Genomic DNA, 57,671 nt, shown 5'->3' on the forward strand with positions numbered 1-57,671 from the left:
TCGCCTCCCTCGTCGCCTCCCTCCGCGCCCAGGGCGACGGCAACCTCGACCACTCCGCCCTCCTCCGCGGCGTCGAACGCCTCTCCGGCCACACCATCGAGAACTGAGCCGCATCGCGGCATCCGCCGCGAACGGCCCGGGACCGACCGGCGCCGCGACAGCAGTCGCGGCGCCGGTTCGGCGTGTCCGGGCCGGGTTCAGGCGTCCGGCAACGTCACCCAGAGCTCCGCCAGGCCGCGCATCAGCCGTGTCCGCCGCCAGTCGAGCACGTCGGTGTCCTCCTCCGTACGCCGCAGCCGGGGAAAGCGCGCGAGCAGTGCCTCGAACGCGATCCGCGCCTCGACGCGCGCCAGCGGCGCGCCGAGGCAGTGGTGCGGCCCGTGGCCGAAGGCGAGGTGCCCGGTGGGACGGTCCGGCCGTACGGCGTCGGGGTCGGGGAACCGCGCCGGATCGCGGTTGGCGGCGCCGGGGGAGACGAGGACCACGTCACCCGGCCCGATGCGGGCACCGCCCAGCTCCATCGGCTCGGTGGCGTAGCGGAAGGTGGCCAGGGTGATCGGCGCGTCGTACCGCAGGAACTCCTCGATCGCGCCGGGCAGCAGCCCGGGATCGGCCAGCAGGCGGGCGCGGAGCGCGTCGTCGAGGAGCAGGGCCAGCGTGCCGTTGCCGATGAGGTTGGTCGTGGTCTCGTGCCCGGCGACGACCAACAGCACGGCCAGGGAGACCAGTTCGGGCTCCGACAGCCGGTCCTCGGCGTCCCGGGCGGCGATCAGGGCGCTGAGCACGTCCTCCCCGGGTGTCGTCCGCCGGGCCGCGATGAGCCCGGTCATGTAGTCGCTGAGGGCATGGGACGCCCGGTCGACGACGGCGTCCGGACCTCCCGCCGCGAACAGGGTGTTGGACCACCGGCGCACCGCCGCCCGGTCCCGCTCCGGCACCCCCAGGAGTTCGCTGATCACGGCGATGGGCAGCGGTGCGGCGAATTCCTCGATCAGATCCACGGAGCCCCGCGCGGCCAGGCCGGCGGCCAGCGAATCGGCCAGGCCCTCCGTGATCTCGCGGATCCTGGGTTCCAGGCGGGCGACGGCCGCCGGGGTGAACGCCTTCATCGCCAGCTTCCGCAGCCGTCCGTGGTCCGGCGGGTCGGTGGCGAGCATGGTGCGGCTGACGGCGGGGGCCAGATCCCGCTGGGAGGGCCGCCCGGCGAAGAAGCGGGCGGTGTCCTTCGACAGCCGGGCATCGGCCAGCGCCTCCCGCGCCGCGGCCCATCCGGTCACGACCCATGTGGTCCGGCCCTTACCGGTGGGTATCCGCTGTACGGGGCCGCGCTCGCGCAGCGCGGCGAGCATCGGATACGGATTGCGGGAGAACTCCTCCGACTCCAGCGGATCGTTCACGGCCGGCCCGCCCGCCCCAGGGCCTTGCGGAGCAGCCGCAAGGTGGCGTCCTGGTCCTTGGGGCTCAGCGCCGCCAATGGCGACTGCTCGACCATCGCCTCGATCAGCTCGCCGCGCACCAGCACCCCTTTGTCCGTCAGCTCGACGGTCCTGGAACGCCGGTCCGCGGGATCGGGCACCCGCTCGGTGAGCCCCTGCCGTTCGAGGCGGATGACCAGGAAGGTGGCGCTGGAGGGGTCGCAGTGCAGCATCCCCGCCAGCACCTTCATCGAGGGGGCGGGGAGCGCGGGATCGAGTGCCCACAGCGCGTCAGCGAGCGGCACGGTCAGCCCCAGCCGGTCGAGCGTCTCCCGGAGCCGGGTCCGGGACGCGCCGATGAGCTCGCGCACGGCGATGAGCAATTCCCGCGTGCGTTCCGTGCCGGACGGTGTCGGTGTCGGTGTCACCACAGGGCAAGCCTACGGCGGGCTGCTTGGAGTCTCCAAGCTTGGTGTGCGCCGAGTGCGGGCCTTCGACGTGCGCGGCTGCGGCGCCCGGCGCACCCTGTACTCATGACCGAGCACCCTCCCGTCATCGTGCACCCGCCGACGCCGTCCGGCGGCCGTCGGGTGACCGTGCGTGGCCAGATCGTCGGTCTGGCCCATGGGCGGGGCGACGTTGCCGAATTCCTCCGCCGTGCGGGCGTCGCCGGCCCGGCCGAGGAGATCGAGCTCGACGATCCCCGCCTCGTGGAGTGGCGCGGCGGCAACCTGGACGAATGGCCGATGCCGCCGGCCTGAACGACTCGGGGGGTGCGGCCGTCCGGAACCTGGACGCGTCACGCGCCGTGGCCGGGCCGCATGTCAGAGCATGGAGCCGCCGGTCACCTCGAAGCGCTGGCCGGTGATCCAGCGGGAGTCGTCGGAGGCGAGGAACGCCGCGACGTCCGCGATGTCGGTGGGATGGCCGAGGCGGTTGAACACCGATATCGCCGCCAGCGCGGCGTGTGCCTCCGGGGTCGCCCGCATCGCGGCGTTCATATCGGTCTCGATGAAGCCCGGGGCGATGGTGTTCACCGTGATCCCTCGCTCGCCGACGTCCTTGGCCAGGGTGAGGGTCAGGGTGTCCACGGCGCCCTTGGACAGCGCGTAGGCGATGGTGGGCGGGAAGGCCGTGGTGGTCACCGCCGAGGAGACGTTGATGATGCGTCCGCCGTCGCGCATCCGGCGCAGACCGTGTTGCACCGCGAAGAGGGGTGCCCTGGTGTTGATCGCGATCGTGCGGTCGAACTCCTCCGGAGTGACCTCGTCGACGTGGCCCGGGAGACTGATGGCCGCGTTGTTGACGAGGATGTCCAGCCCGGGTTGTGCACCGTGCGCGGCGAGTTCGGTGTCGAAGGCGGCGAAGAGGGCCTCGACATCACCGGGTACCCCCAGCTCCGCGCCGATGACGAACGCCTGTCCGCCGGCGGCTCTGATGCTCTCGAGTGTCTCCTTGGCCGCGTCGTCGTTGCTGCAGTAATGCACGGCGACCAGTGCACCGTCCTGGGCGAGGCGCTGGGCGATGCCCCGGCCGATGCCCCGGCTGGATCCAGTTACCAGCGCGGTCTTTCCCTTGAGGTCACCCATGGTGTTGTGGCCTTCCGTCTGCTGCGGGGTGCGTGTCGCCGCTCATGATGGTCGATGCGGTGTCCGGGCCGGGTGCCGGGTGGTGCGTACGAGCCCTCCGAAGCGGCTGCTCACCACTGGTGCGTGACCTGTTGGCGCCTGCCGGGGGCGAGTCGGGGAGACCTTTGTGCGGTGGGCAACTCAGGGACGTGCGTCCAGCGCGGTCAGTGTGGAGACGAACACCGGCTCGCCGCCCTGTGAACCGGTGACTCGGACGGTCGTGGTGCAGGGCAGGGCGGAGGGGATGCGCTGCGCCTCGAGGACGCACGGCGTGCCGTGCTCGGCGTAGCGGTGGAACTCGGTGCCGAAGGCGTAGGGCACGAAGGTCTCGGGTGCGGTCAGGGTGCGGGCGGCCTGCTGGGCGGCATCGAGCAGCAGCATTCCGGGGATGTGATCGTTCGCCGGATTCACCATGGCGGCATGCCCGGGCGCGATGCGCAGCTGCCAGCGGGCGGGCCGGCCGGCGGGGGAAATCAGGACGTCGCTGTCCTGGGCGCTGCCGGTCTGTTGGTGCGGAACGGCAGTCGGGAGCGGGCCGAGAGCGCGGCGGGCGGCCAGCCGCTCACCGCGGATCCGGCGGTAGACGGCCGGGGAGGCGACGGTGACGTCGGAGTGGCCGGTCGCGACGATCCGGCCCTCCTTGCGGAAGGTCATGGCGAAGTGCCCGCTGGCGAGCGCGCCGTTCCGCATCCGCATTCGGCTGCAGTTGACATCGATCGTCAGTCGGGTGGGTCCACCGCCAACCGCCAGATGCTCGGGGTGTGTTGTATATACGAGATCTCCGAGGATGAAGTGGTGGCCGACCGGCACGCCCAGTTCTGTGTGACACAGCAGCAGACCTGCCTGGCGGATGGTCTCGCCCGTGAGGATGAGGTGGTGACGGCCGTGAACCGGGGTGAAATACGCGTGGTCGTGGGGCCACTGGGCGGTCAGCGAGAAACGGTGGCGGCCCAGCCGGCGCCAGGATGTGACCAGGATGTCCTCGGTGAAGGAGCGGTGCACGAGCTCCCGGGGAATGCGGGGTCCTCGGTGATGCCCGTTGACGGCGCGGCGGCTTCGGTTCAGGCGTACCTGCTGTGGAGTCCTGGGCTGAACCGTGCCGCTGACGTGCATAGTGTCGCTCATGACTGCCCCCAGGCGTCTCAATGAGGTGGGTTCCGACGCTGTTAAGATACGTACCATCCGGTTTTCTTTTCAATGCCGGAGTGACGAGATGGAGCAAGTAGCTGGCACTGGGGCGACTTGGGCGATAGCTAACTCATGCGGAACGTGACAACAGTGAGAGAGCGGAGGGGTTCTGTGGCACAGCAGGACCGCGCGATCCGGACCCGGCGATTGATCTTGGAGGCGGCCGCTTCGGTCTTTGACGAGCTCGGCTACGACCGCGCGACGATTGCCGAAGTCCTCAAGCGCGCCGGCGTGACAAAGGGCGCCTTGTATTTCCACTTCGCTTCCAAGGAGCAACTCGCGCTGGCCGTGCTCCAGGAGCAGGTGATCGACATCTCGGTGGCGCCCCAGAAGATCAAGCTGCAGGAGTTCGTCGACGCGGGGCAGGTGCTGGCATTCCGGTTGCGGAGCGATCCGATCCAGCGCGGGGCGGCCCGACTGGCGGTCGAGCAGGGCTCGAACCACCTGGACCGCAAACAGTCGATGACGGCCTGGACGCGGTTCGTCGAGGGATTGCTGGACCAGGCGCGGGACCGCGGTGAGGTGTTGGAGAGCGTCGTCGTGCACGACACCGCGGAGCTCTTCGTCGGAGCGTTCGCCGGGCTGCAGTTGATGTCGAACGCGGTGAGCAATCAGGCGGATCTCAGTCAGCGCCTGACGGTCTTTTTCGAGCACACCCTTCCCAGCATCGCGGTCCCGGCCGTGCTCGCCAAACTCAAGCTGAATCCGGAGCGGGGTGCTGAGCTCGATGCCGCGCTCAAGGGGAATACGACGGCGGAAGCGGCTTCGGCGTGAGGCGGAGGCGGGTGATCCGAAGGGTGAGCGAGGAATGTGTGGGCTAAAAAAATACCGCGTGGACGGTATTTATTCGAGGATGTCGCGGAGGTCTGCGGCGCCTCCCGGCGTCTGCCGTGGTGGTGCGGGGGTGCGGTGCGGGGGTGCGGTGCGAGGGGCGGGTGACGGCCGCCGGGGAGGCTCCGCCGTGAGGGGTGAGGTAGATCACCACCGCTCGCATGCGATGTCTTGCGGAAAGGCGGAATAGGGCGCCGAGATGAAACGTTCCGCATGCACGTATCCACGGACCCGGACAGGCCGGGCCCGTGGACCACGCCACCTGTAGGCAGTGCCGCATCCCGACGGCCGCCGTCAGCCCTGCTCCGCCCCGACGACACTCGCTCCTGCCGCACCGGAGGCCGCACGCATGACCCAGACGACGACCGACCAGCTACCCGGACGGACGCCGCCCCCCGATGCCGCGCAGGCGGCGCCCGGCACCGGCAAGGGCGGGCACCGCAGAGCCAGCCGCGGCATCGTCCCGGTCCTCGCCTTCTCCGGCATCGTCGTCGCGGTGATGCAGACGCTGCTCGTGCCGGTCATCAAGGACCTGCCGACGCTGCTCAACACGGCGCCCAGCAACGCGACATGGGTCATGACGGCGACTCTCCTCGCCGGTGCCGTCTCGACGCCGATCATGGGACGCCTGGGCGACCTCTACGGCAAGCGGCGGATGCTGCTGACCAGCCTCGCGGTCATGGTCGTCGGCTCACTGATCTGCGGATTCACCGACGACCTGGTCACCATGATCGTGGGCCGGGCGCTCCAGGGCTTCGCCATGGGCGCCATTCCGCTCGGCATCGGCATCATGCGCGACGAGCTGCCGCGCGAGCGGCTCGGCTCGGCGATGGCCCTGATGAGCTCGTCCATAGGCGTGGGCGGCGGCCTCGCCCTGCCGGCCGCCGCCCTGGTGGCCCAGCACGCCGACTGGCACGCCCTGTTCTTCGGCGCCGCCGGACTCGGTGTGCTGTCGATGCTGCTCACCCTCCTCGTCGTACCGGAGACGTCCCTGCGCGCCCCCGGGCGCTTCGACGTCGCCGGTGCCATCGGGTTGACCGCCGGACTGGTCGCGTTGCTGCTGCCCATCACCAAGGGCAGCGACTGGGGCTGGGGTTCGCCCACCATCCTCGGGCTGTTCGCGATCGCGGCGGTCATCTTCGCCCTCTGGGGCCTGATGGAACTGCGGATCGCCGACCCGCTGGTCGATCTGCGCACCAGTGCCCGCCGCGAGGTGCTGCTCACCAACCTCGCCTCCATCACGGTCGGCGTGGCGTTCTACGCGATCTCCCTGGTCCTGCCGCAGTTGCTGCAACTGCCGACGTCGACCGGCTACGGCCTCGGCCAGTCCATGGTGGTGGCGGGCCTCTGCGTGGCGCCGCTCGGCCTGACCATGATGTTCGTCGCGCCGCTGTACGCACGGATCGCCGCTCGGCGCGGCCCCAAGATCACGCTGCTGCTCGGCATGCTGGTCATCGCCGTCGGCTACGGCGCGGGCATCGGCCTGATGAACGCCCCGTGGCAGACGGTCATCATCGCGGTGGTCGTCGGCGCGGGGATCGGCCTGGCCTACTCCTCGCTGCCCGCGTTGATCATCGGCGCCGTCGATCCTTCCGAGACCGGCGCGGCCAACGGCCTCAACACCCTGATGCGGTCGATCGGCACCTCCGTCTCCAGCGCCGTCATCGGGATGGTGCTGGCCCATATGTCCACGGACTTCGGCCCGGTGACGGTGCCCACCATGGCGGGCTTCCGGGTCTCCTTCCTGATCGCCACGGCCGCGGTCCTGGTCGGTGTCGTCGTGGCGGCCTTCCTGCCGTCGCAGCGCCAGGCGTCCCGCACGACGCCGACGCTCGTCGCGCAGAGCACGGACGTGACGGAGGCCCCGGCGCGGACGGAGCGGGCAGAGGCCCCGGCGGCCACCGGGACGCCCGCACGCCCGGCGGAGTCCGACCCGCTCGCGAAGCCCGCACCTTCCTGGGCACCGCCGACTGCCGACGGTCCGTCATCGCACACGGCGTTCCGGGGCCGGGTCCTGGACCCGGCCGGTGTGCCCATCGACCGGGCCACCGTCACCCTCATCGACCGCCACGGCCGCCAGGCCGGGGGCACCACGGCCGACGGCGAGGGCCGTTACGCCCTCACCGCCTCCGCCGCCGGCACGTACGTCCTCACCGGCGCGGCGCCCGGCCATACCCCGCATGCGGCCTCGGCCGCGTATCGGGGCGGGGGCGCGCCGACCGTGGTGGACCTGGTCCTGGCCGGCACCGGCCGGATGGCCGGCACCGTGCTGGGCGGCCCGGACGGCACTCCGCTGGCCGGTGCGAGCATCGTTGTCACGGACCTGCGGGGCGATGTGATGACTCGCACGGCCTCCGGCGCCGACGGCGGCTGGGAGGTCGCCCATCTGCCGTCCGGCACCTACACCCTGGTGCTCGGCGCCGCCGGACATCAGCCCGAGGCCCGCACCGTCGAACTGCCCGGTGCGGAGGCGGCACACCAGGATGCCCGGCTGCGCACCGGCGCGATCGTCCGCGGCACGGTACGCGGCCCCGGCGGCCGACCGCTCGCCGACGCGGCGGTGACCCTCCTGGAGAGCGGCACGGTCACCGGCCACACGATCACCGGCCCGGACGGCGCGTTCGCCTTCTCCGACCTGACGGGCGGCCAGTACACCCTCTCGGTGTCCGGCTACCCGCCGCAGGCCGCCCCGATAGCCCTGACCGGCGGCGCCGACGAGATCCTGGACCTGGACCTCGCACAGCCGTCGGAGGCCACCGGCTGACGGACCCGGCGGCCTCTCCCGTCCGCCCCGCGCACGCTACGTCGCGGGCCGGACGGGAAGCAGCCGGCCGCGTCGGCGACGGCCGCGCGGCGCAGGCGGGCGGGCCAGTCCTCGCTGGGCTCGGTGGCGATCACGAAGACGCCCGAGCCCTGCCGGGGCTGCAGCAACCCCGTGCCGGCCAGGGCCCGTACGGCCTCGCGGACCGTGGAGCGGCCGACACCCAGGGGGGTGGCCAGGGTGGTCTCGCCGGGGAGCTTGGTGCCCACCGGCCAGTGTCCGCCGGTGACGCCGGCCGGCGGCTCGACGTGGGACGCTCCGGCCGTGCCCGCCGGAGCGTCCCGTCATCGCCGCACCGACCTCCCAACCCGTCGGCGGACCAAGCGAGTTGTACTTTCGCGGAGCGGCACTTGGACTTTCCTCTGCCCCGGTAGGCGATGCCTTGTCAGCGGTGCACGGGCGTTTGACGATGTGGCCCAGCCCGTCGGCCGCAGCTCCTGCCGACGCACCGAACCAGGAGGGACGATGCTCCGACTGTCCTCAGCACGGCTGCCCTCAGCACGGCTGCCCTCAGCACGGCTGCGCTCAGCACGGCTGCGCCGGGCGGCCGTTGCGGTGCTCGCCACGGCCTCGTCCGTCGCCGCCCTGGCCGCCCCGCAGGCCCTGGCGGCGCCCGCGCCGTCCCAGGGGTCCGCCCACTACGTCGACTGCGCCGCCGGTTCCGACGCCGCCGCCGGAACCACCCCCGGCGCCGCCTGGCGCACGCTCGGGAAGGCGAGTGCGGCCGCCTACCGGCCCGGCGACCGCATCCTCTTCAAGCGCGGCACCACCTGCACCGGCACCTTCGCCCCCACCGCTTCGGGCGCCGCCGGGGCGCCGCTCGCCGCCGGTGCCTACGGCGGCGGCGCCAAGCCCCGGATCGCGGGGGCGGGTGCCCGGGCCGCGATCCTTCTGGACAACGTGCAGTACTGGGAGCTGCGCGACCTCGACGTCACCAACACCGGCCCCCTCGCCACCACCACCGACCGCCGCGCCGGCGTGCTCGTCCGGCTGCACGACTACGGCATCGGCCACCACTATCTGGTGGACGGCGTGGACGTCCACGCCGTCAACGGTGCCGACTTCAAGGATCCCGACCCGTCGGGCGGCATCCTCTTCGTCGTCCAGGGCTCGGCCCGGCCCACCCGCTTCGCCGAGGTGACGGTCCGTCATGCCACCGTCGCCCACACCGACCGCACCGGCATCGGCACCTCCTCCACCTGGGGCCGACGGCCCGAGCACCCGCAAGGACCCGGCACCTCCTTCGCCCCGATCACCGGCCTGTCCCTGCACGACAACTCCGTCCGCGATGTCGGCGGCGACGGAATCGTGGTGCAGAACGCCGTCGGCGCACGCGTCGACCACAACCGCGTCGACGGCTTCAACAGACGCTCGGCGGGCTACAACGCCGGTGTCTGGGCCTGGAACTCCGACCGGGTGAGGTATCAGTTCAACGAGGTCAGCGGCGGCCACGGCACCCGGGACTCGATGGCGTACGACATCGACGGCGGGAACAACGGCAACGTCTACCAGTACAACTACAGCCACGACAACGAAGGCGGCTTCCTGCTGATCTGCAACGGCGAGGGCATGACGTCCGACCGCAACACGGTCCGCTACAACCTCAGCCTCAACGACCGCAACACCGCAGCGCCCTACGGCGTCGTGTCCGTGGTCTGCGCGGCCGCGACCCGCACCCTCGTCCACAACAACACCATCGCCACCGGCGCCCCCCACACCGCGATGGTCAGCAGCAACGGCCCCGGCGGCGTCACCTTCCGCAACAACGTCCTCGCCGGCGCCGAGGCGGGCTCCCCGATCAGCGACCCGCACAACGTCTACGACCACAACCTCTACGCCCGTATCCCGCACCTTCCCGACGGTGACACCGCGGGCGTGGGCGCCGATCCGCGGTTCGTGGCACCCGGCGACCTCCGGCTCCGCGCCGACTCCCCGGCCCTCGGCGCGGGTGTACGCGTACCGGATTCGGGGGCCCGCGACTTCTACGGCAACCCGGTGCCCGATCCGCCGAACATCGGCGCGTACCAGGGGCGGGGGCAGTAGCGCGCCCGCCCCCAACAGCTCCCGTCGGTGCCCTCGGCGGAGGACCGCCGTCCGGGTGCTCCTCGCACACCCACCGGGTGCGACGCGGGCGGTCGGCCGGCGACGGCGCGCGGAATGGCGGCCCCAGCGCTCGCACGGCCACCGTGCGGCCCCAGGTCGTCGGCCGGGGCCGGGCGGCCTCCCGGTGCTGCTCGGCCTGGTGGGGCCGACGGGGTGGCAGAGGGGGAACGGCCGAACCGGGGAGCGACATGTCCGGTTCGGGGAAATTCTGCGAGCCTGAGTGGGGAACCCGGCGCATCCGGCGCCCGTGCCGGTCGCAAGGACGACCGGGACGCCGCCGGGCGCCCGGCCCGTTAGTGGCGCGTTAGCGCCTCGTTAGCGGACCGGCAGCGCCCGGGGTCAGGCTGGAAGCACAACGGACCCACCGTGCGCACCCCGGCTGAGAGGGCGCGCAACCACCCGACGAGGGGGAGACTGATGTCGCTCACCACCCGGACCTTCGGCAGCGGCCGACGAGTCGCTGCCGCCTCGCTGATCGCCGTCGCGGCACTCGCGCTCTCCGCCTGCCAGAACGGAACGGACTCCGCGTCCCACTCCTCGTCGGCCTCCGCACCCGCCACCTCCACCAGCACCGACGGGGCGCACAGCGCGCCGTCCTCGGGGAACGACACGCGACCCTCCGGCAGCCAGTCGCGTTCCTCCGAGGCCACCGCGCCGTCGGCCGGGGCGGGGAAGAAGTCCCCCAGCGGCAAGCCGGAGGCCAACGCCCCGAGCGCCACCGCGTCCCACACCTCGACGACGGCCGCCTCGGACCGCTGCACCGCGGACAACATGTCGCTGCGCCTGGGCCGGACCGACATCGGCGCGGGCAACATCCACATCCCGCTGGTGTTCACCAACAAGAGCAGGACGAGCTGTTCGCTGAGCGGCTTCCCCGGGGTCTCGCTGATCCTGCGCGACGGCTCGACCGTCGGCAAGCCCGCCACCCGCTCGGGCGCCGCGGGCGGCTCCGTCCGGCTTCAGCCGGGACAGAGTGCGCACGCCGTACTGCACACGGTCAACGACGGAGTGTCCGACACCCCGTGCTGGAAGAAGTCGCAGCTGGTCTACGTCTACCCGCCCGGCTCCAAGGCGTCGATGACCACGAACAGCGCCGGTCTGCAGGTCTGCGGCGGCCGCTTCGACGTGACCACGGTGGAGACCGGCTCCGAGGGCTGACGAGCAGGGCGGGTCACGGCCGGAGGAACGCCTCCCGATGGTCCCGCGCCCAGTTCCGGACGGTGCGGGCCGGGCGCCCGAGCGCCCGTGTCACGTCCTCGGTCAGCACGGCGTTGCCGCCCGCCCGGACGAGCCGGTCGCCCCGGAGCGCCACCTCGACGACGGACGGGTCCGGCCCCGCCGCGAGCCGCTGCCGCCGGGCCGTCTTCGGTGGCACCTCGACCGTCCCGACCGGCCGGCGGAGCATCTCGGCGAGCCCGGCCGCCTGATCGGGCACGCCAGCTCCGGCCCGGTCAGGGCGCGCACGGGCCGTCGTGCGCGTCGGTGAGCAGCGCCTCGACGGCCACGGCGGCCACATCGCGGGGGTCGACCGTGCCCTGTGCGCCGTGCCCGGTCGTGTTCGGCGCCGGCTGACCCGCCCGTATCGCGGGCGCCCAGCGAAGGGTGTTCGAGGCGAGTGAGCTCGGACGCAAGGAGGCCCGGATCAGCCCGCCGGCGGCCAGGGCCTGCTCGCCGGGCGCATGCCAGTCGGACGGTGCGGTGCCCACGTCGGCCGCCTGGGGACCGCCGCCGATCGCCGACAGCCTGACCACCTTGCGCACCCCCACGGCGCGGGCGGCCTCGATCATGGCCAGGTCATGGCCAGGTCATGGCCGGGGATCCCCGCTCCCGACGCGGTCGGCGGGAAGACGGTCCGCACGCCGCCCCCGAACGCGGTGCGCAGCGAGTGGGGAGCGGGAGGCGTTGAAATCGCCCTGGACGACGGTGACGCGCGGACCGGCAGGGATGCGGGCATGGGCACGGGCATGGCGCGGACAGCCGCACCGCGGTCCGCCAGAAGACGGAGAACGTCGCTTCCGATGATGCCGGTGGCACCGGTAGCCAAGATCATGGGGGCGAGCCTGGCAGGGCGGAGCGGCCCGCTCCAGGAAGGATCGGCGCCTCGGCCCCCGCCTCATCTGGTGCGGTGGAACCCCTACAGCAGCTGCTACCGGTCCCGGGTCCACTACGGCGCTGGGTGGACGCCATCGGCGCTGCGTACGAGCGGAACGGCGCGCTGACGCATGTGCCCGACCCGGCCACCCTCCTCGTCCGGCGGACCACCACCGACGGCACGAGCGCGGTGAGTGTGCTGGGTCCGCGTGCGCAGGCGTCGCACCACGACGGCAAGGACCTCCCGGCAGGTCATGCGGGTGACCCCGACCGCGTTCGCCGCCGGCCGGCCGCCCGTCGACCCCTGCTGACGCGGGCCGGGGCCTTGGTCGAGCGGGCCCGGGGACGCGCCACGCCCTCGTCACTGGAACGGACCGCGTGACCGCTCCAGGCACGGTGATCGGTGCTACCAAGGGGGCAGAAGCCGCCATACGTGCTTTTGTTGCATACCCCTGCGAGGAGGCATCCCCATGGATGCAGGACCTTCGACCGTCGCCGACCGCTCGCAAGTCAACGGGAGCCCGTCCGGGGAGGACGAGGCCCCGATTCATGTGCTCTGGATCAATGCGGGCCTGAGCTGCGACGGCGATTCGGTGTCGCTGACCGCCGCGACCCAGCCGAGCATCGAGGAGATCGCGCTCAGCGTGCTGCCCGGTCTGCCCAAGATCCAGGTGCACTGGCCGCTGATCGACTTCGAGTGCGGTCCGACGCAGGGCGCGGACAACTTCATCGAGTGGTTCTTCAAGGGGGAACGGGGCGAGATCGACCCGTTCGTACTGGTCGTCGAGGGCTCCATCCCCAACGAGGCGATCAAGCCGGAGGGGTACTGGTGCGGCTTCGGCGACAACCCCGAGACCGGCCAGCCGATCACCACCAGTGAGTGGATCGACCGGCTCGCGCCCAAGGCGCTGGCCGTCGTCGCGATCGGCACCTGCGCCACCTATGGCGGTATCCACGCCATGGCCGGCAACCCGACCGGCGCGATGGGCGTACCCGACTACCTCGGCTGGGACTGGACGTCCAAGGCCGGCATCCCGATCGTGTGCGTGCCCGGTTGCCCGATCCAGCCCGACAACTTCGCGGAGACCCTCACCTACCTGCTCTACCAGGCAGCGGGCTCGGCGCCGATGATCCCGCTGGACGACCAGCTCCGCCCGACGTGGCTGTTCGGCGCCACCGTGCACGAGGGCTGTGACCGGGCGGGCTACTACGAGCAGGGCCAGTTCGCCACCACCTACGACTCGCCCAAGTGTCTGGTGAAGCTCGGATGCTGGGGGCCCGTGGTCAAATGCAACGTGCCCAAGCGGGGCTGGATGGACGGCATCGGCGGCTGCCCGAACGTCGGTGGGATCTGCATCGCCTGCACCATGCCCGGCTTCCCCGACAAATTCATGCCGTTCATGGACGAGCCGCCCGGCGGCAAGGTCTCCAGCACCGCCAGCGCCGCCTACGGCAGCGTCGTCCGCCGGCTGCGCGGCATCACCGCCAGGACCGTGGACCACGAGCCCAAGTGGCGCCACCGCGGCGAGAAGCTGACCACCGGCTACCGGTCGCCCTGGTGACCGTTCCCGAAGCCGCCCACGTCTGACCCCCGTTCTCGCCCTCCGGTCCCCGCCCGGCCGTCCGAACGCCCGGCCGGGGGCCGGTTTCCGGCCTTCCGCCGGACCGCAGTTCCGTCAGATCCCCTCCCTCTCGCGCGTAAAGAAGGGCACGGCACACACGATGGCACCGAAGACGAAGGCGGCCGGTGACGGCAGCGGTCTGACGGAGATGTCCTGGGATCCGATCACCCGGATCGTGGGCAGCCTCGGCATCCACACGAAGATCGACTTCAAGCAGAAGCGGGTGGCCGAGTGCTACAGCACCTCGTCCGTCTTCCGCGGCTACAGCGTCTTCATGCGCGGCAAGGACCCGCGCGACGCCCACTTCATCACCAGCCGGATCTGCGGCATCTGCGGTGACAACCACGCCACCTGCTCCGTCTACGCGCAGAACATGGCCTACGGCGTGAAGCCGCCGCACCTGGGGGAGTGGATCATCAACCTCGGTGAGTCCGCCGAGTACATGTTCGACCACAACATCTTCCAGGAGAACCTGGTCGGGGTCGACTACTGCGAAAAGATGGTCCGCGAGACCAACCCCGGGGTCTGGGAACTCGCCAAGCGCACCGAAGCCCCGCACGCCGCCGACCACGGCTTCCGCACCATCGCCGACATCATGAGCTCCCTCAACCCCCTCGAGGGCGAGTTCTACCGCGAGGCGCTCCAGGTCAGCCGGTACACCCGGGAGATGTTCTGCCTGATGGAGGGCCGCCATGTGCACCCCTCCACGCTCTACCCGGGCGGTGTCGGCACCATCGCCAGCGTCCAGCTGTTCACCGACTACATGAGTCGGCTGATGCGCTACGTCGAATTCATGAAGCGCGTCGTGCCGCTCCACGACGACCTCTTCGACTTCTTCTACGAGGCCCTGCCCGGCTACGAGCAGGTCGGCCAGCGGCGGGTGCTGCTCGGCTGCTGGGGCGCGCTGAACGACCCGGAGTACTGCGACTTCACCTACCGCAACATGACGGACTGGGGACGGAAGATGTTCGTCACCCCGGGCATCGTCGTCGACGGCAAGCTGGTCACCAACGACCTCACCCAGATCAACCTCGGCATCAGGATCCTGCTCGGCAGCTCCTACTACCAGGACTGGGAAGGCCAGGAGCAGTTCGTCACCCACGACCCGCTGGGCAACCCCGTCGACCCGCGCCACCCGTGGAACCAGCACACCATCCCCGCCCCGCAGAAGCGGGACTTCAACGACAAGTACAGCTGGGTGATGTCCCCGCGCTGGTTCGACGGCAAGGAGCACCTGGCGCTGGACACCGGCGGCGGCCCGATCGCCCGGCTGTGGTCCACCGCGCTCTCCGGGCTCGTCGACACCCCGTACGTCAAGGCCACCGGCCAGAGCGTCGTCATCGACCTGCCGCGCAGCATGACCAAGCCCGAGACCCGCTTCGAGTGGAAGATCCCCAAGTGGAGCAACGCGCTGGAGCGTAACCGCGCCCGGACGTACTTCCAGGCGTACTCGGCGGCCATGGCACTGCACTTCGCCGAGCAGGGCCTGAACGAGGTCCGCGCCGGACGCACCCAGACCTGGGAGAAGTTCGAGGTCCCGGACGAGTCCATCGGCTGCGGCTTCACCGAGGCGGTACGGGGCGTCCTCTCCCACCACATGGTCATCCGGGACGGGAAGATCGCCAACTACCACCCCTATCCGCCGACCCCGTGGAACGCCAGCACCCGCGACAGCTACGGCACCCCGGGCCCGTACGAGGACGCCGTCCAGAACACCCCGATCTTCGAGGAGAACTCCCCGGAGAACTTCAAGGGCATCGACATCATGCGTGCGGTGCGCAGCTTCGACCCCTGTCTGCCGTGCGGCGTGCACATGTACGTCGGCAACGGCAAGTCCGTGCAGAAGATGCATGTGCCCACCGGCCTGAGCGGTCTGGGCGGATGAGCGCCACGGCCACCGCACCGGACGCCGAGGCGACCGGACGCCGCGTCGAAGAGATCCTGGACCGGCTCGCCGGCGCCGGCGACACCGAGGCCGGCGTCGCCGCCGAGGAACTCGTCCGCGCACTGATGGACTTCTACGGCGCGGGCCTGGCGCGGATGCTGCGACTCCTCGACGACGACCAGCAACGGGTCCTGCTGGGCGATGAGTTGGTGGTCGGGCTGCTCGTGCTGCACGATCTGCACCCCGAGAACGTCACGACCCGCATCGGCCGCGCCCTGGACAGCGTCCGGGCCCAGCACCCGGTCGAGATGGGCGGCTTCGACGCGGACAGCGGTGAGCTGCACCTGCGGTCCGGATCCGCCGCCGGCTGCGGCTGCCCGAGCACGGCGAACGCGGCGCAGCAGGCCATCGAGGACGCCCTGTCCTGCTTCGCGCCCGAGGTGACCTCCGTGCGGCTGGAGGCGGCCGGGTCCGGGCCGGAGCCGACGCTGCTGCAGATCTCCCGCCGCCCGCCGACCGCCGCCACGGCCCCGTGAGCGCCCGGCCCACGGCGCCCGCACGGCCCACGGCGCCCGCCCCGCAGGGCCTGCGCAGATTCCGCGCGCCGCGCCCACCCGCCCCCGAACGCTGCGAGCTGTGCGCCGTGCTGCTCGCCGAATCCGGCCACCGCCACCTGGTCGACACCAAGCGGCGCTCCCTGGCATGTGCCTGCACCCCCTGTGCGCTGCTCTTCGAACAGGCCGTCACCGGACAGTTCCGAACGGTCCCGGACCGCACTCTCGCCGACCCGGGCCACACCCTCGACGACACGGCCTGGGAACGCCTCCAGATCCCCGTCGGTGTCGCCTTCTTCCTCAAGAACACCGATCTGGACCGGCTGGTTGCCCTCTACCCCAGCCCGGCCGGAGCCACCGAGAGCGAACTCGACCCCGAGACCTGGGAGACCGTCCTCGGCGGCACCACCCTGGCCCACCTCCTCGAACCCGACGTCGAGGCCCTGCTGCTGCGCCGCTCGGAGGGCACGATCGACTGCTACCTGGTGCCCGTCGACCTCTGCTACGAACTCGTCGGCCGGATGCGGCAGTTGTGGCACGGGTTCGACGGCGGTGCCGAGGCGCGCGCCGCCCTCACCGAGTTCTTCACCCGTATCGCGGCCCGCGCCCGCGCGCCGAGGAAGGCCGACCGGACGTGACCGACCTCTCCTTCGTCTGCACCGGCGTCCGCGCCGACCCCTACGCCGCCGGGCCCACCCTGATCCTCCGGCTGCGCATCACCGCCAAGGACGCCGCCCGGGTGCACGCCGTCGCGCTGCGCTGCCAGATCCGTATCGAACCGGCCCGCCGCGGCTATGCCTCCGACGAGGCGGAGGCGCTCTCCGACCTCTTCGGCGAGCGCTCCCGGTGGGGCACCAGCCTCAACCCCCTGCAGTTCGCGCAGGTCTCCCTCGTCGTCCCCGGCTTCACCGGCACGACGGAGGTGGACCTGCCCGTCCCCTGCACCTACGACATGGACGTCGCAGCCGCCCGCTACTTCCATGCGCTGCGCGACGGCGAGGTCCCCCTTCTGCTGCTGTTCTCCGGGACGGTGTTCTCCGGCCCCGGCGGCTTCAGCGTCACACCGGTGCCCTGGGACAAGGAGGCGCCGTTCCGGATGCCGGTCGCGGTCTGGCAGGAGATGACCGAGCAGCACTTCCCGGGCTGCGGCTGGCTCCGGCTGCCCCGCGAGACCCTGGACGCGTTGCTCGCCTTCCGCTCCCGCCGCGCCCTGCCCTCGTGGGAGGCGACCGTCGAGGCGCTGCTGGAGGACGCCAGGACCGCCGACTCCGCTCCCGCCGCCCCAGGGGCGCGGGAGGCATCCCCCTCGCCGCGCCGCCCCTTCGCCGCCGCCCGGCCCGCCACCGAGAGGACCGCGCCGTGACGACCAGCGTCCTGCCCGACGAGATGGCGGCCCGCTTCGCCACCGCCCGCCAGGTGGCGGACGCGGTGCTGTTCGAGGGCTATGTGCTCTACCCCTATCGCGCCTCCGCCGCCAAGAACCGGCTGCGCTGGCAGTTCGGCGTGCTCGTACCGCCCGGCTGGGGCGCCGACAGCGCGGAACACTCCTTCCAGCGCACCGAGTGCCTGATGGAGCCGCGGTCCGGCGCCCGGCTCTCGGCCGAGTTGCGGTTCCTGCGCGCCCAGCGGCGCACGGTCCAGCGCGTGCGCGCGGACGGCGGCTTCGAGACCGTCGCGGAACTCGAACTGCCGGACCGGGTGCTGGTCCCGTGGGACGAGGGCGTCGAGGAACGCGTCACCGCCGTCGTCGACGTCGCCGCACTCCACGGCGAGGGCATCACCGTTCCCTTCTCCCGGCCCGCCCAGGACGAGACCGAGCCGGTGCACGACGCGGACGGACGGCTCGTCGGACGGCTGGTGCGCCGCCGCGAGGAGATCGCGGGCCTGCTGCGGCTGACCGCCACCGAACTGGCGGGCCCCTACGCGGCGTTCCGGCTGACCGCCACCGTCGAGAACACCAGCGCCTGGGCGCCCGACGGCCCCGCCGACCGGGACGCGGCGCTGCCCCGGGCGCTCGTCGCCTCGCATCTCCTGCTCGGGCTCGACAGCGGGTCGTTCCTCTCCCTGACCGACCCGCCCGAGTGGGCCCGGTCCGCCGTCGCGGCCTGCCGCAACCAGCACACCTGGCCGGTACTCGCCGGCGAGCCGGGCCGGACCGATGTGCTGCTGTCCTCCCCGATCATCCTGGAGGACCACCCGGCCATCGCCCCCGAGAGCCCCGGTGCGCTCTACGACGCCCTGGAGATCGACGAGATCCTGGCCCTGCGCACCGCGGCCCTGACCGATCAGGAGAAGCGCGAGGCCCGCGGCACCGATGCCCGCGCCGCCGAGGTCATCGACCTCGCCGACTCGATGCCCCCCGAGGTGCTGGAACGGCTCCACGGTGCCGTCCGGGCACTGCGCGAGGTCACCGGGCCCGGTCCGACCGCACCCGAGGAACTCACCCCGGACGTGCCCGGCCTGCGCCCCGAAACCCCCTGGTGGGACCCGGAGAGCGACCGCAGCGTCGACCCCGTACGCGATCGCGTCACGATCGACGGCCGGTCGGTCGGCGCCGGGAGCCGGGTGCGGCTGCGCCCCGGAGCGCGCCGTACCGACGCCCAGGACCTCTTTCTGCACGGTCGCGACGCACAGGTCGAAGCCGTCCTGCACGACGTGGACGGCGGTGTGCACCTCGCGGTGACCGTGGACGGCGACCCGGGCGCCGACATCCGGCGCGCGCAGGGCCGTTTCCTGTACTTCCAGCCCGACGAGGTCGCCCCCCTGGAGGACGCGTGAGCGCCCACGGCCGCACCGCCGCACCGAAGACGCTGATCGCCGGTGTCGGCAACATCTTCCTCGGCGACGACGGCTTCGGGGTCGAGGCGGTCCGCCGGCTCGGTGAACACCCGCTGCCCGGCTATGTCGAGGTCATCGACGTCGGGGTACGCGGCGTGCACCTCGCCTACCAGATGCTGGAGGGCTACCACACGGTGCTCCTGGTGGACGCCTCCGCACGCGGCGGTGAGCCCGGCACCGTCTACCTCCTCGACGCCACCGCCCCGGCCTCCGCCGCCCCGCGGAGCATCGCGCTCGACGGCCACCACATGACCCCGGACAGCGTGCTCGCCCTGCTCGACACCCTCAGCGCCGGCACCGGCGGCAGCCGCCCGCACCGCGTCCTGGTCGTCGGTTGCGAACCGGCCGACGTCGAGGAAGGCATCGGCCTGAGCGAGCCGGTCGCCGCCGCGGTCGACGAGGCCGTCCGGCTGATCCTGCGACTGGTCGACGGCACGGAGCCGGACACCGGCTCCGGCGTCCGGCCGGCCACCCGTGCCACCCACCCGTGAGAGGAACCGACACCATGCTCAAGCTCGTCCTCGGCGCGACGGTCGCCGCCGTCTTCGCCGCCGTCATCTCCCAGCTCCCCGACATCAAGCGCTACCTGCGCATGCGGTCCATGTGACCCACGGCCGCTGCACCGAACGGCGGACGCCGCCGCCCCGCCGCGGCGAGGCACCCCGGCCGGCCCGTGGCCGCGCCGTCTAATGGGCCGAGCGGCACCCGGTCGTCCCCGTACCAGAGAGAGACCGATGCACGAGATGTCCATCGCGCTCGCGGTCGTGGACCAGGTCGAGAGCGCGCCCCGGCCCCCAGGGGCCACCGCGGTCAGCGGCGTCCGGCTCCAGGTCGGCGAACTGGCCGGTGTGGTCCCCGACGCGCTCGCCTTCTCCTTCGAACTCGCCTGTACCGGAACGGTCCTCGAGGGCGCCGAACTCGTCACGGAGCAGGTGCCCGGCCGCGCCCGCTGCGGCCCCTGCGCGACCACCTGGCCGACGGGGATGCCGCCGCAGCTGAGCTGCCCGGGGTGCGGCGGGGGAAGCGCCGAGCTGCTCTCCGGCCGCGAACTGCAGATCGTCAGCGTCAGCTGGCACGACGCCCCGGTACCCGTACCGGGCCCCGTCCCGAATTCCTGAGGAGCGCCGAAACCATGTGCCGTGTCGTCGACCTGCAACAGGCCGTCCTCGCCAAGAACGACGCCTGCGCCCGTACCCTGCGCGAGGATCTGGCGGCCCGGGGAACCGCGGTCGTCAACCTGCTCTCCAGTCCCGGCAGCGGCAAGACCGCCCTGCTGGAGCGCGAACTGACCCTCGCCCGGCGGCGCGAGGTGGCGGTGGCGGCGCTCACCGCCGACCTGGCCACCGAGAACGACGCGGTGCGGCTGGCCAGATCCGGTGTCCCCGTCAAACAGGTGCTCACGGACGGGCTGTGCCATCTCGAGGCCGGCATGCTCGGCGGCCACCTCGACGACTGGCTTCCGCCCGGGACCGACCTGCTGTTCGTCGAGAACGTCGGGAACCTCGTCTGCCCGGCCTCCTACGATCTGGGGGAGACCCTGCGGGTCGTGCTGGCGTCGGTGACCGAGGGCGAGGACAAGCCGCTGAAGTACCCCACCGCCTTCGGGCTGGCGCACCTGGTCGTGGTGACCAAGACCGACATCGCCGAGGCCGTCGAGTTCGACGAGGCGGCGTTCCGCGCCAACGTCGAGCGGATCAACCCCGGTGTCGAGATCGTCCTCACCTCGGCCCGCCGGGGAGAGGGCGACGGCCTCCTGCTCGACCGGGCGCTGGCGGCGCGCAACGGCGCACCCGTCCATGTTCCGGTGATGGCCCGCCCGCACCACCCGCACGAGCACCCCTCCGTGGTCGACCCGCATTCCATGGCGCCGAGTCCTTCATGACGGTCCGGCAGGTATCCGCCGCCCCGGTGACGGCCGCCGTACGGCGCAGGATCACCGTGCGCGGAGTGGTCCAGGGGGTGGGGTTCCGGCCGTTCGTGCACTCTCTCGCCACCGAACTGGGGCTGACCGGGCATGTGACCAACACCGGTGACGGCGTCGTCGTCGAGGTCGAGGGCGCGCCCGCCGCGGTCGCGTGCTTCGGCGTACGGATCGGCGGCGACGCGCCGCCGCTGGCCGTGGTGGAGGGGGTCGACGGCGAAGAGATCGCCGTCAGCGGTGGCACCGGCTTCGCCATCCTCCCCTCCCGTGCCGACGGCCGCGCCCGCACCCTGGTCTCCCCGGACGTCGCCACCTGCGACGCCTGCCTGGCCGAGCTGCGCGATCCGGCCGACCGCCGCCACCGCCACCCCTTCCTCACCTGTACGCACTGCGGCCCCCGCTTCACCATCGTCACCGGACTTCCGTACGACCGGGCGAAGACGACGATGGCCGGCTTCCCGATGTGCCCCCGGTGCGCGCGGGAGTACGCCGATCCCACCGACCGGCGCTTCCACGCCCAGCCCATCGCCTGTCACGACTGCGGGCCGCGGCTGCGCCTGCTCGGCGCGGAGCCGGAGGCGCCCGGCGGCGACCCCGTGGCCGGCGCCCGCCGGCTCCTCGCCGGCGGCGCGATCGTGGCCGTCAAGGGGCTCGGCGGCTACCACCTCGTCTGCGACGCCGGGAACGAGACCGCCGTCGCCCTGCTGCGCCGCCGCAAGGCCCGCGGCGACAAACCTTTCGCCCTGATGGCCCGTCATCTCGACGACGTCACACCCCTGGTGCACGTGTCCGACGGCGAACGCGCCCTGCTCACCGGGCCCGACCGGCCCATCGTGCTGCTGCGCCGCCGCGCCGCCAAGGAGCCCTCCCTGCTTGCCCCCGCGGTGGCCCCGGGCAGCCCGGACCTCGGCGTCATGTTCGCGTACACGCCCCTCCACCACCTGCTGTTCGGTCTCCCCGGTGACCCGCCGGGGCCCCGGCTGCTCGTCATGACCAGCGGAAACGTCGCGGGCGAGCCGATCGTCACCGATGACGACGAGGCCCTGCGGCGCCTTGCGCACCTGGCGGACGCCTGGCTCGCCCACGACCGGCCGATCCAGGTGCCGTGCGATGACTCGGTGGTCCGCATCTGCGACGGGGAGCCGCTGTTCGTCCGCCGCTCGCGAGGGCATGCGCCGCTCCCCGTCGCCCTCCCGATGACCGTCCCGCCCGCACTCGCGGCGGGTGGGGACCTCAAGAACGTGCTCTGCCTGGGCGAAGGACGGCGGGCCTGGCTGTCGGCGCACATCGGCGACATGGACGATCTGGCAACCCAGCGCGCCTTCGAAAGGGCCGTGGAACACCTCGGGACGGTCACCGGGGTACGGCCCCGTCTCCTCGCCGCCGACCGCCATCCCGAATACCGGTCCACCCGGTGGGCCGAGCGCCACGCCGACGGCCGGCCGCTGGTCCACGTCCAGCACCACCACGCACACATCGCGGCCGCGATGGCCGAACACGGCCTCGACGGAAACCGGCCGGTGATCGGCGTCGCCTTCGACGGCACCGGATACGGCGACGACGGAGCGGTCTGGGGCGGCGAGATCCTGCTCGCCGACTACGACGGCTACCGCCGCTTCGCCCGGCTGCGCTACGCCCCGTTGCCCGGCGGCGACGCCGCCGTCCGCCGCCCCTACCGGATGGCGCTCGCGCAGCTGCGCGCCGCCGGGATCGAGTGGTCCGCGGACCTGCCCCCGGTGGCGGCCTGCCCGCCGGACGAACGGCGGCTGCTGGAGCGACAGCTCGACCGCGGCCTGCACTGCGTGCCCACCTCCAGCATGGGCCGTCTCTTCGACGCGGTCTCCTCGCTCTCCGGCGTGTGCCACCACGCCGGGTACGAGGCCCAGGCCGCCATCGAGCTGGAGGCCGCCGCGTTGGCCGCCGGAGCGGACCCCGGCGCCGGCTACGCCTTCGCCCTGGACTCCGCCGCGGCCACCGCGCCCGCCGTCGCCGACCCCGCCCCCGTGCTCGCCGCCGTCGTCGACGATCTGCGCGCGGGCACCACCCCGGCGCTGATCGCGGCCCGCTTCCACACCGCGGTCGCCGCGCTCGTCCGCCGCTGCTGCGACCTGGCCCGCGCCCGTACGGGCCTGGAGACCGTCGTCCTGACCGGCGGCGTCTTCGCCAACACCCTGCTCGCCGGCACGACGGCCCGCCTGCTGCGGCAGGACGGGCTGACCGTCCTGCGCCACCGCCGCGTCCCGCCCAACGACGGGGGGCTGGCGCTGGGACAGCTGGTGGTCGCGGCGAGGGCGGCGGCCCGTACGGCGTCCGCCCCGTGACCGGCGGACTGCGGAGAAGAACCCACGACGAGGAGAACACCCATGTGCCTGGCGGTACCCGGCAAGGTTGTGGAAATCGAGGAGCGGGACGGCACGCGGATGGCCACCGTCGACTTCGGCGGCGTCATCAAGGAGGTGTGCCTGGAGTACGTACCCGACCTCGCGGTGGGGGAGTACGCGATCGTCCATGTGGGCTTCGCGCTCCAGCGCCTGGACGAGGAATCGGCCCGGCAGACGCTCGCCCTCTTCGAGGAACTCGGTCTGCTTCAGGAGGAGTTCGGCGACCCCTGGGAGGCGGCTGCCGCTGAGGCGGGCATCCTGCCGGGGCCCGTCGCCGACGACGGAGCGCGGGAGGCGCAGCGGTGAAGTACATCGACGAGTTCCAGGACCCCGAGCTGGCCCGGCGGCTGCTCGACGACATCCACGCCACGGTGACCCGGCCATGGGCGCTGATGGAGGTCTGCGGCGGCCAGACCCACACCATCATCCGGCACGGGATCGACCAACTCCTGCCGGACAAGGTGGAGTTGATCCACGGCCCGGGCTGCCCGGTCTGTGTGACGCCGCTGGAGGTCATCGACAAGGCCCTGGAGATCGCGTCCCGCCCCGGGGTCATCTTCTGCTCCTTCGGGGACATGCTCCGCGTCCCGGGCAGCGACCGCGATCTGTTCAGGGTGCGCAGCGAGGGCGGTGACGTACGGGTCGTCTACTCGCCGCTCGACGCTCTGAAGATCGCCCGGCAGAACCCGGACCGCGAGGTGGTGTTCTTCGGCATCGGCTTCGAAACCACCGCGCCGCCCAACGCCATGACGGTGTATCAGGCGCGCAAGCACCACATCCCCAACTTCAGCCTGCTCGTCTCGCACGTCCGGGTCCCGCCCGCGATCGAGGCGATCATGACCTCGCCGAGCTGCCGGGTCCAGGCGTTCCTGGCCGCCGGTCACGTGTGCAGCGTGATGGGCATGGGGGAGTATCCGGGGCTCGCCGAGCGGTTCCGGGTGCCGATCGTGGTGACCGGCTTCGAGCCGCTGGACATCCTGGAGGGCATCCGCCGCACCGTGCACCAGTTGGAGCGCGGCGAGCACACCGTCGACAACGCCTACCCGCGCGCCGTCCGCAGCGAGGGCAACCCGGCGGCGCAGGCCATGCTCGCGGACGTCTTCGAGGTCACCGACCGCGCCTGGCGCGGTATCGGCACCATCCCCGCCAGCGGCTGGCGGCTCTCCCCCCGATACCGCGATTTCGACGCCGAGTACCGCTTCGCGGTCGACGGCATCACCACCCGCGAACCCGCCGCCTGCCGCAGCGGCGAGGTGCTGCAGGGCCTGATCAAGCCCCACGAGTGCGAGGCGTTCGGCACCACCTGCACCCCGCGCACCCCGCTCGGCGCCACCATGGTCTCCAGCGAGGGAGCCTGCGCCGCCTACTACCTCTACCGCCGACTCGGCGTCACACCCACCAAGTTGGAGGCGAGCCCCGTTGCCTGACACCAGCCTGCCCGCACTGGACATCTCCGGCTGGACGTGTCCCGCGCCCCTGCGGGACCAGCCCCGGGTCGTCATGGGACACGGCGGGGGCGGCGCCCTCTCCGCCGAACTCGTCCAGGAGATCTTCGCCCCCGCCTTCGGCGGCGACATCCTCGCCCAGCTCGGCGACTCCGCGGCCGTGACCCTCGGCGGCGTACGGATGGCCTTCTCCACCGACTCCTACGTCGTGCGCCCGCTGTTCTTCCCCGGCGGCAGCATCGGCGACCTCGCCGTCAACGGCACCGTCAACGACCTCGCCATGAGCGGCGCCCGGGCCGCCTACCTCTCCTGCGGGTTCATCCTGGAGGAGGGCATCGAGATGCCGGTGGTCGCCCGCGTCGCCGAGGCGATCGGCGCGGCCGCGCGCAGCGCCCGCGTCGAGGTCGCCACCGGCGACACGAAGGTCGTCGAGGCGGGCCACGGCGACGGCATCTACCTGAACACCGCGGGCATCGGACTGATCCCGCCGGGCGTCGACCTGCGCCCGCAGCGCGTGGTACCCGGCGATGTGGTCATCGTCAGCGGCGACCTCGGCGTACACGGCGTGGCGATCATGAGCGTGCGCGAGGGCCTGGAATTCGGCGTCGAGATCGAGAGCGACTGCGCGGCCCTGGGCGGCCTGGTCGAGACGATGCTCGCAGTCACGCCCGACCTGCACGTCCTGCGCGACCCCACCCGCGGCGGCCTGGCCGCCGCGCTCAACGAGATCGCCGCCGCCTCCGGCACCGGCGTCGCCCTCCAGGAACGGGCCGTGCCCGTCCCGCCCACCGTCGCCAACGCCTGCGCCATCCTCGGTCTGGACCCGATGTACGTCGCCAACGAGGGCAAGCTCGTGGCGTTCGTCCCGCGTGAGCACGCCGACGCCGTCCTCGATGCCATGCGTGCCCATCCGCTGGGCGCCGGCGCCGTGGTGATCGGGGAGGCGGTCGAGGCGCACCCCGGCATGGTGGTCGCCCACACCACGCTCGGCGGCACCCGGGTCGTCGACCTGCCGGTGGGCGAGCAGCTGCCGCGGATCTGCTGAGGCGCCTCTGCTGAGGAGCATCTGCTGAGCGTGAGACCTCTCGTTCGGTGGGGTCCGCGGGGCGTGGCACACTGCGGATGTGCTCCTCACCGATCGCGCGGGCGGCATCGACCTGCGGCCGCTCCGCTACCAGTTTCCTGTGGTCAGTGGTGACCGCTGGGACGACAACTGGCTCGTCATGGGGGCCGACGTCACGACCTCTGCGGGCAGTTGGTGTTTCACGGACCCGTGTCTGCTGGTCGACGAGGTGTATGAGGTGTCCGCATGGCTGCGTGCGGTCGCAGACGGGAGGCGGCCGGACGCAGCGCAGGACCCGGCGGGGCGACCGGTCCCGGACCTCTCCTTCCTGGAGCCGGACCTGGCCTTCAGCCAGGTCCGGTGGCACGACGGCACGGGAGTGCTGCGGGTCCATCTCTCACTTGAGGCCGTGCCTCCATGGCGGCAGGACGACGAGGGCGGGGGCCTCCACCAGTACGCGGTCGAGATCGAGACGGACCGGGCCGCGCTGATCCGGGCGGCGGAGGAATGGGACCGGCGCCTGGCGCTCTTCCCGCTGCGCTGAGGTTGCCGCTCGCGCTGAGGTTGGCCGTACCCCTGTGCCGCGCGGTGCGGTTCTCATCACCCCCGGGACGGGCTCCCCGGCCCCCTCGCGGAGAGGACGAGAACCGTCACGCCCCCTGACCTCTTCGCTCACGGCGGCTACGGTGTCGGGTCATGAGGGAGGGACCCATGGCGAGGTGCGCGCCGCGCGGAGGTGAGGTGTCCGCATGAGCCGCTCAACGATCGCGATGCACCATGTGCGGGCCGCACTGACCGGCGCCGAGCGGCGCGGCATCGACACCGTGCCGCTGCTCCAGGCCGCCCGGATCCCGCCCCTGCTGCTCGCGGACGACCGGGCCCGGGTCACCCCCGAACAGTTCACCCGTCTGGTCAAGGCCCTGCACCGGGCCACCGACGACGAGTTCCTGGGCCTGGGCCCGGTCCCCAGCCGCCGCGGCACCTTCGCGATGATGTGCCAGGCCTGTCTGGGCTGCCACGACCTCGGCTCGGCCCTCGAACGGGCGGCACGGTTCTACGGGCTCTTCCCCGGCGGGCCCGAACTGACGGTGGAGACCGCTGCCGGGGCGGACCGGACGGCCGAGGCGGTCTTCTCGGTGGGCAACGACCTGCGCCCCTACGACCACGGCAACTTCCTCGCCGAATGCGTGCTGATCATCTGGCACCGGCTCTCCAGCTGGCTGATCGGGCGGCGCATCCCGCTGCGCTGGGCGCAGTTCGCCTACCCGGCCCCGGCCCACGCCCCCGAGTACGACATGCTCTTCGGCTGCCCGGTGCGCTTCGGCGCCCGGCGCACCGCCGCGGGCTGGGACGCGCACTGGCTCGCCGCACCCGTCGTCCGGGACGAGGCCGCACTGGCGGCGATGCTGCGGCGGGCCCCGGCCGATCTGCTCAGCCGACGCGACTACGGCACGACCGTCGCCGAACAGGTCCGACGCAGCCTCGTGCAGGCGCTGCGTGCCGGGCCCCCGGCGCGGCTGCCGGAGGTCTGCGAGGTCGCGGCCCGGCTCGCGGTCAGCCCGGCGACACTGCGGCGCCGGCTGCAGGCCGAGGGCACGTCGTACCAGCGGCTGAAGGACGCGGTGCGCCGGGACGAGGCGATCGGTTCGCTGGCCGCCGGCCGGGAGCCGATCGCCGAACTGGCGGCCCGTATCGGCTTCTCGGAGGATTCCGCCTTCCTCCGGGCGTTTCGGCGCTGGACGGGCACCACGCCCGGCGCCTACCGGCTGAACGGGTTCCCGGACGGGCGTGTGTCACCCGGCCCGCCCGTCCGTCATGAGACAACAGGTCAACAAAGCTGAGCATCCCGGTCAGCACCTTCCTTACCCGCGAGTCACTACGGTCGCCCCCATCACCCTGGCACCCGAGTCAGTTGGGAGAGCCGCATGCACCTACGCTCCACAGCACTCACCGCCGTCGCCGCCCTGTCCCTGTACCTGTCCCTCGGCCTGACGGGCAGCAGCGCGGCGGCCGGACCCCCGGCCACCGCGCCCGGCGACATCGTGACGTCCTCGCCCACGTCGTTCCACCCACTGCCCGGCCAGCCGACCAACACCCGGGCCTGGCACCTCACCTACCGCTCCACCACCGCCAAGGGCACGCCCAACACCGTCTCCGGGACCGTCATCGTCCCCGACGACGGCCGGACCGGACGTCGCCCGCTGATCACCTACGCCGTCGGCACCGTCGGCCTCGGCGACTCCTGCGCGCCGTCGGCCGGCTTCCCTCGGGGCACCACGGTGGAAGCCCATCTCATCCAGCAACTGACCAACCGCGGCTGGGCGGTGGCCGTCACCGACTACGAAGGGCTCGGTACACCCGGAGACCACACCTACACCGTCGGCCGCGCCGAGGGGCAGGCCGTCCTGGACGCCGCGCGCGCCGCGCAGCGGCTGCCCGAAGCACGTGCGGCCGGTGTCACCGAGGAGTCCCCGGTCGGCATCATGGGCTACTCCCAGGGCGGCCAGGCCACCAGCTGGGCGGCCGAACTGCACCACGCCTATGCACCCGACCTCCGGGTCAGGGGCACCGCGACCGGCGGGGTGCCCGCCGACCTGCTGAAGGTCGCCGAGGCCAACGACGGGGGTTTCGGCGCCGGGCTCATCCTGATGGCGGCCGTCGGCCAGAACGCGGCCTTCCCCGAGTTGGACCTGGGGAAGTACCTCAACGACAAGGGCCGCCGCTACGTCGACTTCATGAAGAACCACTGCGTGGCAGCCGACGGGGTCGTCGGGACCTTCGAGAAGGTCTCCGACGTGACGGTCAAGAACCCGCTGCACGAGCCGGACTGGCAGCGGCGGCTGCACGAATCCGACCTCGGCACCCGCACGCCGGATGCGCCGGTGTACCTCTACCACGGGACCGCCGACGAGCTGATCCCGTACGCCGTCGGCAAGCAACTGCGGGCCGACTGGTGTGCCAGGGGCGCCACCGTGCGGTGGACGTCGATCCCGCTCGGCGAACACGTCGTCGGCGCGGTCGTGGGAGCCTTCCCGGCCGCCAACTGGCTCGCCGACCGCTTCGCGGACAGGCCGGCGGCCGGCAACTGCGGCTGACCGGGACGGCATGACGGGCGGCCGCAGGCGCGCACCCGCGCCACCGGCCGCCCGTACTGCGGGCGGTTGACCCGAATGGCCCACACCAACCGCCCGCCCGCACGACAGCGCACCCCGACGCTCCTAGCGTCGGGGTTGTGAGCTGCATAAACACTCCGGAAGAGCTCCCCGAGGTACCGCTGCGGATCGACCGGGGCCACGCCGACCCCGAGGAACTGGCGGCGATCACCGTCATCCTCGGTGCCCATCTCGCCGGCCTCCGCGACATCGCGGAGCACCACCGGCGCAGGGAGTCCGACCAGCAGCACATCGTCCGGGAGACGCGCTGTGCCTGCTGGTCGGGCTGCTGGTGCTGCGCCTGACGCCGACCGGTCAGGCGCCGTGCGGCGCCCCCCGTACGCCGGGCGGCACACAGCGCGCGGCGAGTACGGCCGCGGCGAGGAAGCCCGCGGCGCCGATGAGTATCGCGGTGTGCAGGCCCGTGACGAGTCCGCCGGCGATCAGCGTGCCGAACAGCGCGACGCCCAGCGCGCTGCCAATCTGGCGGGCGGCGTTGAAGACCGCGGCCGCCGCCCCGCCGCGCTCCGCTGGCACCGACTCCATCACGACAGCGGTGGAGGCGGGCATGGTCAGCGAGATGCCCAGCCCGGCGGCGACCATCGGGGCCACGAGCACGAGATAGGGCGTGTTCGGGCCCGCCAGCAACCAGCCGGACAGCCCGGCCGCGCCGATGAGCAGGCCGGTGACCATGGGCAGCCGCGGTCCGGTACGGGCCGTGATGCGCCCGGCGAGGGCGGAGCCGAGGGCGGTGACACCCACGGTCGGCACCAGCACGATCCCGGTGTGCAGGGCGCTGTAGTGGTGCACGCGCTGGAAGTAGAGCGGGGCGAGGAACAGCATTCCGTAGAAACCGGTGTTGAGCAGCACGCCGATGACGGCGGAGGCCGAGAAGCTCCGGGCGCGGAACAGCGCGAGCGGCAGCATCGGGGCCCGCGAGCGGCGTTCGAGGACGATGAACGCGGCCAGCGCCACGGCGAAGGTCAGGAATGCGGCGAGTACTCCGGGATGGGTCCAGCCCAGTGCCCCGGCCTCGATGCACCCGGTGGTCAGGCCGGCCAGGCTCAGCGTCACCGCGGCCTGGGCCGGCAGGTCCAGCCCGGGGCGGGTGGCGGCGGCGGGGGAGACCGGGAGGTGCCGGACGGTCAGCAGCACCGCGGCGATGCCGACCGGCAGGTTCATCAAGAACACCGAACGCCAGCCGCAGGAGGCGACCAGCACGCCGCCCAGCACCGGCCCGGCCCCGCCGCCCAGGCCCGCGACCATGCCCCAGACGCCGAACGCGCGGGCGCGCGCCGCCTGGTCCGGGTACGCCGCCCGCAGCAGCGCGAGCGAGGCGGGCACCATCAACGCCGCCCCGAGGCCCTGCACCAGCCGGGCGAGGACCAGTACGCCCGGCACGGGAGCGACCGCGCACCCGGCGGACGCCGCCGTGAACACCGTCAGCCCGGCCAGGAACACCCGCCTGCTGCCCAGCCGGTCGCCGAGCCCACCGCCGAAGAGCAGCAGCCCCGCGAACACCAGGGTGTAGCCGTCCACCACCCACTGGAGCCCGGTCACCCCGGCGTCCAGCGCGGTCCCGATGACCGGCAGGGCCACGGTGACCACAGTGACGTCCAGCATGACCATGAAGTAGCCGAGACAGACGGCAAGCAGCGGCAGGACCGGCATTCTGCCGCTGACCTGGGGTTTCCTGGTGAGTGCGGAGAGCGTTGACATGCCGCCAGTCTCCTGCCGGATCGTTACGGCAATCGCCGAAACGTCCCTGTCATCGGGCGGGCCTCAGGCCCAGGACACCGCCTCCAGTCCCGCCGCCAGACCCGCCGCCAGTGCCCCCGTGTGGATCACGCCCAGCCGCTGTGTCGCCCGGGTGAGCGCCACGTACAGGTCGCTCGCCCCGAGCTCCTCGGGCGCCACTACGATCACCGCGTCGAACTCCAGGCCCTTGGCCTGCCGGGGGTCTATCAGCACCACCGGGCTGGTCAGATCCGGGGCGGCACCGACATCGGCCGACGGGAGCGCGGCGGACAGCGCCGCGTGGCGGGAGCGCGGGGCGATCACCGCGAGGCGGGCCTGCGCACGCGTCTCCCGCGCGACGGCGTCGGCGGCCGCCCCGGCCAGGTCGTCGGTGCGGTGCGCCCACGGCCGTACGCCCGTGGAGCGGATCGAGCGCGGCGGCTCGAAGGACGGGTCGGCGGACCGGGGCACCTCGGCCGCGATCTCCATGATCTCGGTCGGCGTGCGGTAGTTGACGCCGAGCCTGACGTGCTGCCAGCGGTCGTCGACATACGGCGCGAGGATCGTCTCCCACGCACCGCAGCCACCCGGCTCCGCGGTCTGTGCCGGGTCGCCGACCAGGGTCATCGAGCGGGTCGGACAGCGGCGCATCAGCAGCCGCCAGGTCATCGCGGACAGCTCCTGCGCCTCGTCGACGATGATGTGGCCGAACGCCCAGGTCCGGTCGGCCGCGGCGCGTTCGGCGGCGCTGCGGTGGTCGGCCTCCTCGTGCCGGTCGGCGAGCCGTTCCGCGTCCAGCAGGTCGTGGACGGCCAGCACCTCCGAATCCTCGTCGTCGCGGTCCTCGAACTCCTGGGTGCGCGAGCCGTAGGACAGGTCGAGCACGCCCTGCGCGTACTCGATGAGCTCCTGGCGCTCCGCCTCCGCGGCGACCCGGGCCGCCGTGTCGTCCTCGCCGAGCAGCTCGGCGGCCTCGTCCAGCAGCGGCACATCCGCCGGGGTCCACTCTCCGCCCTCCCGGCGGATCGCCGCCGCATCGGCCGGTGGGAGGTGAACCGGATCGGCGAGGAAGTCGGCGACCAACCGCTGCGGGGTCAGGGACGGCCACAACTCCTCGATGGCGCCGTGCACTTCGGAGCTGGCCGCGATCGCCTTGCCGAGTTGGGCGACGTCATCGGGGCCGAGCAGATTCGGTCCGCCGTACGGGTCCGCGCCGAGCCGCTCGGTCAATTGCGCCGTGAGCGCGTCGATGACCTGGAACGCGAAGTGCGGACGGGCGAGGTTGTGCGGCAGCTGTGCCGCGCGCGCCCTGCGCCGGGCGCCGTCCACCAGCTCCGCGTCCAGCACCAGCTCGCCGTCGTCGTGCGCGAGCACGATCTCGGTGTCGGGGAGGACCTGCCGGCCCGCCACGAACCGCGCCAGCGCGTCCGCCATCGCCGCACCGCCCTTGACCTCCGCGGCCCGCGCGGTGTCGGTTCCGGTCGCGGTCACGCCCGGATAGAGCTCGCCGGGCGTGGCCAGCAGCACGCCCGTCTCGCCGAGCGCGGGCAGCACTTCCCCGATGTAACTGAGGAACGCCGGGTTGGGCCCGACGATCAGCACGGCCCGGCGGGCCAGCTGCTCGCGGTGCGCGTAGAGCAGATACGCGGCGCGGTGCAGCGCGACGACCGTCTTGCCGGTGCCGGGCCCGCCTTCCACGACGAGCACGCCGTGGTGCGGGGCGCGGATGATCCGGTCCTGGTCGGCCTGGATGGTCTGGACGATGTCGTGCATCCGTCCGGTGCGCGCCGCGTCCAGCGCGGCCAGCAGGACGGCGTCCGCGTCGGTGCCCTCGTGCCCGGTGCGTACCGCGTCGCCGAGATCCAGGATCTCGTCGTGCAGCGCCGTGACCCGCCGCCCCTCGGTCGTCAGGTGGCGTCTGCGGCGCAGTCCCATCGGGGTGTGCCCGGTGGCGAGGTAGAAGGGACGGGCGACCTCCGCGCGCCAGTCGACGACCAGCGGAGTCCGGTCCGCGTCGGCACGCCGGATGCCGACTCGGCCGATGTGGTGGTCGCGGCCGTCACGGAATGCCAGCCGGCCGAAGCAGAGGCCGTTCTCCCCGGCGTGGAAGGCGGCCAGCAGGCCGGTCTGCTCGGCCACCCGCACGTCGCGCTCCAGCCGCGCCTGGAAGTTGTTCCCCTCCAGGGGCAGCGCCGCCCGTACCGCGACCTCCGCCTCGGCCCGCATTTCGGCGAGACGCTCGTAGAGCACATCGAGGAATTCCTGCTCGGTCCGCAATTCCTCGTTCGACACGTTTGACAATTCAGCTCCGCTCGAGTACCTTGAAATTGAAGGATGGTTGTTCATGTTTTGTCTGCATCAAGACATGAAGCGCCCAATATACGCAGAGAATTACCCCGGCCGTCAATTCGGCGCGGGGTATTTTTGTACGCGGGGCGCCGGGCACGTTTCGCTGTCCGGCGAAGCGTCCGCGGCGTACGGTCGGTGGCATGGATCCCCGGACGACCGAGACCGACGTGGCGCACGTCGCGGCGGCCATCGGTGAGCCCTCCCGAGCCAAGGTGCTGCTGGCCCTCGCCGGCGGTGGGCGCTGCCCGCCAGTGCGCTCGCGGCCGAGGCCGGGGTCGGCAACTCCACCATCAGCGGCCACCTGGCCAAGCTGCTCGACGCCGAACTGCTGACCGTCGAACTCGACGGCCGCCACCGCTACTACCGGCTCGCCACCACCGACGTCGCCCGCGCCCTCGAACAGCTCGCCCGGATCGCGCGCCCGCTGCCGGTGGACTCTCTCAACGCCGACACCCGCGCGAAGGCCCTGCTGCGCGCCCGGCTGTGTTACGACCACCTGGCCGGGCGGCTCGGCGTGGCCCTCATGAGCGCGCTGCTCGCGGACGGCGTCCTCGCCGCCGAGCCGGACCCGGCCGGCCCGGACGCCGCATACGTCCTCACCGCACACGGCCACCGGGAACCGACCGCCTTCGGCGTCGATACGGAACGGCTGCCGCACCGCCGCGCCACCGTCCGCTACTGCGTCGACTGGGGCGAGCGGCGCCACCACCTCGCCGGCGCGCTCGGCGCCGCCGTCACCACGCGGATGTTCGCGTGCGCATGGCTCCGGCGCGGCCGCTACCGCCGCGTCGTGCACCTGACCGACGCCGGGCGGGAAGGGCTGAAGGCGACGTTCGGCGTCCCGGCCGACGACCTTGTCTGAACTCTGCCGCCAAAGTGCCGGGCTCCCCGCCGGCGCCCTGTGTGTCGACGTCCTTCACGGCCCTCGGGCGCAGGGGCCGGTCAGAAGACCAACTCGCCGATGCCCAGCATGTTCCCCTCGCTGTCACGGAACCAGGCGCCGCGTTCACCTCGTGCGCCCTTGCTGGGGTAGTTCCCGACGATCTCGGCGATGCCGTCCCTCGTCTGCCCGTTGCCCAACAGGCCGGGCAGGCCGACGTCCTCGAACACCACGCCACGTCGCTTGAGTTCCGCGACGACCCTCTCGATGTCGTCGACCTCCCAGCCCATCTGAGTGAAGGTCCCGGGCGAGGCTCCCGTCGATTGGAAGACGACGAAGTCCACACCGCCGCACCGGTACAGCAGCCCACCGGGCCGTTCGTCGACGGGCTCCAGCCCGAGTGCCTCGGAGTAGAAGCGCCGTGCCCGGTCCAGATCCTGGGCGGGGAGCCTGGTCGCCACGTGCGCTCGGGCCAAGATGTCCCTGTCATCCGCGTTTCCGTCCATGCCTCCACTGTGCCGTGATCGGTCGCCGCAGGCGTGGAGGTGGCGGGCGCGGGCCCCTGGCGGCGCGCGCACGTCTTCGGGCCGGGCCTGCCGATCGCGGTGGCCCGGGAGTGCCGGAATCCGCGTCCGCTCTCGTCACGTAGGCTCCCACCAGCCAGAACAGGGAGTCGAGGAGGCCGTTTTCGTGACGGAGCGTCAGATGTCAAGTGGCGGCGATGAGGCCGGCGCGCCGGAAGTGCAGGCGCAGGAGCGCCGGTTGCGCCGCGAACTGGGCTTCTGGGGGCTCACCGGGATCGGCTTCTCCAACATCGTCGGCTCCGGCTGGTTGTTCGCCGCCATGTACGCGGCGCAGACGGCGGGCCCGGCGTCGCTGCTGTCCTGGATCGGGGCGGGGCTGCTGTGCACGCTCGTCGCCCTCGTCATGATCGAACTCGGCGCGTCGCGGCCGGAGGGCGGCGGTACCGTCCGCTGGCCGCTGCAGGCCAGCGGACAGCTGGTCGGCACCGTCGTCGGCTGGTCGGTGCTGCTGTCGGTCGGCGGCACCGCGGCCGAGATCAGTGCGATCATGCAGTACGTCGCCCACTACCTGCCGGCCCTCTACAACGGCCACTCCCTCACCGCCTCCGGGCTGGCGTTCGCCGCCGGCCTCAGCGTGCTGCTGACGGCGCTGAACTGGTACGCGGTGCGGTTGTTCGCCCGGCTCAACAACCTGATCTCGGTGTTCAAGATCGTGGTCCCGGTCCTCACGGTCATCGCGCTGATCGCCTCCGGCTGGCACTCCGGGCGGCTCACGGACCACGGCGGATTCGCGCCCTACGGCTACGTGGCCTGCCTGACCGCCCTGGCCGGCGGCGGCATCGTCTACTCCGTCAACGGCTTCCAGGCCCCGCTGGACTTCTCCGGCGAGACCCGCAACCCCCGCCGGACCCTCCCGGCCGCCGTCCTGACCGGCATCGGCCTGGCCGTCGTGATGTACCTCGCCCTGCAGGTGGCGTTCCTCTTCTCCGTACCGGACGGCCTGCTCGGCAGCGGCTGGAAGGGCGTCTCCTTCGACTCGCCGTTCGGCCAGCTCGCCCTGATCCTCAACCTGCACTGGCTGTCCAGCCTGCTGTACGCGGACGCGGTGCTCTCCCCGGGTGGCTCGGCGTACGTGGGCGTCGCGATCGACGCCCGGCACACCTACGCGCTCGCCAAGAACGGCACCATCCCGCGCTACTTCATGAAGGTCAACGAGCGGTTCGGCATCCCGCGCCGAGCGCTGGCGGTCAACCTCGTGGTGATCCTGGTCTTCCTGCTGCCGTTCGGCGGCTGGCAGGACATCGTCAGCGTGATGGGCGACATGTATCTGCTGGTCTACGCGGCCTCGGCGGTCGCGGTCGCGGTGTTCCGCGCCGAACCGGGCGGCCGGATGGCCGGCTGGGTGCCGGGCCTTCGCTACATCGCACCGATCAGCTTCGTCGTGTCGACCGAGTTCGTGTACTGGTCGGGCTGGGGCGATCTGCGGCTGGCGCTGCCGCTGGTCCTCGGCGGACTGCTGATCTTCCTGGCCATGCGCCGTCGCGGCGCGCACGAGGGCCCCGCCCGCCCGCTCGCGGCGGAACTGCGCACCGGGGCCTGGCTGGTGGTGTACCTCGTAGTGCTGACCGTGCTGTCCTGGCAGGGCACCTTCGAGGGAGCCGGCCGGCTGCCCGCTCCGTACGACTCGCTCACCGTGGCGGCCGTCGCGCTGGCGGTGTTCTTCTGGGCGGTCCGGTCCGGCGTCGGGCAGCTGACGGCGCCCCGCACCGCCCCGACCGACCTGCCCTGACGGCACCCCGACCCGCGCGCCCGCCGGCACTGCCGCGCGCAAGCCGACCCGCAGAAATATGATGAACCCGGGAGTTGCGGATCCCGCCAGGTCAGGAGGCCGGAACGGAGAAGCCGCGCGGATCGCACCCCGCAGTGGCCCATGCACCGACACCTGGGAGCGGTCCATGCTTCGGCGTCGTCCCCCGCGGTCGGCGAGCGCCGACGACCTGCTGACCACGCTCGGGCAGCTGACCGCCCAGGCGCGGGAAGGTGCCGAGCTCCAGCAGGCGCGAGTGGAGCTGGCCGAGGCGCTCCAGCGCGAGATGCTCCCGGCCACCCTCCCGGAGGTGAAGGGGCTGCGGGCCGCCGCGACCTACGCGCCCGCCCGGCACGGCCTGGACATCGGCGGCGACTGGTACGACGGCTTCACCCTGCCCGACGGGTCCCTGGCGTTCTGCATCGGCGACGTGCAGGGCCACGACGTCGAGGCCGCCGCCTTCATGGGACAGATCCGGATAGGACTGCGCGCCGTCGCCCCGCACGCCGCCGACCCGGGCGAGGTCCTCAGCCGCGCCAATGACCTGCTGCTCTCGGTCGGGGCCGGTCTCTTCGCCACCTGCACCTTCCTCCGCTTCGACCCCGCTACGTGGGAACTCTCCAGCGCTCGCGCGGGACATGTGCCCGGCGTCTGGGCCAGCACCGACGGCGACTACGGCGTGGCCGAGGACCCCGGGGGCCTGCCCCTGGGCATCGAGCCCGGCGAGAGCTACCCGGTCACCCGCCGGCTCCTCACTACGGCGGGGACGTTCGTGCTGCTCACCGACGGCGTCATCGAGGGACCGTCGTTCGAGATCGAGACGGGGCTGGCCCAGGTGACGCGGCTGGTCGGCGCACGGGCCGGGGCCGACCCGGCCACGGTGGCCGCCGAGGTGATGAACATGGCCGACTGCACCGGGCACACCGACGACGCCGCGGTGATGGTGCTCAGCTTCGACGGGCCGGCGAACAGGGCCGGGTGAAGAGCGCCGCGGGCGCGCGTGTCGCGTCGGGCCCCGGGACACCGGCACTGTCTGATGGCAGCTGTGGTGCGTACCGAGCAACTACGGCGGCTCGCTCCCCGTGCCCTGACGATCGTGGCGCTCGCCGCCGTCTACTACGCGGTCGCCCGGATCGGGCTGCTGGAGCAGGTCGTGATCACGCACACCGTGGTCACGCCCCTGTGGCCGCCCACCGGCGTCGCCCTGAGCGCCCTGCTCCTGCTGGGCCTGTGGACCTGGCCGGCGATCGCCCTGGGCACCCTCGCCGTCGTCGCGACGATCAGCCCGCTCGACGTCACCGTGGTCGGCGTCATCGCGGGCAACACCCTGGCGCCGGTGTGCGCCTGCCTGCTGCTGCGGCGGGTGGGCTTCCGCCCCGCGCTGGACCGGCTGCGCGACGGCGTGGCCCTGGTGCTCCTCGGCGCCTTCGCCAGCATGCTGATCAGCGCGACGCTGGGCAGCGGTACGCAGGTGCTCACCGGGGACCTGCCGGCCGGCGACTTCTGGCGGACCTGGGTGGCCTGGTGGGTGGGGGACGCCATGGGCATCCTCGTGATCACCCCGCTGGTGCTGGCCTGCCGCACCATCCGGCGGCCGCGGGACATCCCCTTCTTCCGGTGGGCCGAGGCGGCGGCCCTGCTGGCCTGCTCGGTCCTCGTCTCCCTCGTCGCCGTCAAGAGCCCGCTGTCCCTGCTGTTCCTGGTCTTTCCGCTGATCGTGTGGGCGGCGCTGCGCTTCCAGCTGGCGGGCGCCGCGCCGTGCGTCCTGCTGGTGTCCGTGGTGGCGATCGCGGCGGCGACCCGCCGCATCGGACCCTTCGAGGGCCAGAGCCTGCTGGAGGCGATGGTCAATCTCCAGGCCCTCAATGCGTCGGCGGCCCTCACCGCGCTGCTGCTGTCGGCGATCATCACCGAGCAGAACGCCGTCCGTCGCAAGATCGAGCAGGCCTGTTCGGAACTGGCCGTGGTCGTCGACCGTCTGGCGCCCGGTGAGAGCCGGCGCCGCTGGCCGCCGGGCGGCACGAGCCGCTGAGCCGCCCTCAGCCGTTCAGCAGTTCCCCCAGGTCGTAGCCGACCGGCTCCTGCAACTGCGCATAGGTGCAGCTCTCCGGCGTACGGTCCGGACGCCAGGTGCGGAACTGCGCCGTGTGCCGGAACCGGCTGCCCTCCATGTGGTCGTAGGCGACCTCGCACACCCACTCCGGGCGCAGCGGCACCCACGACAGATCCTTGCCCCCGCTCCACCGGCTGGGCCCGCCGGGCATGCGCCGGGACGCGTGCGCCGCCTCGTCGGCCCACTCGCCCCAGGGGTGTGCCGCGACATCGTCCAGCCGCAGCGGTGCGAGCTCCTCGATGAGCTTGCGCCGCTTCGCCATCGGGAACGACGCACACACCCCGACGTGCTGCAGCCGCCCGGCATCGTCGTGCAGGCCCAGCAGCAGCGACCCGACCACCGGACCGCTCTTGTGCAGCCGGTAGCCCGCGACGACGCAGTCGGCGGTGCGAGCGTGCTTGATCTTGAACATCGCGCGGTCGCCCGGCCGGTACGGCAGGTGCAGCGGCTTGGCGACCACACCGTCCAGGCCCGCCCCCTCGAACTGGGTGAACCAGGTGCGCGCCAGCTCCCGGTCGGTCGTCGCGGGCGCCGTGTACACCGGTGGCCGGGCCGACCGCAGCGCCTCCACCAGCGCTTCCCGCCGCGCCTCCTGCGGTTCGTCCAGCAGGGAAGCGGAGCCCAGGGCCAGCAGGTCGAAGGCGACCAGGGAGGCGGGCGTCCGTTCGGCGAGCGTGCGGACCCGGGAGTCGGCCGGGTGGATGCGCTCCAGCAGCTCCTCGAAGTGCAGCCGCCCGTCGTGGGCGATGACGATCTCGCCGTCGACGACGCAGCGGTCGGGCAGTTCCGCCCGTACCGCGGCGACCACCTCGGGGAAGTAGCGGGTGAGCGGCTTCTTCGTGCGGCTGGTGATCTCGACGTCGGCGCCGTCCCGGAAGACGATGACGCGGAATCCGTCCCACTTGGCCTCGTACTGCATGTCCGCGGGAATGTCGGCCACGAGCTTGGCGAGCATGGGGGAGACCGGGGGCATCACAGGCAGGTCCATGGTCTTGATCCTGACGGCCGGGCCGCCCTCGCGCGCGCCGGGGACCGCTCTCCGGCGCGCGGCGGCGCCCCGGGCAACCTAGCGTTGAGGCATGGCCGCAGGAGCTGTGGAACTGGACGTCGCCGGGCGCACGGTGCGTGTGTCCCATCCCGACAAGACGTACTACCCCGAGCGTGGTTTCACCAAGCTGGACGTCGCGCAGTACTACCTCGCGGTCGCCGACGGGGTGCTGCGCGGTCTGCGCGACCGGCCGACGACCATGCAGCGCTTCCCGGACGGCGTCGAGGGCGAGTTCTTCTACCAGAAGCGGGCTCCCAAGGGGCTGCCGGAGTGGCTGCCCACCGCCCGGATCGCCTTCCCCAGCGGCCGGTTCGCCGACGAGATGTGCCCGACCGAGCCCGCAGCCGTCGTATGGGCGGCCAATCTGGGGTGCCTGACCTTCCACCCCTGGCCGGTACGCCGCCGCGACACCGAGCACCCCGACGAGCTCCGCATCGACCTCGACCCGCAACCCGGCACGGACTTCGCCGACGCCGTCCGCGTCGCCCTCGACCTGCGGGAGCTGCTGGCCGAGCACGGGCTGCGCGGCTGGCCGAAGACGTCCGGCGGCCGGGGCGTGCACGTCTATGTCCCCATCCGCCCCGAGTGGACGTTCACCCAGGTCAGAAGGGCTGCCATCGCCGTGGCACGGGCTCTGGAGCGTCGCCGCGGCGACCAGGTGACCGCTGCCTGGTGGAAGGAGGAACGCGGCGCGAAGGTCTTCGTGGACTACAACCAGATGGCCCGCGACCGGACCATCGCCTCGGCCTACTCGCTGCGGGCCCGGCCGCGGGCGACGGTCTCCACCCCGCTGCGCTGGGAGGAGCTCTCCGATGCCACGCCCGAGGACTTCGATCTGCGGACCGTCCCGCCCCGCTTCGCCGAACTCGGCGATGTCCACGCGGACATGGCCGATCACGCCTTCGGGCTGGAGTCCGTCCTGGAGCTGGCGGACCGTCAGGAAAGGGACGAGGGTGTGGGCGACCTGCCGTACCCGCCCGACCACCCGAAGATGCCGGGGGAGCCGCCCAGGGTGCAGCCGAGCCGGGCCCGCAAGCACTGAGGACCGGCCCGCCCGCCGGATGGCCGCCCCGGCCGGCTCCGCGCTCCGCCCGGCCGACCCGAACGGCGGCACCCGCCGGACGCGCGCCGGGAGGCTTCCCTGCGGCCGTACGCCTCCCGAATGCCGTCGGGCGCCCGGCCCCGGAATGCGCGGGCCCCGTACGGCGGGAATCATTCCGCCCGTGGGGTACGACACGAAGGGGCCGGCCGGCCGCGCAGGCCGGATGCTGCAGGAGGACGACGTCATGGCCCACGGCGACGTCGCGGACGGCCGTCGTGCGGGCCGCTGCGGGACGGCTGCCGTGCCGCCGGTGGTGGCCGGCGGCGCGCTGCCGCGTCCGGGCCCTCGGGCGCCCCGGGCGCCGTCCACGGGGGCGTGAGCCGATGTCTCCCCGGATCGACTACGAGGCCGTCTTCCAGGCCCTGCCCGGCGGGGTGCTGCTGCTCACTCCCGACCTGGTGATCGTCGGTGTCAACGAGGCCCATCTGCGGCTCTCCGGCCGGTCGCGCAGCAGCCAGATCGGCCGCCCGCTCTTCGACGTCTTCCCCGACAATCCCAAGGACCCCGACGCATCCGGCGCGAGCGGCCTGGCGGGCTCGCTGCGGCGGGTGCTGGCCACCAAGGCCCCCGACGCCCTGCCGATGCACCGCTACGACGTGGAAGCGCCCGGTCGGCCCGGCGTGTACGAGGAGCGGTACTGGGCGACCGTCAACGCCCCCGTCCTGGGGCCCGACGGGGAGGTGGAGCTGCTGGTGCACCGGGTCGAGGAGGTCACCGAGCTGATGCTGGCCCGCCGCAAGGAGGGAGGGGAGGCGCGGGAGCGGATGGAGGCCCAGCTCTACAGCCGCGCCCGGGAGCTCCAGGAGCTCAACGAACGGCTGCGCCAGGCCCACGCCAGGGAACGCGAGGTGGTGTTGGCCCTCCAGGAGGCGATGCTGCCCGCCCCGCGCCCGGTGGGGCACCATCGCGCGGCGGTGCGCTACCAGCCCGCCGTCGGGTCGCTCAACGTGTGCGGCGACTGGTACGACCTGGCCGATCTGCCGGGGGACCGGATGGCGGTGGCCGTCGGCGACGTCGTCGGCAACGGGCTCGAGGCGGCGGGTGTCATGGGCCAGCTGCGCAGTGCCCTGAGCGCGGCCGTCCTGGTCGCCGACGGCCCGGCGAAGGCGCTGGAGGTGCTCGGCATGTACGCCCGCTCGGTGGAGGGCGCCGAGTCCACCACGGCGGTGCAGGTCGTCATCGACTGGACCACCCACACCGTCGTCTACAGCAGCGCCGGTCACCTGCCGCCCGCGCTGCTGCACCCGGACGGCAGCGTCGAATTCCTCGACCGGGCGACCGATCCGCCCCTGGGCGCGCGCCCGGAGCATGTCGCCCGGCCCGAGGCGCGGACCCCCTTCACCGAGGGCACCGTCCTCGTCCTGTACACCGACGGCCTGATCGAGCGCCGCCGCGAGGACATCGACGTGGGCCTGGGCCGGCTGGCCGACTCGCTCGCCCGCCACCAGGGAACCCCCGTAGAGCGCCTCGCCGACACGATCCTGGCGGAGCTGCTGCCACCGGGCGGGACCACCGACGACACGGCCCTGGTCATCGTCCGCCTCTGAGCGCCCCGACGCCCTGAACGCCGCACGACGGGTGCGCCCCGCCGCGTCCGCCCGCACCCTGGTGTCATGGAGCCGAACCCACCGCAGGTGACCGTGCACCCGCCGGATCCGGACGGGGCGCGGCGGGTGACGTCCGGCGACCGCAGGCTGGGGGTCGCCCACCGGATCGAGGACCTGGTGAAGTTCCTGCGGCATGTCGGCCTCGACGACGTCGAGGTCGAGGAGACCGACCTGATCGAGTGGCGGGGCGGCGGCCCGGAGTCCTGGGACGGCGGCTGACGGCGGTCTCAGCCGGCGAGCGGGAGCTCCTGCTCGGCCAGGCGGCGCAGTTCCTTCTTGTCCGGCTTGCCCGCGTCGGTGAGCGGCAGCGCGTCGACGAACTCGATGTGCGCCGGCTCGTACATCGCGCCGCGCTCCGCCCGCACCATCGCGCGCAGCTGCTGCGCGTCGACGTCGCTGCCCGGTGCGGCGACCACCACCGCGTACACCCGCTCCATGCGGTCCGCGTCGCGGACGCCGAAGACGGCGCTCTGCAGGACCTGCGGGTGCGAGTTCAGCAGGTCCTCGAGCTCGGTGGTGTACACATGACCGCCGACCACGACGATCATGTCCTTGATGCGGTCGACGATGGTCAAGTACCCCTCGTCGTCGAGGAATCCGATGTCCCCGGTGTGCAGCCAGCCGTCCCGCAGCACCTCGGCGGTCAGCTCGGGCTGCTTCCAGTAGCCCTTCATGATCACGGCGGAGCGGACGCAGACCTCGCCGTGTTCACCGGGGGGCAGGTCCCGGCCGGACTCGTCCCGGATCGCCACCTCGACATCGGGCAGCACCTTCCCGGCGGAGCGCAGCCGGTCCGGGCGCTCCGGGTCGTGGTCCTCCGCGGTGAGCACGCTGATGCCGCCCGCTTCGTTCTGCCCGTACCCCTGTATGAGGACCGGGCCGAACCTGCGTACCGCGTCGGCTATCCGGGTCGGGGACGCCTGGCAGCCGCCGTAGGTCAGCGTGCGCAGGCTGGAGGTGTCGGTGTGCTCGGCGTCCGGATGGTCCATCAACTGGTAGAGCAGCGGCGGCAGTACGAACATGTCGGTGATCCGCTCGCGCTCGATCGCGGCGAGCACGGCTGCCGGGTCGAAGTCGTCGAGCAGCACCACGGTGCCGCCGAAGTGCAGAATGGTGTCGGCGACCATCCCGGCGGCGTGCGCGAGGGTGGTGCAGACCAGCTGGCGGCGGGCGGGGTCCCGGACGCCGCGGAACCGGCGGGCCTGTTCGAAGGTGGTGCAGATGCCCTTGGGGTGGCCGGTGGTGCCACCGGTGTGCCGGATGGTGCACACGTCCTCGGGCAGGGCGCGGCCGGCCAGCGGCTCGGCGCTCTGCTGTGCCGCCAGCTCCAGCAGATCGGTGCCGACCTTCGCGGGGCCGAGTGCGAGGACGGTCGGCACGGGTGCCGACTCCGTCACCTCCGCGGCCCGTTCGGCATGGCGCGGGTCGACGATGAGCGCCTGGGTCTCGACGTCGCGCACGATGTCGGCCTGGGTGTCGGCGGAGAGCTTGTTGTAGAGGTGGTTGACGCGGGCGCCGATCAGGTTGGCCGCGTAACGGGCGGCGATGGTCTCCGGCAGGTTGCCGCTCAGCAGGGTGACGGTCTGTCCGCGGTCGACTCCCTGGGCGAGCAGCGCCCGCGCGATGCGGTGGACCAGGTCACGGAATTCCCCCGCCGTGACGCGCCGGCCCTGGTGAATCAGGGCCTCGCGGCCCGGGTCGGCGTCAAGGGCATCGAGGTTCTCCTCCACGTAGGTACGGAACTTCTGGGCATCCATCGACATGTGGGGATTCTCCTGGGACCGGAGTGGCGGGCCTGACTCCGAGGGTGCGGGTACACGGGGTAAATTAGTTGCTAGAGGCAACTAAAAACCAGGGTAGTCCCAATGGATCAACATCGCCAAGTCGGAGAGCGGCGCACGGCTGTTATGCGCCACCCCAAGGAAATCCTGCGGCAAGGTCGCCCCGTCGTCCTCCTACGGCGCATAATGCTGGCTCCCCACAGGACACCGTTCACTTGAAGATCTCGCTCTCCCTGCGGTGCCGTCCCGTCTGGAGAGATGATGGAGGGCAGCGGACGCACGGCGTATAGCGGCCGGGCGCGGGGAGCGCACGGCTGTCGGTCCCCGGAGACCGGCGGAAGGAGTGCCTTGATGGGTGCGACCGGCGCGTTCCCCGAGGGTGTGGCCCCGGAGGCAGGGACGTCCCGGCCCGGCGGCCTGCTCGACGTGCTGGGCGTGGCCGCCGTGATGCTGGATGCGAACGGCCGGATCACGCTGTGGAGCCCGCAGGCCGAGGACCTCTTCGGCTGGACCGCCGACGAAGCGCTCGGAGAGCTCGCGGCACAGCTGCTTGTCGGGTCGGAGCACTTCGACCTGGCGCTCTCCCTCTTCTCCCAGGTGATGGAGGGCGGCGAGAGCTGGGCCGGGGTGTTTCCGGTCCGCCACCGGGACGGCGGCACCCGACTGGTCGAATTCCGCAACATGCGTCTGCTGGACGAGCGCGGTGACTCGTACGCCCTGGGGATCGCCACCGACCAGGCCGTGCTGCGGCGGGTCGAACGCGACCTGGCGCTGTCCGTGCGGCTGGTGGCGCAGTCGCCGATCGGGCTGGCGGTGCTCGACACCGACCTGCGCTTCGTGATGGTCAACCCGGCGCTGGAACGCATCAACGACCTGCCCGCCGAGGAGCACATCGGCCGGGACGTGCACGAGGCGCTGACGTTCCTGGACACCGCGGTGATCGCCTCCCGGATGCGTGAGGTCCTCGCCACCGGCATCCCGCTGCTCGACCAGTTCACCGTCGGCTGCACCGCCGCCGACCCGGACGCCAACCAGGCGTGGTCGGTGTCGTACTACCGACTGGAGGACCCCAACGGCAGGGTGCTGGGCCTGGCGACCTCCGTCGTGGACGTCACCGAGCAGCACCGGGCCGCCGCCGAGGCCGCCCGCGCCCGCCGCCGCCTCGCCGTCATCGCCGACGCCTCCGCCACCGTCGGCACCACCCTCGACGTCGACCAGACCGCTCATGAACTCGCCGAAGTGATCGTGCCCGAGCTGGCCGACCTGGCCGCGGTGGACGTCCTGGACGCCGTCCTGAACAGCCGTCGCCCGACCTCGCTCTCCCCTGGGGAACCGGCCCGCTTCCGGGCGCTCGCGGTGGCCGCGGCCTACCCCACCGAGGCCACCCGCGCCGCCGACCCCACCGGCCAGATCGCCTCGTACGACGCGGATCGGCTGATCACCCGCTGTGTCACCGACGCCCGCCCGGTGCTCGTTCCCCGGGTCGGGCAGGAGGACCTGCCGCGGATCGCCCCCGACGCCCAGGGCGCCGAACTCCTGGGGAAGGCCGGACTCCACTCCTATCTCGCGGTGCCGCTGATCGCCCGCGGTGAGGTCCTGGGCGCCCTGTCGCTCTACCGCGTGCGCAATCAGCTGCCGTTCGACGAGGACGACGCCGTGCTCGCCGTCGAGCTGGCCGCCCGCGCCGCGGTCTGCATCGACAACGCCCGCTCCTACCAGAGCGAACGCCGCACCGCGCTCACCCTCCAGCGCCACCTGATGAACCACCGGCCGCCGCAGCCCATCGGCATGGAGATCGCCTACCGCTACCAGCCCGCGCAGGCGGCCAGCGAGGTCGGCGGCGACTGGTTCGACGCCATCCCGGTGGCCGGCGACAAGACCGCCCTGGTGGTCGGGGACGTCATGGGCAGCGGCATCAACGCCGCCGCCACCATGGGCCAGTTGCGGACCACCACCCGTGCCCTGGCCGATCTGGACCTCGACCCCGCCGAGGTGCTGCGGCATCTCGACCACATCGCCGCGGGGCTCGACCCGGCCTTCGCCACCTGCCTGTACGCCGTCTACGACCCGCACCGCCAGGAGTGCCGGCTCGCCGTCGCGGGCCATCTGCCCCCGGTCCTCGTCCGCCCCGGAAAGCCGCCGGAGCTGCTGGACCTGCCCACCGGCGCCCCGCTCGGCGTCGGAGGGGTGCCCTTCGAGCAGACCACCGTGCCGATGGCCGAGGGCGACCAGCTCGTCCTCTACACCGACGGGCTCATCGAGACCCGGGAGGACCCCATCGACGCCCGTCTGGACGTCCTCCTCGAGCTGCTCGCGGAGCCCGAGCGCCCACTGGAGGGGCTCTGCGACCGGCTGCTGGGCGAGTTGCGCCACGGACACGACCACGACGATGTCGCGCTGCTCATCGCGCGGGCCCGCGCGTGCGACACGAGCTGACGGCGGGGGCCGAATTCCCGCCGCGGGCAAGCGGTTCGGTGCCCGTCCACGGCTGAATCCGTACGGCCGTCGACGCCACGAAATCCGTGTGAGGATCGCCGCTGAGGGCTCGATCAACGGGCAGAAGGTCCGCCAGGCAACGGATTTCGTTGTTCGGAGGGCATTAACGAGACCTTGACGGGAATCGTCGCCGGGGGTTGTATTCGGTCACCGAAGCGACGCCCGCAGTGTGCCGGGATTCCCGCGCTTCACCGGCCCTCTCCGTCGAAGAGTGCCCCCTTCCTGCAGACAGCACCGATGGGACACGGATGACCGATATGCACTACTCGCCCGTTGCCTCCGCAGTTTCCGACCGGGAAGACCACAGCACGGCGGAAGAACTCCGTGGTGATACGGCGGGCGCGCCCAAGCTCAACCGCTCGATCGGTGTCGTGGGCGGCACGCTGCTCACCCTGTCCTGTCTGACCCCCGCGTCCTCGCTCTTCGTGATCGTGCCGGACTCGTTCGCCACCCTGGGCACGGGCACCGCACTCACCATCGCCGTCGCGGCCCTGCTGTGTATCGGTGTCGCCTTCACCTACTCCGAGCTGGGCACGCTCATCCCGAGCTCCGGCGGGGAGTACGCGATGGTCGGCACCCTGATGGGGCGGCTCGCGGGATGGCTGGTTTTCGTACTCTCACTGATCGTCGTCATGATCGTCCCGCCCATCATCGCGCTGGGCACCGCCGACTATCTGGCCCCGATCATGCATCTGGACCCGCAGTACACCGCGGCCGGCGTGATGCTGCTGGCCACCGTCATGGGCCTGCTGGACCTGCGCGCCAACGCCTGGATCACCGGTATCTTCCTGGTGCTCGAGGTCGTGGCCTGCGCCGTCGTCGCCTTCCTCGGCTTCACCCACAGCCGGCGCTCCGCCTCGGTGCTCGTCCACCCGGTCATGGACGCCGGGCACGGCCACAGCACGGCGGTCACCGCGGGGCTGATCGTCGCCGGGCTCGCCACCGCGCTCTTCATCCTGCAGGGCTTCTCCACCGCCGTGTACCTCGCGGAGGAGATGGAGAACCCGCGCCGCAACGTCTCGCGCACCGTGCTGTGGACCCTCGGCATCGGCGCCGCCGTCGTCCTGATCCCGGTCGTCGCCATCACCCTCGGCGCCCCGGACCTCAAGACCCTGGGCGCCGGCGACGTGGCCGGCATGGTGCAGTCCTGGAGCAACTCCGGCGTCGGCACCTTCGTCAGCCTCTGCATCGCCCTCGCGATCATCAACGCCGCCATCGTGATGGTGATCCAGAACTCCCGGGTGGTGTTCTCCTCGGCCCGCGACGCCGCCTGGCCCACCCCGGTCAACCGCGTCTTCTCGCACGTCGGCAAGCGCTTCGGCTCGCCCTGGGCGGCGACCCTCGCCGTCGGCGTCCCCGGCGCGGCGCTGTGCTTCGTCAACCTCGACACCCTCAGCGAGGTCACCGGCGTGGCCGTCGCCGCCATGTACGTCTTCGTCGCGCTGGGTGCCCTGGTCTCCCGCCGCGGGGACCACAAGCACCGCCTGGCCTGGCGGATGCCGTTCTGGCCGGTGATCCCGGGGCTGCTGGTGCTGGTGCTGGTCTGGGTGCTGTGCCAGCAGAGCGTCGAGAGCCTGGTGGTGACGGGCGGCATCGTCGTCGCGGCGGCCGCGTACTGGGCCTGCTACCTGCGCCCGCGGCAGGAGACGCACTGGGTGATCTCCGTCCCCGAGGACGAGCAGGCGCCCGCCGAGGAGGGTGTGGTCTCCCCGACGGGCGCCTAGAAAGCCCGCGGTACGCCCCCGGCCCGCCCGCTACTGCCCGGCGGGCCGGGCGAGGGCGAGAGCATCCAGCAGCAGGCACACGTGGTCGACGGCGTCCCGCCCGGCGGGGCCGTCGGCCGCTGCCGTTTCGTCGAGCAGGCCGGCGGTCGCCCGCAGCAGCGCGAGCAGCCGCTCGCTGCCGCCGGCCGGCGGCTCCGCGTGCGCGAGGGCGGAGCGGATCTGCTCGCCGTTGAGCGGCAGGCCCGTCTCGAGGAAGCGGAACAACGCGACGGCGGCCCGCCGGTCTGCGTCATCGGGCTTCCACAGACCGAGCGCGTGGTGGTCGATGAGCGCAACCGCCTCGGCACGGATCTCCTGAGCAACATGCATGCTCACGAACGTCTCATACCGCATTGTCGGCCCGCCGGGCCGCCGCCCGGCCGTCCGCGCCGCCCGGCGGCCCCCGCCGATCTTCCGGCGATCCCCGCTGACCAGGCACATTGGGCAAGGAGCCGCACTCACCCGACCGGCCGAAAACCCGAATTCCGGCGTCCAAACCTGTGGCAAGAGTTACATGCCGCGTAAAGGGCCGTCGCAAGGGAGTTCCCGGTACGTGGCGGAGTGTGATGGGAGCGAATGCCGTACGCGATTCCATTCCGGTACGCGGCAGAGCGAAATGCCCAATAAGGGTAAGAGTGGGACTTCGGGTGCAGGTTGCCGCCTCGCCCCGAAGAAGTGGTTCGTTCGCGACAATGCGCATCTGCGGATAAAGAACTCCGCAACCGCATAGCCGGGAAACATACCCGCTGGTTTACTGGCCCTCTGGTGCCCGGGCCAGGAGCGCGGGATCATCGGACCAGCTCCGGGATGTCCGCGCACCCGGCCGTCGCGGGGCCGCCCCGAGCGGCTGCGCTCCGCATCGCGCGGCTCGCCCACCGTATGCGGGAGGTGTAGAAAGAGGACATGGCCGGACGCTACGGCCGCCCGCGTTCGGTTCTGAGGATGCGAACTGTCGCCGGCCAGGTCTTTCTTCTGCAGGTGGCGATCGTGGTGCTGCTCGTCGCCGCAGCCATAGCGGCACTCGTGCTGCAGTCCAGAACGGACTCGGAACGCGAGGCCCGCAACCGGTCGGTCGCCGTGGCCGAGACCGTCGCCCATGCCCCCGGCATCGAGCAGGCGCTGCGCAGCGCCGACCCCACCGCGGTGCTCCAGCCCCGAGCCGAGGCGGCCCGCAAGGGCTCCGGCGTCGACTTCATCGTCATCATGAACACCCGCGGCATCCGCTACACCCACCCCCTGCCCGACCGCATCGGCAAGAAGTTCGTCGGGAACCTGGCGCCCGCGCTGGCCGGCGGCATCTCCACCGAGAAGATCACCGGAACCATAGGGCCCCTCATCCAGGCCGTCGTCCCGATCACCGACCGCAGCGGCAAGGTCATCGGCCTGGTGTCCGCCGGCATCACCATCAGCCGGGTCAGCGGCGTCGTCGACGATCAGTTCCCGCTGCTGTTCGGCGTGGCCGCGGGCGTCCTGCTCCTGACCACCGGTGGCACGGCGCTGGTCAGCAGGCGGGTGCGCCGGCAGACCCATGGCCTGGGCCCGGCCGAGATGACCCGGATGTACGAGCATCACGACGCGGTGCTGCACGCCGTACGCGAGGGCGTGATCATCGTCAGCGGCAGCGGCCGGGTGCTGCTCGCCAACGACGAGGCGCGCCGGCTGCTCGGCCTCCCCGCCGACGTCGAGGGGCGACAGGTGCGCGAGCTGGGGCTGGATCCGCGGACGGAGGCGCTGCTGGCCTCCGGCCGCACCGCCACCGACGAGGTGCATCCGGTCGGGGACCGGCTGCTCGCCGTCAACCAGCGCTCCACCGGCCAGGCCGGCGGGCCGCCCGGCAGCGTGACGACGCTGCGCGACACCACCGAGCTCCAGGCGCTGACCGGCCGCGCCGATATGGCGCGCGGCCGCCTGAAGCTGCTCTACGAGGGTGGTACCGAGATCGGCACCACCCTCGACGTGGTCCGCACCTGCGAGGAACTGGCGGAATTCGCCGCCGCCCGGTTCGCCGACATCGTCACCGTGGACCTCGCCGGGGCCGTGCTGCGGGGCGAGGAGCCGACCCCGTCCGGCGCGGGTCCCGAGATGCGGCGTACGGCGGTCAGCGGCGAGGACGCCGAGAGCACCGCGCTCTATCCGGTGGGCAAGGTGATCCGCTTCAACCCGGACACCTCCATGGGACAGGGCCTGGGCAACGGCGAGCCCGTCCTCGAAGCGGACCTGCGTGCGAGGGACGGCTGGCAGCGGCAGGATCCCGAGCGGGCCGAACGGCTCATCGAGTACGGCGTCCACTCGATGATCGCCGTCCCGCTGCGCGCCCGCGGCGCCATCCTGGGCGTCGCCATGTTCTGGCGCGCGCAGGAACCCGAGCCGTTCGACGAGGAGGACCTCTCCGTCGCCGAGGAGCTGGTCGCCCGCGCCGCGGTCAGTGTCGACAACGCTCGCCGCTACACCCGCGAACACGCGATGGCGGTCACCCTCCAGCGCAGCCTGCTGCCGCGCGGCCTGCCCGAACAGAACGCCGTCGAGGCCGCCTACCGCTACCTTCCCGCGCAGGCCGGGCTCGGGGGCGTCGGCGGGGTCGGCGGGGACTGGTTCGACATCATCCCGCTGCCCGGGGCCCGGGTGGCCCTGATCGTCGGCGATGTCGTCGGCCACGGTCTGCACGCCGCCGCCACCATGGGCCGGCTGCGCACCGCCGTCCACAACTTCGCCAACCTCGACCTGCCCCCCGACGAGCTCCTGTGGCACCTGGACGAGCTGGTCACCCGTATCGACCAGGACGAGGCCGCCGACGGCTCCGCCGGGGTCACCGGCGCCACCTGCCTCTACGCCCTCTACGACCCGGCGTGCGGCCGCTGCACCATCGCCCGCGCGGGGCACTGCCAGCCGCTGCTGCTGCGTCCGGACGGCAGTACGGAGTTCATCGACGTGCCCGGCGGTCCGCCGCTCGGCCTGGGCGGAATGCCGTTCGAGAACTGGGAAGTGCAGCTGCCCGAGGACAGCCGCCTGGTGCTCTACACCGACGGCCTCGTCGAGGACCGCGACCGCGACATCGACGCCGGGATGGCCCAGCTGGCACGGATCCTGGCGGACCGGCCCGACCGGAGCCCGGAGGAGACCTGCGAGGCCGCCCTCCACGAGCTGCTGCCCGACCGCCCCGCCGACGACATCGCACTGCTCGTCGCCCGTACCCGCGTCCTGGACACCGCGCACGTGGCCGACTGGGAGGTCCCGGCCGAACCGTCGGCCGTCGCCCAGGTCCGCTCCGCCGCGGTCCGCAAGCTGATCGAATGGGACCTGGCCGACGAGGCCTTCACCGCCGAACTGATCCTCAGCGAACTGGTCACCAACGCCATCCGCTACGCCTCCGGCCCCATCCGCGTACGCCTCATCCGCGACCGCTCCCTGATCTGCGAGGTCTCCGACCACAGCAGCACTTCCCCGCACCTCAAGCAGGCCGCCATCACCGACGAGGGCGGCCGGGGCCTCTTCCTCATCGCGCAGCTGGCCGACCGCTGGGGCACCCGCTACACCGGCGACGGGAAGGTCATCTGGACGGAGCAGCCCCTGGTGGCGGAGGTGCGGGGGGAGGAGGGTGCGCCGTCGCTCGGCCCGCCGGCTTCCTGAGCCGGCGCCGGCCGTGGTGGAAGAGCAGGTTCAGGGCGAACGCCACGATCAGCGCGGCCGTCGACGGGCTGCCGAAGATCAGCTGCCACCACTCGGGGAAGCGGTGGTACAGGCGCGGCGCGACCACGGGGAGCATGCCGGTGCCGACCGCGGTCGCGACGATCAGGAGGTTGTCGCCGCGGTCCAGGCCCGCCCGGCGCAGGATGCCGATCCCGACGGCGGCGACGGTGGCGAAGCACATCAGGGAGGCGCCGCCGACCACGGGCCCGGGGAGCGCGGCGATCAGCGCGCCCAGCCGGGGGATCGTGCCCAGGAACATCATCATGCACCCGGCGGCCGCGGTGATGGCGCGGCTGTGCATACCGGTCATGAGGGTCAGTCCGACGTTCCCGGAGAAGACCGTGTCGGGGAAGGCGTTCAGGGCGCCGCCGAGGATGCCCGACAGCCCGTCGGCGGCGAGCCCACGTCCCAACGCCCGGTCGGTCAGCGGCTGTTCGACGACCTCGGCGACGGCGATCATCTGTGCCGTCGACTCCGCGAAGACGACCAGCACGACCACGCACATCGAGACGATGCCGGCCGCGGGGAACTCCGGTGCGCCGAACCGCAGCGGCGTCACCATGCCCAGCCAGCCGGAGTCGCCGACGCCGGAGAAATCGCTCAACCTCATCGGGATCGCCACGAGCGTTCCCGCGGCCAGTGCGACCAGCACGCTCACCTGCGCCAGCAGGCCGTGGGTGAACCGCCTGAGCAGGACGAGGAAGAGGACCACGCTGCCCGCCAGGGCCAGGTGGCCGACCGGCGCGTAGCTCTTCGCCGAGGGGTCCGGGCCGGCGATCATCCCCGGCGCGGTGCCGATCAGCGCCAGGCCGACGACGGTGATCACCACCCCGCTGACCAGCGGCGGGAAGAGTCGCAGCGCTCGCGCGAACGGGACGGCGACGAGCATGCCGAACAGTCCCGCGGCCATCATCGACCCGTACACCGCGGGCATCCCGTACTGCCGCGCGATCATGATCATGGGTGTCACGCACACGAACGAGCCGCCGGTGACCAGCGGTAGCCGGACGCCGAGCAGGCGGCCCAGGCCCAGGCTCTGGACGACGGTGACGATTCCCGCCACGAACATGTCCGCGTTGATCAGTACGGCGACCGTCTCCCGATCGAGTCCCGCTCCGGCGCCGAAGAGGAGCGGAACGGCGACCGCGCCCGCGTACATCACCAGCGCATGCTGGAACCCGAGACCGAGCAACCGGCCGACTGCGGGTGTCCGACGGCCTGTTGGGGGACGGGATCCGGCGTGCGGTGACGGGGGCGGAGGGCGGCGCGTTCTCAACGGCATGAGGGCCTCTCGGGCACGGGCACGGGCGCGATGCGGCGCGGGCGGGCCGGGTGGCGGGGCCCGGCCGTTCGCGGTGCGGTGGTGCGACGTCAGTCCTCTCTGGCGGCCAGCAGCCGGGCGGACTCGCGGGGAGAGTTCTCGTTGAGCCTGCCGGCCCGCGATCCCGCCAGCTTGTCGGCGAGGTGCCGGCCCACCGTCGTCGGCGGGTGGAGCGGCTCGCTGTCCGCCGGGACGCAGCCGGGCAGAGCGCTGATCTCCGCGTCCCAGTTCCCGTCGTGGAAGTACGCGGCGGAGCGCCGCCGCACCACCCGCCCGCGCTCGTCGGTCGGTGGCAGTACCCGGTGCATCGTCGACAGCCAACGGTCATTGGTCCAACGCGCCAGCAGGTCACCGAGGTTGACCAGCAGGCAGCCCGGCTCGGGCAGGACGTCGTGCCAGCTGCCGTCGCTGTCGAGGATCTGCAGCCCGGGGACGCGGTCCGCCCACAGCACCGTCACGATTCCGTAGTCGGTGTGCGCGCCCATGCCCATCTGGTCGCGGTCGATCACCGTCTCCTCGTCCGGGAGCATGTAGTGGATCATCCGCAGGACGTCGAGGGAGTGGTCGGTGAACGGGCCGAAGTAGCCCTCCGCCAGCCCCAGCGCGTGGGCGAAGACGTCCGTCAGCCGCTCGGCGAGCGCGCCGGCCTGGGCGCACCAGTCCTCCACCGCCGCGCGGAATCCGGGCACGGTGGGCCAGAGGTTGGCGGGGTAGTGCTCCTCGGGCAGCTCCAGCTCGGGGAAGGAGCCGGCCTCCGAACCGACGTTGAACGCCTCGAAGAGGTCCTCGACGGCTGCCGGTACGCCCAGGCTCAGGCTGAGTTTCTCGGTACGCGGCGGGGTGTAGCCGCGGTTGATGTCCGGGGACGGCGCACGCAGCGCCTTCTTCTCCGCCAGGGGGAGCGCGAAGAAGGCATCCAGTCCGTCCGCGAAGGCGCGCTCCGTGGACTCGGGGATGCCGTGTCCGCGGATCTGCATGAATCCGACCGTGCGTGCGGCCTCGTCCACCGCCGCCGCGATGGCCGCGCGGTCGGCCTCGGTGCCGGTCCGCCAGGCGGAGATGTCGATGACGGGTACCTCCAGCACGCCGTCCACTGCCGTGGCCCTGCCCATGGGGCGACTCCCTTCCGGTGGGTGATCCTGCGCACCGGTGCGCTTGCCCGGCGCGCAGCCGGTACGTGCATCTGATGCTCCCTCAGGAATGTGCTTCAACATTTTGATGAACGAAATGTTGACTGTCATGATCAAATCAAGCCGGTCGCGCGGGATCCGGACGCCACCGGGGCTTGATCCCGTTGTCGCCCGGCACCCTAATCGCATGGCTGTCCGACCGCGCCCAATGGCATGCTGGCGGCGTGAACGGACCCGAAATCCCTCTGCACTTCCCGCCTGAGCTGCATCTCTTCATCTCGGGCGGCCGTACCCCGGCCCGCACCCGGGTGGTGACCGACGGGGCGTCGACCCTCGGCCATGTCGTCGAGTCCCTGGGCGTCCCGCTCACCGAGGTCGGCCGGCTCCTCGTGGACGGCCACGAGGTCCCCGTCTCCCATGTCCCGCAGGCGGGCGAGAACGTCGAGGTGCGCGCCGTCGAACGCCCCCAGCGGGTCCCCGGGGCGCCCCTGCGCTTCTTGCTCGACGTCCACCTCGGCACCCTGGCCCGTCGGCTGCGGCTGCTCGGCGTGGACGCGGCCTACACCAACGAGGACCCGGGTGACGCCGCGCTGGCTTCGCTGTCCGCCGAGGAACGGCGGGTCATGCTCACCCGCGACCGCGGACTGCTCCGGCGCCGTGAGATCTGGGCGGGCGCCTATGTCTACAGCGACCGCCCCGAGGAGCAGGTCACGGACGTACTGCGGCGCTTCGCCCCCACCCTCGCCCCTTGGACCCGCTGCACCGCCTGCAACGGCCAACTCGCCGAGGCCGACAAGGACTCGGTCCAGGAGCAGTTGCAGCACGGCACCCAGCGCACCTACGACGTCTTCGCGCGGTGCACGTCCTGCGGCCGCGTCTACTGGCGAGGGGCACACCACTCCCGCCTGGAGGCGATCGTCGAGAAGGCCCTGCGGGAGGCCGCGGGCTGAGGCCGCCGCCCGGGGAGCGCGCCGACCGCGCGTCCGGTGCGGTCCCCGTTCGTCCTTGTCCCCGGCGCCCCGACGACCGCCTCCGAACGCCCCGGGCCGGCGGGCCGTTGCCCGCAACCGGATACGGCCGGGCCCCGGTGACGCGGCAGTTGCGTCGTCTCGACCCTGGACCCTCGTCCCGCCGCACCGCCCCGCATGTGATGGGGTGACCCTCACGCGCTGCCCGACGCCGTGGCCACAACTGCCCCCCGGCGCACGCCCACTCGGGCCCCGCACGCACAAACGGACACAAGGGAAGCCATCGGTGACACCAGCCTCGACCACCCGCTACGACCGTACCGGCGCCCAGCTGCTCGCCCTGCTGCTCAGCGGGGCCGTGCCCGGCGATGCGGGCCGGATGCGCCACCGGCTGGGGGAGGAGGAGCCTCGCTTCCTCACCTGGGTGCCCCTGAGCGATGAGGCCCGCGCGCACGCCGCCCGCGACCCCGACGTGCGCGTACGGCGGGCACTGGTCCGGGCCAACGGACTCACCGAGGACGACCTGGCCGCGCTGCTGGAGCGCCCCGACCCCGTCGTCGACCAAGCCGTCTACGGCCACGCGGCGGCGCTGCCCTGGATGCGCCGCCGCGTACTCGCCCCCGGCAGGCACCCCGCCACCGCCCTGGCCCCCCTGCTGGCCCGGATCCGCGCGACCACCCAGGACCCGCCCGGACAGCCCCGCTACCTCGGCGCCGCCGTGGTCAGCGAGGTGCCGGAGGTGACCGAACACGCCCTGCGCACCTGCGGCCCGGCGCTGACCACGGCCGAGCAACTGCGCGGTGTGCTGCAGCTCTTCGCGCACCCGGCCCGCCTGCGGACCCTGCTGGACGACGCGGCCGGCGCCCCCGCACCGCTGCTGCGCACCGCTGTCGCCGATGCCGCGCGCGCCGCACTCGACGACGGCACGGATGCCGGCGCCGGCCGACTGCGCGCGGCCGTCGCCGCCGCCGAGGGCGCCGAGGGGTTGACAGCCGGTCTGCGGGCGGGCGAGGCAGAACCGCTCTGGCGGCAGCACCTCGACTGGGACACCGTGTTGACGGGGCATCAGGAGAACCCGCTGCCGGAACCGGTCGTGCGCGCCCTCGCCGCCCGCCCCGACTGCCCCGAACCGGTGCTCGTGGACCTCTACCGCACGCACCCCACGGCCGTGGCCGACGCCGCCCGCCCCTGCCCCGCCGTGCTGCGCGCCGCCGCCCGCACGCCGGCCCACCCCGAACTCGCCCGGCTCGCGGCCGACGTGCGGAACGCCGACGAGGAGACCGGCGCATCCGTCCTCGACGCCGTCGCTCCCGCCCGCACCGCGGCCCTCACCCTCGCCGCACTCGGCCCCGGCGCCGCCGGACCCCTGCGCGCCCGGCTGCGCCGTCACCTCGGCGCCGACCCGGGCCGCTGGGCCACCCTGCGGGCCGCCCTGTCCCGCTACCGGGGCACCCTCGCCGCTCTGCTGGCGGACATCGCCGACGGTACGGTCCCCGAGCCCGCGCCCACCGCCACGATGCCCGCGCTGGCCAAGCCGTACCGCTTCCTGCTGTTCGCCGCCGACCCCGACGACCTGCGCGATCTGCTCCCGCACATACCCGGCGAGCTGCTGCACGCCCTGCTCGCCAAGGGCTCGCTGCCACCGCACGCCCTGCCCACCGCCCTCGCGGCGGCCGACCCCCGCGTGCGGGCCGCCGTCGGACACAACGTCGCGCTCGACGTCCGCGAGCTGCGCCGCCTCACCGAAGGCGACGAGCCGACGGTCAACGCCGCCGTCTACCGCAACCAGAAGGCCACCCTGTCGCTGCGCCGGGCCATCGCCTCCGGCGCCCCGCGTACCCCCGGCCGCACCGAACCGGTCCCGCTCGACCCCGCGCTGCGCGCCGAACTGTGCACCGACTCCCACGAACACCTCTGCGCGCCGCTCGTCACCAGCGGCGACCCTCCCCTCGTCCGCCGGGCCTGGCGGTTCCTGAGCGGCGACGCGCAGCGGTACGCGGTCATCCGGGTCTGGGAGCGCGGCGGCCCGGGCGCGGTACGCGAACTGCTGACGCTGCTCCCGGAGTACGACGTACCGCCGCAGATCGTCCCGGACACCCTCGTCGCGCTCGACCACCCCGACGGCGTGGCCCACCTCCGGGCCACCGCGGAGCCGTACGAGGACCCCGAGACGCTGCCCGGGATCTTCGCTGCGCCGCGCGGACGCAACGCCACCCGCCGGCTGATGCGGACCATCGTGCGCGAGCCCTATGTCCACGACTTCGAGTGCCTGATCGCCGCCCACCACGAACACGGCTTCCAGCCCGAACCCGTCGAGGAGCTGCTGCGCCACGAGGACGCCGACGAGCCGGTGCGCTTCGCCCTCACCGCGCCGCGGCTGCCCGCCCGTCGTGCCGACGCCGAGCCGATCGCGTATCTGC

The 57,671-nt window shown here is 72.5% G+C and carries 51 protein-coding genes and 2 pseudogenes (1 of these 53 running past the window's edge); 38 read left to right on the top strand and 15 right to left on the bottom strand.

The genetic code is table 11. The features are described from left to right. Positions 1–107: pseudogene (locus ACGFML_RS24530) on the top strand (2-hydroxy-3-oxopropionate reductase); the annotation flags it as partial. Between the two features lie 90 nt (positions 108–197). Here ACGFML_RS24530 and ACGFML_RS24535 read toward each other — a convergent pair. Further along, positions 198–1,397 carry a cytochrome P450 gene (locus ACGFML_RS24535; RefSeq protein WP_393547030.1) on the bottom strand — a complete coding sequence of 400 codons (1,200 nt, stop codon included), beginning with the start codon at positions 1,395–1,397 and terminating at the stop codon, positions 198–200. After that, positions 1,394–1,846 carry a MarR family winged helix-turn-helix transcriptional regulator gene (locus ACGFML_RS24540; protein ID WP_393547032.1) on the bottom strand — a complete coding sequence of 151 codons (453 nt, stop codon included), beginning with the start codon at positions 1,844–1,846 and terminating at the stop codon, positions 1,394–1,396. The genes ACGFML_RS24535 and ACGFML_RS24540 overlap by 4 nt, the downstream gene beginning before the upstream one ends. Before the next feature lie 102 nt (positions 1,847–1,948). Between ACGFML_RS24540 and ACGFML_RS24545 the strand changes: the two genes are divergently transcribed. Next, positions 1,949–2,176, top strand: coding sequence for a hypothetical protein (locus tag ACGFML_RS24545; protein WP_393547034.1), 228 nt, complete (start codon positions 1,949–1,951; stop codon positions 2,174–2,176). 63 nt (positions 2,177–2,239) lie between these two features. Here ACGFML_RS24545 and ACGFML_RS24550 read toward each other — a convergent pair whose 3' ends face one another. Both ACGFML_RS24550 and ACGFML_RS24555 read right to left on the bottom strand, forming a co-directional pair. Continuing rightward, a complete protein-coding gene (locus ACGFML_RS24550; protein WP_393547036.1) occupies positions 2,240–3,004 on the bottom strand; it encodes an SDR family oxidoreductase in 765 nt (254 codons plus the stop codon). A 180-nt stretch (positions 3,005–3,184) separates the two neighbouring features. Further along, positions 3,185–4,168, bottom strand: a complete 984-nt coding sequence (locus tag ACGFML_RS24555) for a ScbA/BarX family gamma-butyrolactone biosynthesis protein (protein WP_393547038.1) — start codon at positions 4,166–4,168, stop codon at positions 3,185–3,187. 174 nt (positions 4,169–4,342) lie between these two features. Here ACGFML_RS24555 and ACGFML_RS24560 point away from each other — a divergent pair, with 174 nt between their 5' ends. Together ACGFML_RS24560 and ACGFML_RS24565 are read left to right on the top strand one after the other, a co-directional pair. Further along, entirely contained in the window at positions 4,343–5,005 is a 663-nt protein-coding gene (locus ACGFML_RS24560) for a ScbR family autoregulator-binding transcription factor (RefSeq protein WP_393547040.1), read from the top strand. A gap of 406 nt (positions 5,006–5,411) precedes the next feature. Continuing rightward, a complete protein-coding gene (locus ACGFML_RS24565) occupies positions 5,412–7,826 on the top strand; it encodes an MFS transporter (protein WP_393547042.1) in 2,415 nt (804 codons plus the stop codon). 71 nt (positions 7,827–7,897) lie between these two features. On the opposite strand, the pseudogene ACGFML_RS24570 reads toward ACGFML_RS24565, so the two are convergent. After that, positions 7,898–8,113, bottom strand: a pseudogene (locus ACGFML_RS24570) (FadR/GntR family transcriptional regulator); the annotation flags it as partial. A 235-nt stretch (positions 8,114–8,348) separates the two neighbouring features. Between ACGFML_RS24570 and ACGFML_RS24575 the strand changes: the two are divergent. Further along, positions 8,349–9,926: a hypothetical protein gene (locus tag ACGFML_RS24575; protein WP_393547044.1), complete on the top strand. Its 1,578-nt coding sequence runs from the start codon at positions 8,349–8,351 to the stop codon at positions 9,924–9,926. 477 nt (positions 9,927–10,403) lie between these two features. Next, positions 10,404–11,144, top strand: coding sequence for a DUF4232 domain-containing protein (locus tag ACGFML_RS24580; protein ID WP_393547046.1), 741 nt, complete (start codon positions 10,404–10,406; stop codon positions 11,142–11,144). A 13-nt stretch (positions 11,145–11,157) separates the two neighbouring features. Here ACGFML_RS24580 and ACGFML_RS24585 read toward each other — a convergent pair whose 3' ends face one another. Continuing rightward, on the bottom strand, positions 11,158–11,421 hold the full coding sequence (locus ACGFML_RS24585) for a hypothetical protein (RefSeq protein ID WP_393547047.1): 264 nt from the start codon (positions 11,419–11,421) through the stop codon (positions 11,158–11,160). A 16-nt stretch (positions 11,422–11,437) separates the two neighbouring features. Further along, complete coding sequence (locus ACGFML_RS24590) at positions 11,438–11,773, bottom strand: hypothetical protein (RefSeq protein ID WP_393547049.1); 336 nt, start codon at positions 11,771–11,773, stop codon at positions 11,438–11,440. Between the two features lie 389 nt (positions 11,774–12,162). Between ACGFML_RS24590 and ACGFML_RS24595 the strand changes: the two genes are divergently transcribed. The 19 genes from ACGFML_RS24595 to ACGFML_RS24685 all read left to right on the top strand — a co-directional run bounded on the left by ACGFML_RS24595 (position 12,163) and on the right by ACGFML_RS24685 (position 29,243). After that, complete coding sequence (locus tag ACGFML_RS24595; protein ID WP_393547051.1) at positions 12,163–12,459, top strand: hypothetical protein; 297 nt, start codon at positions 12,163–12,165, stop codon at positions 12,457–12,459. A gap of 88 nt (positions 12,460–12,547) precedes the next feature. Next, on the top strand, positions 12,548–13,639 hold the full coding sequence (locus tag ACGFML_RS24600) for a hydrogenase expression protein HypE (protein WP_393547053.1): 1,092 nt from the start codon (positions 12,548–12,550) through the stop codon (positions 13,637–13,639). 160 nt (positions 13,640–13,799) lie between these two features. Beyond that, positions 13,800–15,584: a nickel-dependent hydrogenase large subunit gene (locus tag ACGFML_RS24605; protein WP_393547055.1), complete on the top strand. Its 1,785-nt coding sequence runs from the start codon at positions 13,800–13,802 to the stop codon at positions 15,582–15,584. Beyond that, on the top strand, positions 15,581–16,120 hold the full coding sequence (locus tag ACGFML_RS24610) for a hypothetical protein (protein ID WP_393547057.1): 540 nt from the start codon (positions 15,581–15,583) through the stop codon (positions 16,118–16,120). Before ACGFML_RS24605 ends, ACGFML_RS24610 begins: the two co-directional genes overlap by 4 nt. Beyond that, entirely contained in the window at positions 16,117–16,776 is a 660-nt protein-coding gene (locus ACGFML_RS24615; protein WP_393547059.1) for a DUF5947 family protein, read from the top strand. Before ACGFML_RS24610 ends, ACGFML_RS24615 begins: the two co-directional genes overlap by 4 nt. After that, positions 16,773–17,501: a DUF6084 family protein gene (locus tag ACGFML_RS24620; RefSeq protein WP_393547061.1), complete on the top strand. Its 729-nt coding sequence runs from the start codon at positions 16,773–16,775 to the stop codon at positions 17,499–17,501. Before ACGFML_RS24615 ends, ACGFML_RS24620 begins: the two co-directional genes overlap by 4 nt. Continuing rightward, positions 17,498–18,916, top strand: coding sequence for a hypothetical protein (locus ACGFML_RS24625; RefSeq protein WP_393547063.1), 1,419 nt, complete (start codon positions 17,498–17,500; stop codon positions 18,914–18,916). The genes ACGFML_RS24620 and ACGFML_RS24625 overlap by 4 nt, the downstream gene beginning before the upstream one ends. After that, on the top strand, positions 18,913–19,467 hold the full coding sequence (locus ACGFML_RS24630) for a hydrogenase maturation protease (RefSeq protein WP_393547065.1): 555 nt from the start codon (positions 18,913–18,915) through the stop codon (positions 19,465–19,467). Before ACGFML_RS24625 ends, ACGFML_RS24630 begins: the two co-directional genes overlap by 4 nt. Before the next feature lie 14 nt (positions 19,468–19,481). Beyond that, positions 19,482–19,583: a DUF6893 family small protein gene (locus ACGFML_RS24635; protein WP_393547067.1), complete on the top strand. Its 102-nt coding sequence runs from the start codon at positions 19,482–19,484 to the stop codon at positions 19,581–19,583. A 127-nt stretch (positions 19,584–19,710) separates the two neighbouring features. After that, complete coding sequence (locus ACGFML_RS24640; RefSeq protein ID WP_393547069.1) at positions 19,711–20,094, top strand: hydrogenase maturation nickel metallochaperone HypA; 384 nt, start codon at positions 19,711–19,713, stop codon at positions 20,092–20,094. Between the two features lie 14 nt (positions 20,095–20,108). Further along, positions 20,109–20,858 carry a hydrogenase nickel incorporation protein HypB gene (gene hypB / locus ACGFML_RS24645; RefSeq protein ID WP_393547070.1) on the top strand — a complete coding sequence of 250 codons (750 nt, stop codon included), beginning with the start codon at positions 20,109–20,111 and terminating at the stop codon, positions 20,856–20,858. After that, positions 20,855–23,218 (top strand): carbamoyltransferase HypF, encoded by a 2,364-nt coding sequence (gene hypF, locus ACGFML_RS24650; RefSeq protein WP_393547072.1) that lies wholly within the window; start codon positions 20,855–20,857, stop codon positions 23,216–23,218. The genes hypB and hypF overlap by 4 nt, the downstream gene beginning before the upstream one ends. A gap of 42 nt (positions 23,219–23,260) precedes the next feature. Then, positions 23,261–23,584, top strand: a complete 324-nt coding sequence (locus ACGFML_RS24655; RefSeq protein WP_393547073.1) for a HypC/HybG/HupF family hydrogenase formation chaperone — start codon at positions 23,261–23,263, stop codon at positions 23,582–23,584. Continuing rightward, positions 23,581–24,705 (top strand): hydrogenase formation protein HypD, encoded by a 1,125-nt coding sequence (gene hypD / locus ACGFML_RS24660; RefSeq protein ID WP_393547075.1) that lies wholly within the window; start codon positions 23,581–23,583, stop codon positions 24,703–24,705. The genes ACGFML_RS24655 and hypD overlap by 4 nt, the downstream gene beginning before the upstream one ends. After that, on the top strand, positions 24,698–25,768 hold the full coding sequence (gene hypE / locus ACGFML_RS24665) for a hydrogenase expression/formation protein HypE (RefSeq protein WP_393547077.1): 1,071 nt from the start codon (positions 24,698–24,700) through the stop codon (positions 25,766–25,768). The genes hypD and hypE overlap by 8 nt, the downstream gene beginning before the upstream one ends. Before the next feature lie 79 nt (positions 25,769–25,847). After that, on the top strand, positions 25,848–26,330 hold the full coding sequence (locus tag ACGFML_RS24670) for a hypothetical protein (protein WP_393547078.1): 483 nt from the start codon (positions 25,848–25,850) through the stop codon (positions 26,328–26,330). A 205-nt stretch (positions 26,331–26,535) separates the two neighbouring features. Next, positions 26,536–27,627 (top strand): AraC family transcriptional regulator ligand-binding domain-containing protein, encoded by a 1,092-nt coding sequence (locus ACGFML_RS24675; protein ID WP_393547079.1) that lies wholly within the window; start codon positions 26,536–26,538, stop codon positions 27,625–27,627. 84 nt (positions 27,628–27,711) lie between these two features. After that, entirely contained in the window at positions 27,712–28,881 is a 1,170-nt protein-coding gene (locus ACGFML_RS24680; RefSeq protein ID WP_393547081.1) for a lipase family protein, read from the top strand. A 137-nt stretch (positions 28,882–29,018) separates the two neighbouring features. Continuing rightward, the gene (locus ACGFML_RS24685; RefSeq protein WP_393547083.1) at positions 29,019–29,243 is read left to right on the top strand and encodes an acyl-CoA carboxylase subunit epsilon; all 225 of its coding nucleotides are present in this window, start codon (positions 29,019–29,021) and stop codon (positions 29,241–29,243) included. A 10-nt stretch (positions 29,244–29,253) separates the two neighbouring features. Here the strand turns inward: ACGFML_RS24685 and ACGFML_RS24690 are convergent, their stop codons facing one another. Then, complete coding sequence (locus tag ACGFML_RS24690; protein ID WP_393547085.1) at positions 29,254–30,657, bottom strand: MFS transporter; 1,404 nt, start codon at positions 30,655–30,657, stop codon at positions 29,254–29,256. A gap of 63 nt (positions 30,658–30,720) precedes the next feature. Continuing rightward, complete coding sequence (locus ACGFML_RS24695; RefSeq protein ID WP_393547529.1) at positions 30,721–32,952, bottom strand: HelD family protein; 2,232 nt, start codon at positions 32,950–32,952, stop codon at positions 30,721–30,723. A gap of 502 nt (positions 32,953–33,454) precedes the next feature. On the opposite strand from ACGFML_RS24695, the gene ACGFML_RS24700 reads away from it, so the two are divergent. Further along, on the top strand, positions 33,455–33,886 hold the full coding sequence (locus ACGFML_RS24700; RefSeq protein ID WP_393547086.1) for a hypothetical protein: 432 nt from the start codon (positions 33,455–33,457) through the stop codon (positions 33,884–33,886). A gap of 80 nt (positions 33,887–33,966) precedes the next feature. Here ACGFML_RS24700 and ACGFML_RS24705 read toward each other — a convergent pair whose 3' ends face one another. Further along, the gene (locus tag ACGFML_RS24705) at positions 33,967–34,410 is read right to left on the bottom strand and encodes a VOC family protein (protein WP_393547088.1); all 444 of its coding nucleotides are present in this window, start codon (positions 34,408–34,410) and stop codon (positions 33,967–33,969) included. A gap of 199 nt (positions 34,411–34,609) precedes the next feature. Between ACGFML_RS24705 and ACGFML_RS24710 the strand changes: the two genes are divergently transcribed. The 3 genes from ACGFML_RS24710 to ACGFML_RS24720 all read left to right on the top strand — a co-directional run bounded on the left by ACGFML_RS24710 (position 34,610) and on the right by ACGFML_RS24720 (position 38,267). Further along, positions 34,610–36,217: an APC family permease gene (locus ACGFML_RS24710; RefSeq protein ID WP_393547531.1), complete on the top strand. Its 1,608-nt coding sequence runs from the start codon at positions 34,610–34,612 to the stop codon at positions 36,215–36,217. Positions 36,218–36,383: 166 nt separating this feature from the next. Then, positions 36,384–37,217: a PP2C family protein-serine/threonine phosphatase gene (locus ACGFML_RS24715; RefSeq protein WP_393547090.1), complete on the top strand. Its 834-nt coding sequence runs from the start codon at positions 36,384–36,386 to the stop codon at positions 37,215–37,217. 63 nt (positions 37,218–37,280) lie between these two features. After that, positions 37,281–38,267: an MASE1 domain-containing protein gene (locus tag ACGFML_RS24720; protein ID WP_393547092.1), complete on the top strand. Its 987-nt coding sequence runs from the start codon at positions 37,281–37,283 to the stop codon at positions 38,265–38,267. A gap of 7 nt (positions 38,268–38,274) precedes the next feature. On the opposite strand, the gene ACGFML_RS24725 is transcribed toward ACGFML_RS24720, so the two are convergent. Then, positions 38,275–39,336, bottom strand: a complete 1,062-nt coding sequence (locus ACGFML_RS24725; RefSeq protein WP_393547094.1) for an ATP-dependent DNA ligase — start codon at positions 39,334–39,336, stop codon at positions 38,275–38,277. A gap of 91 nt (positions 39,337–39,427) precedes the next feature. Here ACGFML_RS24725 and ligD point away from each other — a divergent pair, with 91 nt between their 5' ends. From ligD to ACGFML_RS24745, 4 genes are all read left to right on the top strand, one after another. Further along, a complete protein-coding gene (gene ligD / locus ACGFML_RS24730) occupies positions 39,428–40,438 on the top strand; it encodes a non-homologous end-joining DNA ligase (protein WP_393547096.1) in 1,011 nt (336 codons plus the stop codon). Positions 40,439–40,619: 181 nt separating this feature from the next. After that, a complete protein-coding gene (locus ACGFML_RS24735) occupies positions 40,620–40,817 on the top strand; it encodes a hypothetical protein (protein ID WP_393547097.1) in 198 nt (65 codons plus the stop codon). A 4-nt stretch (positions 40,818–40,821) separates the two neighbouring features. Further along, complete coding sequence (locus ACGFML_RS24740) at positions 40,822–42,045, top strand: PP2C family protein-serine/threonine phosphatase (RefSeq protein ID WP_393547099.1); 1,224 nt, start codon at positions 40,822–40,824, stop codon at positions 42,043–42,045. Between the two features lie 66 nt (positions 42,046–42,111). Continuing rightward, positions 42,112–42,324: a hypothetical protein gene (locus tag ACGFML_RS24745; protein ID WP_393547101.1), complete on the top strand. Its 213-nt coding sequence runs from the start codon at positions 42,112–42,114 to the stop codon at positions 42,322–42,324. A gap of 8 nt (positions 42,325–42,332) precedes the next feature. On the opposite strand, the gene ACGFML_RS24750 is transcribed toward ACGFML_RS24745, so the two are convergent. After that, the gene (locus tag ACGFML_RS24750; protein WP_393547103.1) at positions 42,333–43,868 is read right to left on the bottom strand and encodes an AMP-binding protein; all 1,536 of its coding nucleotides are present in this window, start codon (positions 43,866–43,868) and stop codon (positions 42,333–42,335) included. A gap of 369 nt (positions 43,869–44,237) precedes the next feature. On the opposite strand from ACGFML_RS24750, the gene ACGFML_RS24755 reads away from it, so the two are divergent. Together ACGFML_RS24755 and ACGFML_RS24760 are read left to right on the top strand one after the other, a co-directional pair. Continuing rightward, positions 44,238–46,322, top strand: coding sequence for a SpoIIE family protein phosphatase (locus ACGFML_RS24755; protein WP_393547105.1), 2,085 nt, complete (start codon positions 44,238–44,240; stop codon positions 46,320–46,322). A 308-nt stretch (positions 46,323–46,630) separates the two neighbouring features. Then, the gene (locus ACGFML_RS24760) at positions 46,631–48,106 is read left to right on the top strand and encodes an APC family permease (protein ID WP_393547107.1); all 1,476 of its coding nucleotides are present in this window, start codon (positions 46,631–46,633) and stop codon (positions 48,104–48,106) included. A gap of 30 nt (positions 48,107–48,136) precedes the next feature. Here the strand turns inward: ACGFML_RS24760 and ACGFML_RS24765 are convergent, their stop codons facing one another. Next, the gene (locus ACGFML_RS24765; RefSeq protein WP_393547533.1) at positions 48,137–48,475 is read right to left on the bottom strand and encodes a hypothetical protein; all 339 of its coding nucleotides are present in this window, start codon (positions 48,473–48,475) and stop codon (positions 48,137–48,139) included. 573 nt (positions 48,476–49,048) lie between these two features. On the opposite strand from ACGFML_RS24765, the gene ACGFML_RS24770 reads away from it, so the two are divergent. Then, positions 49,049–51,772 (top strand): SpoIIE family protein phosphatase, encoded by a 2,724-nt coding sequence (locus ACGFML_RS24770; RefSeq protein ID WP_393547109.1) that lies wholly within the window; start codon positions 49,049–49,051, stop codon positions 51,770–51,772. Here ACGFML_RS24770 and ACGFML_RS24775 read toward each other — a convergent pair. Further along, entirely contained in the window at positions 51,693–53,024 is a 1,332-nt protein-coding gene (locus ACGFML_RS24775; RefSeq protein ID WP_393547111.1) for a nucleobase:cation symporter-2 family protein, read from the bottom strand. The two genes, ACGFML_RS24770 and ACGFML_RS24775, sit on opposite strands and share 80 nt — an antisense overlap. Before the next feature lie 179 nt (positions 53,025–53,203). Beyond that, entirely contained in the window at positions 53,204–54,265 is a 1,062-nt protein-coding gene (locus ACGFML_RS24780) for an isopenicillin N synthase family dioxygenase (protein WP_393547113.1), read from the bottom strand. Positions 54,266–54,507: 242 nt separating this feature from the next. Between ACGFML_RS24780 and ACGFML_RS24785 the strand changes: the two genes are divergently transcribed. Both ACGFML_RS24785 and ACGFML_RS24790 read left to right on the top strand, forming a co-directional pair. After that, positions 54,508–55,233, top strand: a complete 726-nt coding sequence (locus tag ACGFML_RS24785; protein WP_393547115.1) for a Mut7-C RNAse domain-containing protein — start codon at positions 54,508–54,510, stop codon at positions 55,231–55,233. Positions 55,234–55,537: 304 nt separating this feature from the next. Then, positions 55,538–57,671, top strand: partial view of a hypothetical protein gene (locus tag ACGFML_RS24790; protein ID WP_393547117.1) — the start only. 2,291 nt of this gene lie beyond the right edge of the window; only the first 2,134 of its 4,425 coding nucleotides appear in the window; the start codon lies at positions 55,538–55,540; its stop codon lies beyond the right edge, outside the window.

Source organism: Streptomyces sp. NPDC048650 (genome assembly GCF_043199095.1).
Lineage (GTDB): Bacteria > Actinomycetota > Actinomycetes > Streptomycetales > Streptomycetaceae > Streptomyces.

Bases quoted from the DNA above. Each gene is read 5' to 3' on its own strand.
- ACGFML_RS24545 (WP_393547034.1), top strand. From the start codon at position 1,949: ATGACCGAGCACCCTCCCGTCATCGTGCACCCGCCGACGCCGTCCGGC.
- ACGFML_RS24550 (WP_393547036.1), bottom strand. From the start codon at position 3,004: ATGGGTGACCTCAAGGGAAAGACCGCGCTGGTAACTGGATCCAGCCGG.
- ACGFML_RS24555 (WP_393547038.1), bottom strand. From the start codon at position 4,168: ATGAGCGACACTATGCACGTCAGCGGCACGGTTCAGCCCAGGACTCCA.
- ACGFML_RS24565 (WP_393547042.1), top strand. From the start codon at position 5,412: ATGACCCAGACGACGACCGACCAGCTACCCGGACGGACGCCGCCCCCC.
- ACGFML_RS24575 (WP_393547044.1), top strand. From the start codon at position 8,349: ATGCTCCGACTGTCCTCAGCACGGCTGCCCTCAGCACGGCTGCCCTCA.
- ACGFML_RS24580 (WP_393547046.1), top strand. From the start codon at position 10,404: ATGTCGCTCACCACCCGGACCTTCGGCAGCGGCCGACGAGTCGCTGCC.
- ACGFML_RS24590 (WP_393547049.1), bottom strand. From the start codon at position 11,773: ATGATCGAGGCCGCCCGCGCCGTGGGGGTGCGCAAGGTGGTCAGGCTG.
- ACGFML_RS24600 (WP_393547053.1), top strand. From the start codon at position 12,548: ATGGATGCAGGACCTTCGACCGTCGCCGACCGCTCGCAAGTCAACGGG.
- ACGFML_RS24605 (WP_393547055.1), top strand. From the start codon at position 13,800: ATGGCACCGAAGACGAAGGCGGCCGGTGACGGCAGCGGTCTGACGGAG.
- ACGFML_RS24610 (WP_393547057.1), top strand. From the start codon at position 15,581: ATGAGCGCCACGGCCACCGCACCGGACGCCGAGGCGACCGGACGCCGC.
- ACGFML_RS24635 (WP_393547067.1), top strand. From the start codon at position 19,482: ATGCTCAAGCTCGTCCTCGGCGCGACGGTCGCCGCCGTCTTCGCCGCC.
- ACGFML_RS24640 (WP_393547069.1), top strand. From the start codon at position 19,711: ATGCACGAGATGTCCATCGCGCTCGCGGTCGTGGACCAGGTCGAGAGC.
- hypB (WP_393547070.1), top strand. From the start codon at position 20,109: ATGTGCCGTGTCGTCGACCTGCAACAGGCCGTCCTCGCCAAGAACGAC.
- hypF (WP_393547072.1), top strand. From the start codon at position 20,855: ATGACGGTCCGGCAGGTATCCGCCGCCCCGGTGACGGCCGCCGTACGG.
- ACGFML_RS24655 (WP_393547073.1), top strand. From the start codon at position 23,261: ATGTGCCTGGCGGTACCCGGCAAGGTTGTGGAAATCGAGGAGCGGGAC.
- ACGFML_RS24675 (WP_393547079.1), top strand. From the start codon at position 26,536: ATGAGCCGCTCAACGATCGCGATGCACCATGTGCGGGCCGCACTGACC.
- ACGFML_RS24680 (WP_393547081.1), top strand. From the start codon at position 27,712: ATGCACCTACGCTCCACAGCACTCACCGCCGTCGCCGCCCTGTCCCTG.
- ACGFML_RS24690 (WP_393547085.1), bottom strand. From the start codon at position 30,657: ATGTCAACGCTCTCCGCACTCACCAGGAAACCCCAGGTCAGCGGCAGA.
- ACGFML_RS24705 (WP_393547088.1), bottom strand. From the start codon at position 34,410: ATGGACGGAAACGCGGATGACAGGGACATCTTGGCCCGAGCGCACGTG.
- ACGFML_RS24710 (WP_393547531.1), top strand. From the start codon at position 34,610: ATGTCAAGTGGCGGCGATGAGGCCGGCGCGCCGGAAGTGCAGGCGCAG.
- ACGFML_RS24715 (WP_393547090.1), top strand. From the start codon at position 36,384: ATGCTTCGGCGTCGTCCCCCGCGGTCGGCGAGCGCCGACGACCTGCTG.
- ACGFML_RS24725 (WP_393547094.1), bottom strand. From the start codon at position 39,336: ATGGACCTGCCTGTGATGCCCCCGGTCTCCCCCATGCTCGCCAAGCTC.
- ligD (WP_393547096.1), top strand. From the start codon at position 39,428: ATGGCCGCAGGAGCTGTGGAACTGGACGTCGCCGGGCGCACGGTGCGT.
- ACGFML_RS24740 (WP_393547099.1), top strand. From the start codon at position 40,822: ATGTCTCCCCGGATCGACTACGAGGCCGTCTTCCAGGCCCTGCCCGGC.
- ACGFML_RS24745 (WP_393547101.1), top strand. From the start codon at position 42,112: ATGGAGCCGAACCCACCGCAGGTGACCGTGCACCCGCCGGATCCGGAC.
- ACGFML_RS24750 (WP_393547103.1), bottom strand. From the start codon at position 43,868: ATGTCGATGGATGCCCAGAAGTTCCGTACCTACGTGGAGGAGAACCTC.
- ACGFML_RS24755 (WP_393547105.1), top strand. From the start codon at position 44,238: ATGGGTGCGACCGGCGCGTTCCCCGAGGGTGTGGCCCCGGAGGCAGGG.
- ACGFML_RS24760 (WP_393547107.1), top strand. From the start codon at position 46,631: ATGACCGATATGCACTACTCGCCCGTTGCCTCCGCAGTTTCCGACCGG.
- ACGFML_RS24765 (WP_393547533.1), bottom strand. From the start codon at position 48,475: ATGCATGTTGCTCAGGAGATCCGTGCCGAGGCGGTTGCGCTCATCGAC.
- ACGFML_RS24770 (WP_393547109.1), top strand. From the start codon at position 49,049: ATGGCCGGACGCTACGGCCGCCCGCGTTCGGTTCTGAGGATGCGAACT.
- ACGFML_RS24780 (WP_393547113.1), bottom strand. From the start codon at position 54,265: ATGGGCAGGGCCACGGCAGTGGACGGCGTGCTGGAGGTACCCGTCATC.